Annotated in this window: 54 protein-coding genes, 2 tRNA genes, 1 rRNA gene and 2 riboswitches; of the genes, 53 read left to right on the top strand and 4 right to left on the bottom strand. The window is 45.0% G+C overall.

The window, feature by feature from the left end:
- The first annotated feature begins 2 nt into the window (after positions 1–2).
- The 27 genes from rrf to tsaD all read left to right on the top strand — a co-directional run bounded on the left by rrf (position 3) and on the right by tsaD (position 26,074).
- Positions 3–118: ribosomal RNA gene (rrf, locus tag ACSVDE_RS19095) — 5S ribosomal RNA — on the top strand.
- Between the two features lie 292 nt (positions 119–410).
- Positions 411–1,418, top strand: a complete 1,008-nt coding sequence (locus ACSVDE_RS19090; RefSeq protein ID WP_439302505.1) for a LacI family DNA-binding transcriptional regulator — start codon at positions 411–413, stop codon at positions 1,416–1,418.
- Positions 1,419–1,559: 141 nt separating this feature from the next.
- The gene (locus tag ACSVDE_RS19085; protein ID WP_439302504.1) at positions 1,560–2,873 is read left to right on the top strand and encodes an ABC transporter substrate-binding protein; all 1,314 of its coding nucleotides are present in this window, start codon (positions 1,560–1,562) and stop codon (positions 2,871–2,873) included.
- Between the two features lie 56 nt (positions 2,874–2,929).
- Positions 2,930–3,829 carry a carbohydrate ABC transporter permease gene (locus ACSVDE_RS19080; protein ID WP_439302503.1) on the top strand — a complete coding sequence of 300 codons (900 nt, stop codon included), beginning with the start codon at positions 2,930–2,932 and terminating at the stop codon, positions 3,827–3,829.
- 116 nt (positions 3,830–3,945) lie between these two features.
- Entirely contained in the window at positions 3,946–4,758 is an 813-nt protein-coding gene (locus ACSVDE_RS19075; protein ID WP_439302508.1) for a carbohydrate ABC transporter permease, read from the top strand.
- 14 nt (positions 4,759–4,772) lie between these two features.
- A complete protein-coding gene (locus tag ACSVDE_RS19070) occupies positions 4,773–6,119 on the top strand; it encodes a GH1 family beta-glucosidase (protein ID WP_439302502.1) in 1,347 nt (448 codons plus the stop codon).
- A 21-nt stretch (positions 6,120–6,140) separates the two neighbouring features.
- Positions 6,141–7,478 carry a glycoside hydrolase family 30 protein gene (locus ACSVDE_RS19065; protein WP_439302507.1) on the top strand — a complete coding sequence of 446 codons (1,338 nt, stop codon included), beginning with the start codon at positions 6,141–6,143 and terminating at the stop codon, positions 7,476–7,478.
- Between the two features lie 124 nt (positions 7,479–7,602).
- On the top strand, positions 7,603–8,742 hold the full coding sequence (locus tag ACSVDE_RS19060) for a trans-sulfuration enzyme family protein (protein WP_439302501.1): 1,140 nt from the start codon (positions 7,603–7,605) through the stop codon (positions 8,740–8,742).
- Positions 8,743–8,890: 148 nt separating this feature from the next.
- Positions 8,891–8,967 (top strand) — tRNA-Met (locus ACSVDE_RS19055).
- Between the two features lie 100 nt (positions 8,968–9,067).
- Positions 9,068–9,143: transfer RNA gene (locus ACSVDE_RS19050), tRNA-Asp, on the top strand.
- A 126-nt stretch (positions 9,144–9,269) separates the two neighbouring features.
- Complete coding sequence (locus ACSVDE_RS19045) at positions 9,270–10,046, top strand: hypothetical protein (RefSeq protein ID WP_439302500.1); 777 nt, start codon at positions 9,270–9,272, stop codon at positions 10,044–10,046.
- A gap of 296 nt (positions 10,047–10,342) precedes the next feature.
- Positions 10,343–11,245 (top strand): branched-chain-amino-acid transaminase, encoded by a 903-nt coding sequence (ilvE, locus tag ACSVDE_RS19040; protein ID WP_439302499.1) that lies wholly within the window; start codon positions 10,343–10,345, stop codon positions 11,243–11,245.
- Between the two features lie 18 nt (positions 11,246–11,263).
- Entirely contained in the window at positions 11,264–12,931 is a 1,668-nt protein-coding gene (gene ilvD / locus ACSVDE_RS19035) for a dihydroxy-acid dehydratase (RefSeq protein ID WP_439302498.1), read from the top strand.
- Positions 12,932–12,961: 30 nt separating this feature from the next.
- Positions 12,962–13,228 (top strand): hypothetical protein, encoded by a 267-nt coding sequence (locus ACSVDE_RS19030; protein WP_439302497.1) that lies wholly within the window; start codon positions 12,962–12,964, stop codon positions 13,226–13,228.
- Positions 13,229–13,293: 65 nt separating this feature from the next.
- The gene (gene ilvB, locus ACSVDE_RS19025) at positions 13,294–15,003 is read left to right on the top strand and encodes an acetolactate synthase large subunit (protein WP_439302496.1); all 1,710 of its coding nucleotides are present in this window, start codon (positions 13,294–13,296) and stop codon (positions 15,001–15,003) included.
- The gene (gene ilvN, locus ACSVDE_RS19020; RefSeq protein ID WP_439302495.1) at positions 15,000–15,524 is read left to right on the top strand and encodes an acetolactate synthase small subunit; all 525 of its coding nucleotides are present in this window, start codon (positions 15,000–15,002) and stop codon (positions 15,522–15,524) included. The genes ilvB and ilvN overlap by 4 nt, the downstream gene beginning before the upstream one ends.
- A gap of 23 nt (positions 15,525–15,547) precedes the next feature.
- Positions 15,548–16,573: a ketol-acid reductoisomerase gene (ilvC, locus tag ACSVDE_RS19015; RefSeq protein WP_439302494.1), complete on the top strand. Its 1,026-nt coding sequence runs from the start codon at positions 15,548–15,550 to the stop codon at positions 16,571–16,573.
- Positions 16,560–18,101 carry a 2-isopropylmalate synthase gene (locus ACSVDE_RS19010; RefSeq protein ID WP_439302493.1) on the top strand — a complete coding sequence of 514 codons (1,542 nt, stop codon included), beginning with the start codon at positions 16,560–16,562 and terminating at the stop codon, positions 18,099–18,101. Before ilvC ends, ACSVDE_RS19010 begins: the two co-directional genes overlap by 14 nt.
- A gap of 34 nt (positions 18,102–18,135) precedes the next feature.
- Positions 18,136–19,251, top strand: coding sequence for a 3-isopropylmalate dehydrogenase (gene leuB, locus ACSVDE_RS19005; RefSeq protein WP_439302492.1), 1,116 nt, complete (start codon positions 18,136–18,138; stop codon positions 19,249–19,251).
- Between the two features lie 87 nt (positions 19,252–19,338).
- Positions 19,339–20,751, top strand: a complete 1,413-nt coding sequence (gene leuC / locus ACSVDE_RS19000; RefSeq protein WP_439302491.1) for a 3-isopropylmalate dehydratase large subunit — start codon at positions 19,339–19,341, stop codon at positions 20,749–20,751.
- A gap of 15 nt (positions 20,752–20,766) precedes the next feature.
- Positions 20,767–21,354: a 3-isopropylmalate dehydratase small subunit gene (gene leuD, locus ACSVDE_RS18995; RefSeq protein ID WP_439302490.1), complete on the top strand. Its 588-nt coding sequence runs from the start codon at positions 20,767–20,769 to the stop codon at positions 21,352–21,354.
- 55 nt (positions 21,355–21,409) lie between these two features.
- A complete protein-coding gene (ilvA, locus tag ACSVDE_RS18990; protein ID WP_439302489.1) occupies positions 21,410–22,360 on the top strand; it encodes a threonine ammonia-lyase in 951 nt (316 codons plus the stop codon).
- Positions 22,361–22,468: 108 nt separating this feature from the next.
- The gene (gene thiL / locus ACSVDE_RS18985) at positions 22,469–23,434 is read left to right on the top strand and encodes a thiamine-phosphate kinase (RefSeq protein ID WP_439302488.1); all 966 of its coding nucleotides are present in this window, start codon (positions 22,469–22,471) and stop codon (positions 23,432–23,434) included.
- A 21-nt stretch (positions 23,435–23,455) separates the two neighbouring features.
- On the top strand, positions 23,456–23,926 hold the full coding sequence (gene tsaE, locus ACSVDE_RS18980) for a tRNA (adenosine(37)-N6)-threonylcarbamoyltransferase complex ATPase subunit type 1 TsaE (RefSeq protein ID WP_439302487.1): 471 nt from the start codon (positions 23,456–23,458) through the stop codon (positions 23,924–23,926).
- The gene (tsaB, locus tag ACSVDE_RS18975) at positions 23,907–24,599 is read left to right on the top strand and encodes a tRNA (adenosine(37)-N6)-threonylcarbamoyltransferase complex dimerization subunit type 1 TsaB (protein WP_439302486.1); all 693 of its coding nucleotides are present in this window, start codon (positions 23,907–23,909) and stop codon (positions 24,597–24,599) included. The genes tsaE and tsaB overlap by 20 nt, the downstream gene beginning before the upstream one ends.
- A gap of 9 nt (positions 24,600–24,608) precedes the next feature.
- Entirely contained in the window at positions 24,609–25,058 is a 450-nt protein-coding gene (rimI, locus tag ACSVDE_RS18970; RefSeq protein WP_439302485.1) for a ribosomal protein S18-alanine N-acetyltransferase, read from the top strand.
- A complete protein-coding gene (gene tsaD / locus ACSVDE_RS18965) occupies positions 25,058–26,074 on the top strand; it encodes a tRNA (adenosine(37)-N6)-threonylcarbamoyltransferase complex transferase subunit TsaD (RefSeq protein ID WP_439302484.1) in 1,017 nt (338 codons plus the stop codon). Before rimI ends, tsaD begins: the two co-directional genes overlap by 1 nt.
- 226 nt (positions 26,075–26,300) lie before the next feature.
- Here tsaD and ACSVDE_RS18960 read toward each other — a convergent pair whose 3' ends face one another.
- Both ACSVDE_RS18960 and ACSVDE_RS18955 read right to left on the bottom strand, forming a co-directional pair.
- A complete protein-coding gene (locus ACSVDE_RS18960; protein WP_439302483.1) occupies positions 26,301–27,302 on the bottom strand; it encodes a hypothetical protein in 1,002 nt (333 codons plus the stop codon).
- 522 nt (positions 27,303–27,824) lie between these two features.
- Positions 27,825–29,753 carry an ABC-F family ATP-binding cassette domain-containing protein gene (locus ACSVDE_RS18955; RefSeq protein ID WP_439302482.1) on the bottom strand — a complete coding sequence of 643 codons (1,929 nt, stop codon included), beginning with the start codon at positions 29,751–29,753 and terminating at the stop codon, positions 27,825–27,827.
- A 220-nt stretch (positions 29,754–29,973) separates the two neighbouring features.
- On the opposite strand from ACSVDE_RS18955, the gene moaC reads away from it, so the two are divergent.
- The 4 genes from moaC to tatC are packed head-to-tail and all read left to right on the top strand — an operon-like array spanning position 29,974 to position 32,119.
- Positions 29,974–30,459 carry a cyclic pyranopterin monophosphate synthase MoaC gene (gene moaC / locus ACSVDE_RS18950; protein ID WP_439302481.1) on the top strand — a complete coding sequence of 162 codons (486 nt, stop codon included), beginning with the start codon at positions 29,974–29,976 and terminating at the stop codon, positions 30,457–30,459.
- 24 nt (positions 30,460–30,483) lie between these two features.
- The gene (locus tag ACSVDE_RS18945) at positions 30,484–31,125 is read left to right on the top strand and encodes a redox-sensing transcriptional repressor Rex (protein WP_439302480.1); all 642 of its coding nucleotides are present in this window, start codon (positions 30,484–30,486) and stop codon (positions 31,123–31,125) included.
- A 31-nt stretch (positions 31,126–31,156) separates the two neighbouring features.
- Entirely contained in the window at positions 31,157–31,348 is a 192-nt protein-coding gene (locus ACSVDE_RS18940) for a twin-arginine translocase TatA/TatE family subunit (RefSeq protein WP_439302479.1), read from the top strand.
- A gap of 18 nt (positions 31,349–31,366) precedes the next feature.
- Entirely contained in the window at positions 31,367–32,119 is a 753-nt protein-coding gene (gene tatC, locus ACSVDE_RS18935; RefSeq protein WP_439302478.1) for a twin-arginine translocase subunit TatC, read from the top strand.
- Positions 32,120–32,525: 406 nt separating this feature from the next.
- On the opposite strand, the gene ACSVDE_RS18930 is transcribed toward tatC, so the two are convergent.
- A complete protein-coding gene (locus ACSVDE_RS18930) occupies positions 32,526–32,732 on the bottom strand; it encodes a DUF4305 domain-containing protein (protein ID WP_226552732.1) in 207 nt (68 codons plus the stop codon).
- A gap of 2 nt (positions 32,733–32,734) precedes the next feature.
- Positions 32,735–33,442 carry a lysostaphin resistance A-like protein gene (locus ACSVDE_RS18925; protein ID WP_439302477.1) on the bottom strand — a complete coding sequence of 236 codons (708 nt, stop codon included), beginning with the start codon at positions 33,440–33,442 and terminating at the stop codon, positions 32,735–32,737.
- A gap of 225 nt (positions 33,443–33,667) precedes the next feature.
- Between ACSVDE_RS18925 and groES the strand changes: the two genes are divergently transcribed.
- From groES to ACSVDE_RS18815, 22 genes are all read left to right on the top strand, one after another.
- Positions 33,668–33,952, top strand: coding sequence for a co-chaperone GroES (gene groES / locus ACSVDE_RS18920; RefSeq protein ID WP_439302476.1), 285 nt, complete (start codon positions 33,668–33,670; stop codon positions 33,950–33,952).
- Between the two features lie 86 nt (positions 33,953–34,038).
- The gene (groL, locus tag ACSVDE_RS18915) at positions 34,039–35,682 is read left to right on the top strand and encodes a chaperonin GroEL (RefSeq protein WP_439302475.1); all 1,644 of its coding nucleotides are present in this window, start codon (positions 34,039–34,041) and stop codon (positions 35,680–35,682) included.
- Between the two features lie 143 nt (positions 35,683–35,825).
- Entirely contained in the window at positions 35,826–36,578 is a 753-nt protein-coding gene (locus ACSVDE_RS18910; RefSeq protein WP_439302474.1) for a hypothetical protein, read from the top strand.
- Between the two features lie 407 nt (positions 36,579–36,985).
- The gene (locus ACSVDE_RS18905; protein WP_439302473.1) at positions 36,986–37,960 is read left to right on the top strand and encodes an AAA family ATPase; all 975 of its coding nucleotides are present in this window, start codon (positions 36,986–36,988) and stop codon (positions 37,958–37,960) included.
- Positions 37,957–39,222: a DUF58 domain-containing protein gene (locus ACSVDE_RS18900; protein WP_439302472.1), complete on the top strand. Its 1,266-nt coding sequence runs from the start codon at positions 37,957–37,959 to the stop codon at positions 39,220–39,222. The genes ACSVDE_RS18905 and ACSVDE_RS18900 overlap by 4 nt, the downstream gene beginning before the upstream one ends.
- Positions 39,209–41,422 carry a DUF4129 domain-containing transglutaminase family protein gene (locus ACSVDE_RS18895; protein WP_439302471.1) on the top strand — a complete coding sequence of 738 codons (2,214 nt, stop codon included), beginning with the start codon at positions 39,209–39,211 and terminating at the stop codon, positions 41,420–41,422. Before ACSVDE_RS18900 ends, ACSVDE_RS18895 begins: the two co-directional genes overlap by 14 nt.
- 65 nt (positions 41,423–41,487) lie before the next feature.
- Positions 41,488–41,589: riboswitch (purine riboswitch) on the top strand.
- Positions 41,590–41,693: 104 nt separating this feature from the next.
- Positions 41,694–43,232: a glutamine-hydrolyzing GMP synthase gene (gene guaA / locus ACSVDE_RS18890; RefSeq protein WP_439302470.1), complete on the top strand. Its 1,539-nt coding sequence runs from the start codon at positions 41,694–41,696 to the stop codon at positions 43,230–43,232.
- 77 nt (positions 43,233–43,309) lie between these two features.
- Positions 43,310–43,411: riboswitch (purine riboswitch) on the top strand.
- Between the two features lie 140 nt (positions 43,412–43,551).
- Positions 43,552–44,847, top strand: a complete 1,296-nt coding sequence (locus tag ACSVDE_RS18885; protein ID WP_439302469.1) for an NCS2 family permease — start codon at positions 43,552–43,554, stop codon at positions 44,845–44,847.
- A gap of 447 nt (positions 44,848–45,294) precedes the next feature.
- On the top strand, positions 45,295–46,044 hold the full coding sequence (locus ACSVDE_RS18880) for a hypothetical protein (RefSeq protein ID WP_439302468.1): 750 nt from the start codon (positions 45,295–45,297) through the stop codon (positions 46,042–46,044).
- A gap of 7 nt (positions 46,045–46,051) precedes the next feature.
- Positions 46,052–46,795, top strand: coding sequence for a Flp pilus assembly protein CpaB (cpaB, locus tag ACSVDE_RS18875; protein ID WP_439302467.1), 744 nt, complete (start codon positions 46,052–46,054; stop codon positions 46,793–46,795).
- A gap of 22 nt (positions 46,796–46,817) precedes the next feature.
- On the top strand, positions 46,818–47,939 hold the full coding sequence (locus ACSVDE_RS18870; RefSeq protein ID WP_439302466.1) for an AAA family ATPase: 1,122 nt from the start codon (positions 46,818–46,820) through the stop codon (positions 47,937–47,939).
- 16 nt (positions 47,940–47,955) lie between these two features.
- Complete coding sequence (locus tag ACSVDE_RS18865; protein ID WP_439302465.1) at positions 47,956–49,296, top strand: CpaF family protein; 1,341 nt, start codon at positions 47,956–47,958, stop codon at positions 49,294–49,296.
- Positions 49,293–50,225 carry a type II secretion system F family protein gene (locus ACSVDE_RS18860; protein WP_439302464.1) on the top strand — a complete coding sequence of 311 codons (933 nt, stop codon included), beginning with the start codon at positions 49,293–49,295 and terminating at the stop codon, positions 50,223–50,225. The genes ACSVDE_RS18865 and ACSVDE_RS18860 overlap by 4 nt, the downstream gene beginning before the upstream one ends.
- A 4-nt stretch (positions 50,226–50,229) precedes the next feature.
- Entirely contained in the window at positions 50,230–51,168 is a 939-nt protein-coding gene (locus tag ACSVDE_RS18855; protein WP_439302463.1) for a type II secretion system F family protein, read from the top strand.
- Between the two features lie 46 nt (positions 51,169–51,214).
- On the top strand, positions 51,215–51,421 hold the full coding sequence (locus tag ACSVDE_RS18850) for a hypothetical protein (RefSeq protein WP_439302462.1): 207 nt from the start codon (positions 51,215–51,217) through the stop codon (positions 51,419–51,421).
- A 5-nt stretch (positions 51,422–51,426) separates the two neighbouring features.
- Positions 51,427–51,807 carry a TadE/TadG family type IV pilus assembly protein gene (locus ACSVDE_RS18845; RefSeq protein ID WP_439302461.1) on the top strand — a complete coding sequence of 127 codons (381 nt, stop codon included), beginning with the start codon at positions 51,427–51,429 and terminating at the stop codon, positions 51,805–51,807.
- Between the two features lie 5 nt (positions 51,808–51,812).
- Positions 51,813–52,532 (top strand): pilus assembly protein TadG-related protein, encoded by a 720-nt coding sequence (locus tag ACSVDE_RS18840; protein ID WP_439302506.1) that lies wholly within the window; start codon positions 51,813–51,815, stop codon positions 52,530–52,532.
- 50 nt (positions 52,533–52,582) lie between these two features.
- Complete coding sequence (locus ACSVDE_RS18835) at positions 52,583–53,821, top strand: hypothetical protein (RefSeq protein ID WP_439302460.1); 1,239 nt, start codon at positions 52,583–52,585, stop codon at positions 53,819–53,821.
- Between the two features lie 20 nt (positions 53,822–53,841).
- Positions 53,842–54,153 (top strand): hypothetical protein, encoded by a 312-nt coding sequence (locus ACSVDE_RS18830; RefSeq protein ID WP_439302459.1) that lies wholly within the window; start codon positions 53,842–53,844, stop codon positions 54,151–54,153.
- Between the two features lie 225 nt (positions 54,154–54,378).
- Positions 54,379–54,618: a hypothetical protein gene (locus ACSVDE_RS18825; RefSeq protein WP_439302458.1), complete on the top strand. Its 240-nt coding sequence runs from the start codon at positions 54,379–54,381 to the stop codon at positions 54,616–54,618.
- Positions 54,619–54,636: 18 nt separating this feature from the next.
- Positions 54,637–54,933, top strand: coding sequence for a hypothetical protein (locus ACSVDE_RS18820; protein WP_439302457.1), 297 nt, complete (start codon positions 54,637–54,639; stop codon positions 54,931–54,933).
- Between the two features lie 38 nt (positions 54,934–54,971).
- A complete protein-coding gene (locus ACSVDE_RS18815) occupies positions 54,972–56,303 on the top strand; it encodes a VWA domain-containing protein (RefSeq protein WP_439302456.1) in 1,332 nt (443 codons plus the stop codon).
- Positions 56,304–56,799: the final 496 nt, after the last annotated feature.

Here is a 56,799-nt window from a genome sequence, read left to right as displayed (position 1 = left end):
AGTCTGGTGACGATGGCGAAGAGGTCACACCCGTTCCCATGCCGAACACGGAAGTTAAGCTCTTCAGCGTCAATGGTAATTGGGGGCTTCCCCCTGTGAGAGTAGAACGTCGCCGGGCACTAACAGAGCAGCCTTATGAGGCTGTTCTTTTTTGTGCATTTTTTCAAGACAATAAGGAAGAAAATGTGCCCTCATTTTCTCTTCAAAGAGATGATTTTTACTGCTCCACACAAAAAACAATCCAAAAAAGCGATAAATCACTTCTTTGTGGTTAAAAGCCAGATGTTTATTAAGGTATCCGGCTCATGGTAACGAAGAAATCATTTTGTCCAAAAAAGTGTTGCTAATTAGATTTTCGTCATTTATAATTAGCATCAACGAAAGCGCTTTCGATATAGAGGGGATAAGCAATGATAACAATCTATGACCTTGCCAAAAGAACCGGATTTTCAAGTACGACTGTCTCAAAAGCTCTGAACAATTATTCCGATGTCAGTCAGAAGACAAAGAATATCATTCTTCAGACTGCAGCCGAGATGGGCTACTTACCGAATGCACACGCTCAATCACTTTCAACTAAAAAATCCTGGACAATTGGTGTAATGTTTTCTGAAGCCAATGAAGTAGGGATGAAGCATCCATTTTTCAATGCCATTATTGAAAGTTTCCGTAAGCATGTGGAAAAAGAGGGTTACGATTTAATCATTGCCTCAAGAAACTTACGAAACAGGGACATCAGTTACCTTGAACACTTTCTCTACCGTGGAGTGGACGGAATCGTGGTTATCTGTTCAGACCCTAATGATCCACAAGTACAAGAAATGATCCAGAGTAACCTTCCGATTGTGGTAATAGACATGAGCAATCAGAACTGTAGTGTTGTACTGTCTGATAACCTCTCTGGTGCGGAACAAGCCATTACATATCTGTACTCACTCGGACATACCAAAATCGCCCACATTGCAGGGGACTCAACCATCCATGCTGGGAAAGTCCGGATTGAAGGATTCAAAAAAGCGATGAAGAAGCTTGGACTGACACTCCATGAGAAGTATCTTGTCAATGGAGGGCTATTCTCCATAAAAGAGGGTGCCGAAGCAATGAAGACCCTTTTAGACTTAGACGAACCACCGACTGCTGTGTTCATTGCTGGTGACCATATGGCGATCGGGGCGATGGAAGTTGCAAAGTCGAGAGGAATCCGAATTCCTGATGATTTATCTATTGTTGGATACGATGATATTGAAATGGCGAGCTATGTATCCCCTAAACTGACAACGGTAAGACAAGATACAGATGTATTAGGAGTACGTGCTGCTCAGTTATTGATTAAGCAAATGGTTCAAGATAAGAAAATCATCACAGAGGAAGTTATTCCAGTTAAATTAATTGAGAGAGAATCATGTAAAACTATATAGTAATAGTCAAGTTAAAATGAAACCGCTTTCTGCTATGAAAGCTTTAACTTTTAGTTAAAACGAAACCGGTTTCGGAAAATTTTTTAGAGTGTTTCGAAACCGGTTTCGTTCTTATAAATCCATTTTTGAAAGGGGAAAAACATGAAAAAAATCGTAGGTGTGATGATGTCGCTCGTTTTAGTCATTGGGGTGATTGCAGGTTGTTCAAACAAAGATACATCAGGAGAAACAAAAGATGGAAAAAAGGTCGATCTCAAAATCTGGTCATTTACAGATGAATTGAAAGAGCCAATCAAAAAATTTGAAGAGAAAAACGGTGTGAAGGTGGAACTGACGATTGTGCCAATCGCAGATTATCCAACGAAATTAAAGCCTGTGCTTGAAAGTGGTGTAGGCGCACCGGACGTATTTACTGGAGAAATCGCGTTTTTGAAACAGTGGGTTAACGCAGGATATTGGGAAAACCTTTCAGAAAAGCCATATAACGTTGATGAATTATCCGACAACTATGTACCTTATGTATTCGATTTAGGTAAAGACCAGGATGGTAACGTGAGAGCATTGTCCTGGCAAACAACTCCTGGTGGGCTTTACTACAAACGAAGCATCGCGAAGGAAGTCCTTGGTACAGATGATCCTGATGCAGTAGGTGAAATGCTCTCTTCAATGGATAAAGTATTTGAAGTAGCCGAGAAGATGAAAGAAAAGGGTTACCGTATGTTCCCGGATGAGGGATCGATCAGATGGTTCTCCCAAGGAGATAATCCTAAGCCATGGGTGAATGAAGACAATGAAATCCAACTTACAGAACAGAAAGTTGCCTTTTTAGATACGGCTAAGAAATTACGTGAAAACAATTATACAGCCCTCGCGCCAGAATGGTCTCCATCATGGTTTGAAGCAATGGATAAGCCGATCAAGGTAAAAGAAGGCGGGAAAGAAACGGAGACTCAAGTATTTTCATATGTTCTTCCTACTTGGGGTCTTCACAGCGTACTTAAGACAAATGTAGAAGATACTGCAGGTGACTGGGCGGTAACAAATGGTCCAAGCCCTTACTTCTGGGGTGGTACTTGGTTAGGTGTATACAATAAATCGAAGAATAAAGAGCTAGCATATGATTTTGTGAAAATGATGACGCAAGATGATGAGTTCTTAACAGATTGGGCGAAAGAGACAGGAGATGTTCTTTCCTACCTTCCAGTTACGAATGAAATCAAAGATGACTTCAGTGATGAGTTCCTGGGTGGTCAAAACAACTATCAATTCTTCCTTGAACAAGCGAAAAGCATCGAGCCTGGTATTGTAACAAAGTACGACCAACAGCTTGATACATTCTACGGGAATGCCGTTCAAGAATATGTAGATGGAAAGAAAACGAAAGAAGAAGCAATCAAAGAGTTTTATAAGAAAGTTCAAAATGCTTACCCGGATTTGAAAGTCCCTAATAAGTAATAAAAACGTAAGCGGTATATGTCTATACCGCTTACTCTTTTGAAAGGAGCGAGGAAATGAATAAGCTGAATCGTTATGGCTATATTTTCGTAGCCCCGTTTTGGATTATTTTTCTCGTATTTAGTATTTACCCTGTAATCCTCACTTTTTATTATAGTTTTACAAATTACAGTGGTAGTGGAAGTGCGGAAGTCGTAGGACTGGAAAATTACAAGCGCCTGATTACAGATACGTATTTTGTAGAAGCATTTTTCAATACATGGAAGATTTGGGGCATCAATTTTGCGTTGCAAATTACAATCGCTTTGATATTGGCAGCGATATTCTCTGATATGAGAGTGAAAATGAAAGGGTTGGCATTCTTTCGATCAATTTTTTACCTTCCCAATCTGATTACCGTCAGCTCAGTGGCCTTATTGTTCGGAATATTGCTGGATTGGCAGCATGGATCTCTCAATATGGTTCTGTTGAAAATCGGACTGATCTCTGAACCGATCAACTGGTTGAATGAACCGACGACTGCCCAACTCTCCGTTTCCTTGATCCTTACGTGGATGTGGTTCGGACACTCATTCATCGTTGTTATGGCAGGGGTATCCGGAATATCAAAGGATTACTACGAAGCTGCATTGATTGATGGAGCAAGCAGAGTACAAACATTTTTCCATATTACACTTCCATTGTTGAAGCCGATTCTCTTATACATCATGATCACATCGTTAATTGGTGGTCTTCAACTCTTTGACTTACCTATGCTATTGACGGACGGAATAGGATCTCCAGATGGATCGCTAAATACGATGGTTTTGTACTTGTACAATCAAGCATTCAAGTATAGCAACTATGGATATGCGTCTGCTGTTGCTTATGGTCTATTCCTGATTACGATCATTTTCTCAGCAATCGTATTCAAATCCATGTATCGCAACGAGCGTAAACAAGCGAGGCAGGTGTAATTATGATAGACAGAACGGAAATTGAAAAAGGTGTCCCAGAAAAGCGTCTTGTCCAAAAGAAGGCGGGTCCAAATAAGGTAGCCCCCGAAAAACCAAAACCCAACAAGCGCAAATCAATGATTAAGGGAGTCATATACGCCCTTCTGATCCTGTTGGCTATTGCTTGTTTCATCCCTTTCTTGATGATGATTGTGAATGCGACTCGTTCAAATGATGCCATTTTAACTGGTTTTACATTGATACCAGGCAGTGCACTGCTCGAAAACTACAATACGATGATGGAATATGTGAACATATGGAATGGATTCAAGAACAGCCTGATCATATCCGTCCTTGTCACTGTTTTGTCAGGCTACATTTCAGCTCTGACTGCTTATGGTTTCGCTTTTTATACGTTCAAGGGAAAGAATTTTCTCTTTGTATTCATGCTTGTGATGATGATGGTTCCAGGTCAGCTCGGTTTGATCGGATTTTATGAATTGAGTAAAGTGCTTGGAATCTTGGATACGTTCATACCACTTATCGTGCCTGCGGCAGCTAGTCCGTTTGTCGTTTTCTTTTTACGCCAATATATTAAAACGACCTTACACCCAAGCTTGATTGAAGCGGCAAGGATTGATGGGGCAAGTGAGTGGAAGATCTTCCATACGATTGCAATACCAATTATGATGCCTGCCGTCGCAACGATGTCGATCTTCACGTTTATCGGTTCGTGGAACAATTACATCATGCCCTTAGTCATCTTATTCTCACCTGAGAAGTATACGTTACCTGTTTTGATGGGCTTTTTGAAAGGGTCTCAAGTTGCACAAAACTTAGGATCCATGTATTTAGGAATTGCTATCTCGGTTGTTCCGATCATGATCGCCTTTTTGTTCTTTTCTAAATACATCGTTAATAGCATCTCTGCTGGAGCAGTCAAAGAATAGAGGAGTGGAAGTTTATGAAGTTTGATCAGCATTTTACATTTGGTACAGCAACGTCCTCCTATCAAATTGAAGGAGCTCACCAGGAAGGTGGAAGAACGCCTTCTATCTGGGACGTATTTTGTGATGAACCAGGAAAAGTGTATGAACAACATAACGGAAATGTGGCATGTGATCACTACAATCGCTACGAAGAAGACATCGAGATCATCAAGAATCTCGGTGTTGATTCTTACCGTTTTTCAATCGCCTGGCCACGTATTTTCCCAGCAAAAGGCGAGTATAACCCGGAAGGCATGGAATTTTACAAAACGTTGGCGAGACGGTTGAGGGAAGAAGGAATCAAACCAGCTGTCACCTTATACCACTGGGACCTTCCTATGTGGGCGCATGAAGAAGGGGGCTGGGTGAATAGAGATTCCGTTGATTGGTTCCTTGAGTATGCAGAAGCTTGTTTCCGTGAACTTGATGGATTGGTAGAATCGTGGATCACCCATAACGAGCCGTGGTGTGCAGGATTCTTAGGATACCACATGGGCGTGCACGCACCAGGACACACGAATCTTGATGAAGCAGTCCGTGCAGTTCACCATATGCTGCTATCTCATGGAAGAGCGGTAAATATGCTTAAGCAAGAATTCAGTTCAAAGACACCGATCGGGATTACCTTGAATTTATCCCCTGTCTATCCGAAAACGGATTCTGTGAATGATCAACTTGCAGCAAACAACTCTGATGGGTATTCAAATCGTTGGTTCTTAGACCCAGTGTTCAAGGGTAGCTATCCAGTCGATATGATGAATCTCTTTTCTAAGTATGTGCACTCTTATGACTTCATCCAAAAAGGTGACCTTGAAATCATTTCGACTCCTTGTGACTTTTTTGGTATCAATTATTACAGTCGGGGAATCGTCGAATTCAGTGCGGCAAATGACTTCCTGTCGAAAGGTGCTCATTCAGATTATGAAAAGACTGGAATGGGCTGGGATATCGCGCCTGATGAGTTCAAGGATCTGATCAGGAGATTAAGGGATGAGTATACGAATCTCCCTATTTATATCACTGAAAATGGAGCGGCATATGATGACCAACTCGTAGATGGAAAAGTGCATGACCAAAAACGAATCGAATATATCGAAAAGCATCTTCAAGCGGTATATGAGCTGAACGAAGAAGGAATGAACATCCAGGGTTATTTCCTATGGTCTCTTCTTGATAATTTCGAGTGGAGCTTTGGTTATGATAAAAGGTTTGGAATCATTTATGTCAATTACGAAACACAAGAACGAATTTGGAAAGATAGTGCGTTGTGGTATGCCGAAATCGTCAAGAATAGAGGGACCGTCCTGCCACTAGATGCATGATTAGAAAGGAGCAATTCGGTGATAACGAAAACGGTTACCCATATCCAGACGGCAAAAGACACAGGTGACAGACTGCAAGTGAAGAGTCCGTCGCCTGTTGAAACCGGTTCAAAAACGATAGACCTTCAAATCAATCCCGATCAGACCTTTCAAACAATCTTAGGGTTTGGCGGTGCTTTTACTGAAGCTACCGCTCATTCTCTCTCGTTGATGAGTAAAGAGAAGCGGGATGAGATTATTCATCGTTATTTTCATCCTGAAGAGGGCCTCGGATACCAATTCGGGAGAACACATATCAACAGCTGTGATTTTTCCTTAGGAAACTATACGTATGTGGAAGATGGAGATACAGAGCTTGAGAGTTTCTCGATTGATCGTGAGAAAGAGCTTGTCATACCCTTGATTAAGGATGCTGAAAAAGTGGCGGGGCAAAGCCTGAAGATTGTTTCTTCTCCATGGAGTCCACCACCTTGGATGAAGAGCAATCAGGAAATGAACCATGGTGGCAAACTGTTGGACGAGTACCAACCTGTCTGGGCAGAGTACTACTTAAAGTATATTGATGCGATGGAGGCGGAAGGGATTCCGGTTTGGGGAATCACGATCCAGAATGAACCTGAAGCGAAGCAGGTTTGGGATTCCTGTCTTTATACCGCAGAAGAAGAACGAGATTTCATCAAGAACCATCTAGGGCCATTATTACATACAAGAGGAAAAAGCGACCTGAAGGTCATCATATGGGATCATAATCGAGACGTGGTCTACGAGCGTGCGAAGACAGTATTGTCTGACCCGGAAGCGAGCAAATATGTTTGGGGGACAGGCTTGCATTGGTATGTGTCTGAGGAGTTTGATAATCTCTCAAAAGTGCACAATGAGTTTCCTGACAAGCATCTGATTTTCACAGAAGGATGTATTGAAGGTGGTGTACAGCTTGGTGCCTGGCATACGGGAGAAAGATACGCCCGTAACATCTTAGGAGACTTGAACAATTACTTGGAGGCGTGGATCGACTGGAATCTCGTACTGAATGAAGAAGGCGGACCGAACCATGTCGGAAATTACTGTGACGCCCCAGTGATTGTAGATACGAAAAAGGACGAGATCCACTATAATAGCTCCTTTTATTACATCGGCCATTTCAGTAAATATATCAAACCAGGTGCCGTAAGGATTTCATGTACAGCTGGAAGCGATGAAATTCAATCTGCAGCTTTCCTTAATCCGTCAGGAGAAATCGTAATCGTAATGATGAATGAAGGAGAAGAGCATTTATCTGTCCAATCTGATGTCGATGGACAGAAAACAACCATTGAAATGCCAGCGCATTCCATTTCAACTGTGCTTGTTGGTGAGTAATCATCTTACGTACCTGTGCTTAACTAGCCTATAGCCTAACTATGCGGTGATTTTTTTTGTATGTTGAGTCTCTGTTAATTTATCTGACGATTCAATCATGGTATATTAACTGATAATGGAGGCGATGAACGTGGAAAAATTCCGTTTCGATTCGAAGGCAGTACATTTTCATAAAAGGCTAAAGTCAGAGTCAACGAGTAAAGCGCAGCCAATCTATCAAACTTCAGCTTTCAAGTTCAAGAACTTGGAGGAGCTGGAAGGGTACTTTGAAGGCAAATCTCCCTATATGTATTCCAGAGTCAGTAATCCGAATACGGATGACCTTGGAACGGGTGTCGCTCAATTAGAAGGGGCTCCAAAAGGGATTGCGACTTCGTCTGGGATATCAGCTATTCTAGCAGGAATTCTAGCAGTTGCTGAGCAAGGCTCACATATTGTCGCTTGTGAAGACCTTTATGGTGGTACATATCAGCTGCTCGCAAAAGAGCTTCCATCCCTGGGGATTGAAGTTTCATTCGTTTCTTTCGCATCAGAAGAGACGATCCGGGCGGCGATTCAATCCAACACAGTATTGCTCTATTCGGAATCGGTCACGAATCCGTTTTTACGAGTAGAAGACATTGAAAGAGTCGTGGAGATTGGCAGAGAGTTCAATTTGAAAACGATGATCGATAATACATTTGCCACACCATACCTTGTACAACCGTATTTGAAAGGGATTAACATTGTGGCACATAGTGCGACGAAGTATATTGGTGGACATTCGGATATCACTGCTGGTGTCGTTGTCGGAGACCTGCCGTTAATCGAAAAAGCGAAGAGCAAAGTGATGAACTTCGGGAGCAACCTCAGCCCGTTTGAAGCATGGCTCACGTGTAGAGGATTGAAAACGCTGAGTGTGCGGATGGAGAGGCACACGAATAATGCGCAGAAATTGGCGAACTTTTTGTCAGAGCATTCGTCTATCGAGAAAGTATACTACCCAGAATTCGTATCGGAAAAAGGGAATGGAGCGATTGTGTCGATTCTCTTGAGTGAAGATGTCGATCCGAACGCGTTCTGTGAAAAATTAGATTGGATCGGCGTTGTCCCTACACTTGCTGGAGTCGAAACAACAGTGTCCTATCCGATGGGAACCTCCCACCGGGCATTGCCGGAAGAAGAACAAGAACGACTAGGAATCAAAAAGAATCTGATCCGAATTTCGGTTGGAATTGAAGACTACGAGGATATTTTAGAAGCTTTTGATAAGGCGTTACAATAAGAGGTGGTGCTGCCTGTCATTGGCAGCACTTTCCCATATTAGAAAAAAGATCAGAAAAAGGTTGCATCTCGTATTTACACATGGTATATTAGTAATTGTCCGATTGAAAGAGGACAAGCCGAACTTATCGGCGACATAATAGTATCGGCGCGGGGTGGAGCAGTCTGGTAGCTCGTCGGGCTCATAACCCGAAGGTCGTAGGTTCAAATCCTATCCCCGCAACCAATTTAAAACTTACTACGTTGATTAAACATCATAGCTAGTTTTAGATAGTGGTACCTTTAGGTGCAACCAAATTAAAATAAAAACATTTAATACATAATTAGGACCCGTGGTGTAGGGGTTAACATGCCTGCCTGTCACGCAGGAGATCGCCGGTTCGAATCCGGTCGGGTCCGCCATTACTTACATGAAACAAAGGTTTCGTGTTTTTTTTATGCCTAAAAACGGTTTTACAGATGACCATTTTCATATAAAATAAAGCCATTAAACGTATTTGATAATAAACATAGGATGGAAGTGTGTGGATGAAAAAGTGGGTTGTACTGTTCCTTGGAATCCTGTTTCTTGTTGCATGCAGCCAAGAGCCTGCCGTTCAACAAGAGGAAGAGAAACCAACAACAGAAGGTGCAGAAAACACCAATCAAGAGGAAAATACCACGGAAGAAAGTGACCCAGAAGATACGACTTCGACGACAGAAGAAACTGAGGATACCGCAGCCACTGATGAGGAAGAACCTCCTCAAGAAGGTGAAGAGGCAGCTTCCGTTTACATTGATTTCGAGCCGTATACCGAGTCTTTCAGTGTGAACGGAATTCTTGTTGGTGATACGAAAGAGCATGTTGTTGAAACATTAGGAGAGCCGTTTAAAAGGTATGAAGGGGACGTTAGATGGGATTATACGTTCCAGGACGCCTGGTATGGAGAGACGTTGTCCTTTGACTTCGACGATCTTGGTGTGAATTACATACAAGTCGATACGATTACTGAAAAAGGAAGAATACTTGAAGATGCCTTTATCCAGTCATTCGATCAGGATAACAACGGACAGATCTATAAAGCCACAGATCAATTCTTGAAAGACTTTGATGAATCAGCGCTATCGTTGTTTGTCTTTTTTGTACATGACGATTCCATCTTAGTCGGATTGAAAAATGCAGACGCCCAGCATCATGTATCTCGCACCTATATGGTGACGCATATCGACCATTGGGCTTGGGCGCGGGGATGGAACATGGAGATATTCCAGGATGAAACCCTCTTTACGAAAGTGAATGCAGACATCGCGATTGCTGACCAATAACATAAGCGTTCGGGTCTTTTTTATTGTCTTTAAATTGATTCATTGGACCTATTCCTCTACGATCAAAGCCACGATTTCCCCCCTTTATAAAAAAAATTTAAAACCACAAAAACATTGTTCTAAATATCATGTAAGCGTTTCCCAAAAAACTGATTAGTCGAAATTATCAAAAAATAAGGTTGACCTTCTTAAAGAACGGGAGTAATATTGTCGGCAACCAAGAAAAAACAGTGCTGTGACGCGCTCGAGCTTTACAGTACTAACCCATTAAATTTAACTAGAAGGGAGCGATCGACATGAGCGAACAATGGATTTACCTGAATGGCCGCTATGTGAACAAGCAGGATGCGGTTGTGTCTGTGTATGATCATGGATTTCTATACGGAGATGGGGTGTTCGAAGGTATTCGAATGTATGACGGTAATGTGTTCCGACTGAAAGAGCATGTTGATCGCTTATACGATTCAGCGAAATCCATCATGCTTGAGATCCCATACAGCAAGGCAGAATTGACGGAGATCGTTGCAGAGACACTCAGACGAAATGAATTACAGAACGCTTATGTGCGCGTCGTCGTATCAAGGGGTGTCGGGAATTTAGGTTTAGATCCCAGACACTGCAGGGAGCCTCAAGTGATCGTCATTGCAGAACAGCTTGCACTTTTTCCAGAAAAGCTGTATGAAACAGGAATCGAGATTGCGACGGTTGCAAGCAGAAGGAATCGCGCTGATGTTTTATCCCCAAAAGTGAAATCATTGAATTATTTAAATAACATCCTCGTCAAGATCGAGGCGAACCTCGCTGGGGTCAGTGAGGCTCTGATGCTGAATGATCAAGGTTATGTCGCGGAAGGATCGGCGGACAACGTGTTCATCATCAAAGGCAATGTCATTAAAACACCACCTGGCTATGTCGGTGCTCTAGAAGGGGTAACCCGAAATGCCATCATGGAAATTGCTCATCTGCTAGGATTTGAAATGCGTGAAGAAGTGTTCACGAGACACGATGTCTATACAGCAGATGAGGTGTTCTTGACCGGCACTGCTGCTGAAGTCATCGGAGTTGTGAAGGTCGACGGGAGACTGATTGGAGAAGGTAAACCAGGAGAAATGACAAACCAACTCCTTGAAGCTTTCCGAAAAACCGTAACGGAAGATGGTCATCAAGTCTATGCGCATGAAAAAATCCAAGCTGGTTAAGCAATAGGTGGTGATAAGATGCGAAGTGACAAAATCAAGAAAGGAATCGACCGCGCGCCCCACAGAAGCCTGTTGCGAGCGACTGGCGTCAAAACAAGAGATATCGAAAAGCCGTTCATCGGCGTATGCAACTCCTACATCGATATCATTCCGGGTCACATGCACCTGAATAAATTCGCTGAAGTGGTGAAAGAGGCGATCCGGGAAGCAGGAGGCATCCCGTTCGAATTCAACACGATCGGGGTTGATGATGGGATTGCGATGGGACATATCGGTATGCGATATTCCTTGCCGAGTAGGGAAATCATCGCTGATTCTGCAGAGACTGTCATCAATGCCCACTGGTTTGATGGCGTCTTCTTCATACCGAACTGTGACAAAATCACACCTGGGATGCTGATGGCAGCAGCAAGGACAAACGTTCCGTCAGTGTTTGTCTCAGGTGGTCCGATGGAAGGCGGCACATCAAAGGACGGAAAGCCACTATCCCTCGTCTCCGTGTTTGAAGGAGTGGGCGCACACCAATCGGGCACAATGTCGGCTGAAGCACTGCTTGATATTGAACAGAATGCTTGTCCGACGTGCGGATCTTGTTCTGGAATGTTCACAGCCAACTCCATGAACTCCATGATGGAAATGGTTGGACTTGCCTTACCGGGTAACGGGACGATCGTTGCCACATCGGATGAACGTCATCGTTTGATTCGGGAAGCGGCCCATCATCTCGTTGATATGGTTAAAAAGGACCTCAAACCGCGAGATATCATCACGAAAGAAGCAATCGATGATGCTTTTGCTTTGGACATGGCGATGGGCGGATCGACGAACACCGTCCTACACACGCTTGCAATCGCCAATGAGGCAGAAGTCGAATATGACTTGAACCGGATTAATGAAATTGCGGAAAGAACACCTTATCTGGCAAAAATCAGTCCTGCTTCTGATTTTACGATGGATGATGTCCATCAGGCAGGCGGGATCAGTGCCATCATCAAAGAGCTCTGTCAAATCGAAGGGCTGGTCAACAAGGATCGAATTACGGTTACAGGCAAATCGCTGTATGAGACCGTTGAGCCTTATGACATCAAGAACAATCAAGTCATCCGGCGAAAGGATAATCCTTATAGCAAAGTCGGAGGATTGTCCATCCTGAACGGAAACATCGCTCCAGAAGGTGGCGTTATCAAAGTGGGCGCAGTCGATCCATCGATCAAGACGTTCATGGGAAAAGCGATTTGCTTCAATTCGCAGGACGAAGCGCAGCAAGGCATAGATGACGGAACCGTCCAGGCAGGAGATGTTGTCGTCATCCGTTACGAAGGTCCGAAAGGCGGCCCGGGAATGCCGGAGATGCTTGCGCCAACCTCGGCTATTGCCGGACGAGGATTGGATAAAGAAGTCGCATTGATTACAGATGGTCGTTTTTCAGGCGCATCCCGAGGCATTTCTGTCGGACATATTTCTCCAGAAGCAGCAGAAGGAGGTCCGATTGCGTTCGTCGAGGATGGAGACTCGATCTTCATCGACCTTGAAAATCGGTCCATCAACCTGATGGTTTCAGAGGAAGAGTTGGAAGAGCGGAGGAAGAGTTTCGAACAGCCTCCTCCAAAAATCAAAAAAGGCTATCTAGCCCGATATGCAAAGCTCGTTACATCAGCAAGTACAGGTGGAATCATGAAAGTTTAATATAGCAAAGCGTCGACGAGGCAAAAGTGTATGGAAGACGTATTCACAGAGAGCCGGGTTTGCTGGAAACCGGTAATACATCCATTCACGACATCTCCTCTGAGTACTGCTCTGAAAGAACCTTCAGTAGGTGTGGTCGGGTATGGCTTTATACCCGTTATCAAAAAGAGTGGATGGATGACGGACAACTCATCCACTCAACGAGAACGCATCTGTGAAGGTGCGTTGAACGAAGGTGGTACCGTGAAAAGCATGTTCTCAGCCTTTTCACCCTTACGAAACGAACTAGTGTCGTAGTGGGTGGAAAGGCTTTTCTTATTGCAGTTGAGTTAAAAGTATTGACAAACAGGGAGGAGATTGAAATGAAGGCTAAAGTAAAGGCTGAACCTCAAGGGCAACGGCTGACAGGAGCTGAAACTCTGATTCACGCCTTGAAGCAGGAAAACGTCGAAGTTGTGTTCGGTTATCCAGGAGGAGCAGTATTACCGATTTACGATGCACTATACCGAAACCCGATCAAACACGTCCTTGCCCGCCATGAACAAGGTGCGATCCACGCTGCAGAAGGCTATGCCAGAATTTCAGGGAATGCCGGGGTCGTCATCGCAACTTCTGGTCCAGGAGCGACGAACCTGATTACCGGCATTGCAGACGCGATGATGGATTCCTTGCCACTCGTCATTTTCACAGGGCAAGTCGCCTCTGGCGTCATCGGCACAGACGCCTTCCAAGAGGCAGATGTAACCGGAATTACGATGCCGATCACGAAACATAATTATCAAGTTCGAGACTTGAAAGACCTCCCTAGAATTGTGAAAGAAGCGTTCCATATTGCAACGACGGGTCGGCCAGGTCCAGTTCTCGTCGATATCCCGAAAGATGTTTCAGCGCTCGCGGGAGATGTCCAGTTCGACGGTGAGGTTCACTTACCCGGTTTTCAGCCGACGAAGTCACCAAACTTGCTACAAGTCAAAAAGCTGAACGAAGCCATCTCATCAGCGAAGAAGCCTGTCATTTTAGCAGGAGCAGGAGTATTGCATGCGAAAGCATCCGATCAATTGCAGGTGTTCGCCGAAAAGAAAAACATCCCGGTCGTCCACACCCTGCTAGGGTTAGGTGGCTTCCCGGCTGACCATCCTCTATTCCTTGGAATGGGAGGTATGCATGGGTGTTACGCAGCCAACATGGGTTTGTATGAAAGTGACTTGCTTATCAGTATCGGGGCACGTTTTGATGACCGGCTCACCGGTAATCTGAAGACCTTCGCTCCAAACGCGACCGTTGCGCACATCGATATCGATCCAGCTGAAATCGGTAAAAACGTCGAGACCCATATCCCGGTTGTGGCAGACGCGAAAGAAGCGCTACAGAAGCTGATTGATGAACCTGGCGAAAGCGCCATGTGCGATGAGTGGCTGATGCATCTTCACCGGTATAAGCAAGAGTTTCCTTATTGGAGCAACGTAGTCGGAGATCGAATTTCTCCGCAAAAGCTGATATCAGAGATCCACACGTTGACGGATGGAGACGCGATTGTGACGACAGACGTCGGGCAGCATCAGATGTGGGCAGCCCAGTATTACACGTTCAATAATCCACACAGCTGGGTCACCTCAGGAGGACTTGGAACGATGGGATTCGGTTTTCCAGCTGCCATCGGTGCCCAACTGGCGAAACCGAATAAGCGGGTGGTGAGCGTCGTTGGAGACGGTGGATTTCAAATGACCTCTGAAGAGCTGATCCTTTTAAAAGAGATGGGTCTTCCGATCAAAATCGTCATCGTTAATAACGGTTCGCTCGGTATGGTCCGTCAGTGGCAGGAATCATTTTACGAAAAAAGGTATTCGCAATCGGTATTCATGACCCAGCCCGATTTCGTCAAACTAGCTGAATCATACGGTGTAAGAGGCTATAAGGTCTCGACGATGGAGGAGGCACGGTTCCTTTTATCTGAAGTGTTGAACGATGAGGAACCGACATTGATCGATTGTCGGGTGTGTGCAGAAGAGAATGTGTATCCGATGGTTGCACCTGGAACCGGACTTCATGAAATGATCGGAGTGAGACCATGAAACGGAGGATCGTAACGGCGACGGTTCTGAATCATAGTGGCGTATTGAACCGGGTGACAGGTCTCTTTACGAAGCGACATTTCAACATTGAGAGCATTACGGTCGGGCATACCGAAACGGAAGGAATCTCGAAAATGACGTTCGTCGTCAATGTAGAGGATGACCGGCAGATCGAACAGCTGTTGAAGCAGCTGAACAAACAGATTGATGTGTTGAAGGTCTCTGATATCACGAATCAGGCGATTGTCGCGAGAGAGCTCGCCTTGATCAAAGTACTAGCGACGGGACAGACACGATCTGAAATCAGCGGAATCGTTGAGCCGTTCCGTGCATTGATCATTGATATGTCGAGGGACACATTGACGGTTCAAGTGACCGGCGATACGGAAAAAGTGGAAGCGATCATCGAGCTGTTGAAGCCATATGGAATCAAAGAGCTCGCGAGGACGGGACTGACCGCTTTTACCCGCGGATTCCAGAAGTCCGTCACCGATCTGAAGCAATATACGCTATTAAAATAAAAAACCTGGAAGGATGATGAGAGATGGTCAAAGTCTACTATAACGATGATGTGAAGGATGACGTTCTGAAAGGCAGGAAAGTGGCAGTTGTGGGATATGGTTCGCAAGGTCATGCCCATGCACAGAATTTACGGGAGAGCGGCTTCGACGTTGTTGTCGGCCTTCGGAAAGGGAAGTCGTGGGACAAGGCAGAAGCGGACGGTTTTCAAGTCAAGTCAGTGAAAGAAGCAAGTGCCGAAGCTGATGTCGTCATGGTTCTCTTGCCTGATGAATGGCAGCCGAAAGTGTACGAAGCGGAAATCAAGCCAGGACTGACGCCAGGCAAAGCACTCGCCTTCGCGCATGGTTTCAACGTCCATTTCCATCAAGTTGTTCCTCCAGCCGACGTTGATGTGTTCCTTGTCGCCCCTAAAGGACCTGGTCATCTTGTGAGGCGGACGTTTGAGAGTGGTGCTGGGGTCCCGGCATTGTTCGGTGTCCATCAAAATGTCACCGGTCAGGCAGATGAACTGGCACTCGCTTATGGGAAAGGAATCGGCGCAGGCCGGGCAGGGATTCTTGAAACAACATTCCAGGAGGAGACGGAAACCGACTTGTTCGGTGAACAGGCGGTCCTTTGTGGAGGATTGACGTCCCTTGTGAAAGCAGGTTTCGAAACGCTCGTTGAAGCGGGATATCAGCCTGAAGTCGCGTATTTCGAATGTCTCCATGAGCTGAAGCTGATCGTCGACCTCATGTATGAAGGTGGCATCGAGGGAATGAGATATTCCGTTTCAGATACCGCGCAATGGGGTGACTTCGTATCAGGACCTCGTGTCGTGAACGAGGAAACGAAGGCAAGGATGAAAGAGGTGCTGGAAGACATCCAGTCCGGTACTTTTGCGAAAGGATGGATCCTTGAAAACCAGACGAACCGTCCTGTATACAACGCAACAAACGAGCGGGAGAAGAACCATCAGATCGAGGTCGTCGGACGCAAGTTGAGAGAGTTGATGCCGTTCATCAAGAAAGATGAGAAAAAGGAAGTGGTGTTCAGTGGCAAAGATTGATGTCTTTGATACGACGCTTAGAGACGGTGAACAATCGGCAGGGGTGAATCTGAATCTGTTAGAAAAGCTGGAGATTGCTCATCAGCTGGAGCGACTGAACGTAGACATCATCGAAGCAGGTTTTCCGACAGCCTCCAAAGGAGATCAGCAATCGGTCAAACGAATTGCGGAAGCTGTAAAAGGGAGTTCAGTCACAGGTCTCTCAAGAGCGAGTGAGAAAGACATCGATGCGGCGTGGGAAGCGCTGAAAGGATCGACGGAGCCGAGGGTGCACGTATTCCTGGCAACGTCGCCGATCCATATGACGTACAAACTGAAAATGACGACCGATCAAGTATTGGACACAGCGGTGCAATCGGTGAAGTACGCGAAAAAGAAATTCCCTCATGTGCAGTGGTCAGCTGAAGATGCTTGCCGGTCAGACCGACATTTTCTCGTGAAAATCATCAAGGAAGTGATTGATGCAGGTGCGACGGTCATCAACCTTCCCGATACGGTCGGTTATATGGCCCCTGAGGAGTACGGAGATCTTTTCCGATTCGTAAAAGAACATGTACCGAACATCGACCAGGTCAAGCTATCCGCCCATTGCCATAACGATTTAGGGATGGCTACGGCTAATACGCTTGCTGCGATTGAAAACGGAGCGGATCAAGTCGAAGGGACGATCAATGCAATCGGTGAACGGGCCGGCAATACAGGTCTTGAGGAGATCGCTGTCGCGCTTCACATCCGAGAGGATTTTTATGGAGCGAAAACCGGACTGAAGCTCGATGAGTTGAAACGTACGAGTAATCTTGTCAGCAAATTGACGGGCATGAGTGTACCTGCGAACAAAGCCGTAGTTGGAAACAATGCGTTCGCTCATGAATCCGGTATTCACCAGGATGGCGTGTTGAAGGAGAAATCCACTTACGAAATCATCAGTCCCGAACTGATCGGAGTGCAAACAAATCGTCTCGTTCTCGGAAAACATTCCGGACGCCACGCCTTCAAGATGAAGGTGAAGGACATGGGATTCAAACTGACCGATCAAAAGCTGAACGATGCTTTCGGGATGTTCAAAGAGTTGGCGGATAAAAAGAAAGAAGTTTCCGATGAAGATATCTTTGCAATCTTGATGGAGAAACAGACCGAAGCCGAGGGACTACCGGTTTACCAGTTGAAGAGTTTGCAAGTCCAGTATGGAATGGACAACATTCCGACCGCGACGATTGCAGTCGTTCAGCCGGATGGAACGTACACGCAGGAAGCGGCGACCGGTTTTGGGAGTGTTGAAGCCATCTACAATACGATCGAGAAGCTCGTTGAAGATTCCGTCGTCCTTTTAGATTACAAGATACATTCGGTCGGTGGAGGAAGAGATGCACTGGCAGAAGTGTATGTACAGGTGAAGTGCAACGAAGTCCAATCGAGTGGAAGAGGGACCGCACAAGACGTCTTGGAAGCGTCAGCACGAGCCTACCTCGACGCAGTCAATCGGGTCCGGAGCGTTCGCCAGCATGATCAGCAGAAAGCAACGGTTTAACTTACATCTTTCTTATAAAATTGGAGGGATTATGATGAAAAAGCAAGTGGCAGTACTACCTGGAGATGGAATCGGACAAGAAGTGATGAGCGCCGCCTTGGATGTTTTGAAAGCCGTCGAAGAGCAATTCGGACATCAATTCAAGGTCTTTCAAGGAGACATTGGTGGTGTTGCCATTGACCGTCATGGCACTCCATTACCTGCGGAAACCCTTGAGCTGTGCAAATCAAGTGACGCGGTACTGCTCGGAGCAGTAGGAGGTCCGGAATGGGAGGACAATCCGGTCCATCTGAGGCCAGAAAAAGGGTTGCTTGGCATCCGTAAAGAACTCGGATTGTTTGCCAACTACCGCCCAATCAAGACATTTGAAGCATTGAGGGATGCTTCGCCATTGAAGCGATCAGTCGTAGATGGTGTGGATTTTGTCATCGTACGGGAACTGACCGGAGGCTTATATTTTGGTGAACCTCGTGAAAGAAGAGGTCAGCATCAAGAAGTAGCGGTCGATACCCTTCAATATGAGAAAAAAGAGATTGAGAACGTGGTCCGTAAGGCCTTCGATCTCGCAGCTACCCGCAGGAAGAAAGTGACGTCTGTCGATAAAGCGAATGTGCTGGAATCGAGCCGGATGTGGAGAGAGGTTGTCGAACAGGTGGCTGCTGATTATCCCGAAGTTGAAGTGGAGCATTTGCTCGTAGACGTAGCGGCTATGAAACTCGTTTATCAGCCGAAGCAGTTCGACGTCATCGTCACAGAGAATATGTTCGGCGACATCTTGAGTGATGAAGCCTCCATGTTGACGGGCTCTCTTGGGATGTTGCCATCAGCAAGTCTTCGGGCAGACGGCTTCGGACTGTATGAGCCGGTACATGGGTCCGCCCCGGATATCTCGGGCGAAAACCGAGCGAATCCACTCGGCATGGTCTTGTCTGTCGCGATGATGCTACGCCATTCCTTCGGTTTGGAAGAAGAAGCAGACCAGGTGGAAAAAGCAGTGCAAGAAGTGCTCAATGCCGGCTATCGAACCGGTGACCTGGAGGGAATCGAGAAAATCGGTCCGGTTTGCACGACAAGTGAGATGAGCGAAAACGTTGTGGAGCACTTCCAACCGAATTACGCGATGTCCGGAATCTTAGCTGCTTATATGTGAATGAGTATGAGTGCACGAAAACACGGAAATCCCAAAATGATGCACTCATAAAGTCTCATCCAACAAACCGAAGTGGAGGTAACTGTCATGAAACCGAGGAATATCGTTGAAAAGCTTTGGGATCAACATGTTGTCTATCAGGAAAAAGGGAAGCCGTATCTGTTGTATATCGACCTCCACCTCGTACATGAAGTGACGTCCCCTCAAGCGTTCGAGGGTTTAAGGATGAAAGAACGGACGGTAAGGCGGCCGGATCTCACTTTTGCCACGATGGATCATAATGTTCCTACCATCAACCGCTCTGTCATCAACGATCAGGTATCCAAGACCCAAATGACCCGGCTCCAGCAAAATTGCGAGCAATACGGAATCGAACTGGCGGACATCGATCACCCGGATCAAGGAATTGTCCACGTCATCGGGCCAGAGCTAGGATTGACCCAGCCTGGAAAAACGATTGTGTGTGGAGATAGTCATACGTCCACTCATGGTGCTTTTGGTGCGCTGGCCTTCGGCATTGGAACGAGCGAGGTGGAACACGTTCTTGCGACACAAACGCTCTGGCAATCACGGCCGAAAACCTTACAGTTCCATGTGGAAGGAAAGCTCGGTTTCGGTGTGACCGCGAAGGATCTCATTTTAGCGATCATCGCCAAATTCGGTGTTAATGTCGGGGCAGGGCACGTGATCGAATTTACGGGTGAGGGAGTCCGAAGCCTGACGATGGAAGAGCGGATGACGGTGTGCAACATGTCCATAGAGGCGGGTGCGAGAGCTGGAATCATCAGTCCGGATGAAGTCACCATCGACTATTTAAAAGGGAAGCGTCAAGTACCCGCAGGAGAGAAGTTTTTAGCTACTGCTGAAAAATGGAGGGAACTCGCTTCAGATCCAGGTGCAGAGTACGACAAGACACTGACAATCAACGGAGAAGAAATCGAGCCTCAAGTGACGTGGGGGACGAACCCTTCGATGGGCGTCGGAATCGGTGCCACGGTCCCATCCCCTGAACAATACGAGAACAGCACTGAAAGAGATAGTGTCCAACGAGCCTTAGATTACATGGACATCACAGGTGGCGCAAAAATCTCTGAGGTCGCCGTCGACTATGTGTTCATCGGCTCGTGCACAAATTCGAGGCTTAGTGACTTACGAGCTGCGGCTGACGTTTTAAAAGGGAAAAAGGTGAAGGATACGGTTACCGCGCTCGTCGTTCCGGGCTCACAATCGGTCAAGCAACAGGCGGAACAAGAAGGCTTACACCACATTTTCCTAGAGGCTGGTTTCGAGTGGCGAGAGTCGGGATGTAGTATGTGCCTGGCGATGAATGAGGACGTCGTCCCTCCTGGAAAAAGGTGCGCATCCACGTCGAACCGGAACTTTGAGGGACGCCAGGGCAATGGCGCTCGAACGCACCTCGTCAGTCCAGCGATGGCTGCAGCTGCGGCAGTGGAAGGACGTTTTACAGATGTGCGCCAACTGATGGCAGTACCAAACTAGAGGAGGGGGTACCGGATGAACGGAATCCAACAAATTGCGGGTCGGGTTTTGCCACTTGAACGGAATCATGTGGATACCGATCAGATCATTCCGAAGCAATTTTTGAAAAAGATCGACCGTCAGGGGTTCGGTAAGTACCTCTTTTATCATTGGCGCTTTGATGACGACGGTCTGCCGAGAAAAGACTTTCCGCTGAACGAACCGCAGTATGACCAAGCTGTTATTTTAATCGGTGGAGAGAATTTCGGATGCGGTTCTTCAAGGGAACATGCCCCTTGGGCGTTGCAGGACTTCGGCTTTCAGGTCATCATCGCACCGAGTTTTGCCGATATCTTTTACAACAATTGCTTAAAAAATGGCATGTTACCGATCCAGCTATCCAAAGAAAAAGTGGAGCAGCTGCAAAAGAAGGCCCAACAGAAACCGTACGAATTGAAGGTCAATTTAGAACAACAAGCGGTTCAAGACGAAGACGGACTCGTAGCCACCTTCGACATTGATCCTTATTGGAAGCAGATGCTGTTGAACGGCTGGGATGAGATTTCGATCACCTTAACGTATGAAGAGCAGATCGCTCAATATGAAAAAATGAGACAGGAGTGAGTGTGTTGGGAATTTTTTAAAAGGTCATAAGGTCGTTGAAGCCGCGGAGAATTTGATGCACAATGTCCACCGGACGCCCATGAAACAATCGAGCACGTTGAATCAGATGACAGGCCACGATGTGTTTTTGAAGATGGAAAATCAACAGCGGACCGGTTCTTTCAAGCTAAGAGGCGCTCTCAATAAAATCTGCTCGTTAACAAAAGAGGAGGCGGCTAAAGGAATCGTCTGTGCATCAGCCGGCAACCACGCTCAGGGAGTTGCGCTCGGGGCTTCTCAACGATTGATCACGGCCAAGGTTTTCATGCCGAAGAAAACCCCTCAAGCCAAAGTTCAAGCCACGGAATCTTACGGAGCACGAGTCGTTCTGACGGGAGAAACGTATCAGGAAGCGTATACAGCTGCGAGAGAAGAAATGCTCGCAACAGGAGCAACCTTCGTCCATGCGTTTGATGATGAAGAGGTGATGGCGGGGCAAGGGACGGTAGCACTTGAAATGCTGCAGCAATGTCCTGATCTCGATACGATCGTCGTTCCGGTCGGTGGAGGGGGATTAATCTCCGGCACTCTGATGGCGGTCAAAACGTTCAGCCCTCATGTAAAAGTGATCGGCGTACAAGCGAGCGGGGCTCCCGCGACCTATGATCGGTTTAAAGGAACAGATACCGTTCCGCTGAGTGGTGTCAAAAGCATAGCGGACGGGATTCTCGTGAAAAAGCCGGGGAAACTGACGTATCCGATCATTGACCGGCTCGTCGATGACATCGTTACGGTGAACGAGCAAGAAATCGCCTCAGCAATCCTTTTCCTATTAGAACGGGAAAAAACGTTAGTAGAAGGAGCTGGAGCGGCATCAGTAGCATCTGTCCTAGCTGAAAAGGTGGCAGGAGCTCGCAAAAAAATCGGATGTATCGTGAGCGGCGGGAACGTAGATGTTTCCAGACTCACAGAATACCAAAAATTAAGCGAACAGACGGAAGGGAAGCAATCCATCGCTTCCGGTTGAGCAGAGTGGGATTTTTCATGAAAATAGGATAAAATATGAAGAAGAAAACCTTAGGAGCGAAGCCTAAGGTTTTTATATGCAAAGCCGTGATTAAAGGGGGCGTTAACGGTGAAAGATGAATTTGAATGGATAAAAACGATTACGCCAAAAAAACACCATCAGCCGACCTTGATTGAAGGGATCGGGGATGATGCTGCTCTCGTGCGACCGGAAGCGGGATATGATGATATCCTCTGTGTCGATACGATGGTGGAATCCGTTCATTTCAGCCGGAAAACGATGTCTCCTTATCATATTGGACACAAAGCACTTGCCGTCAATGTGAGTGATATCGCCGCGATGGGAGGCGCACCGAAATTCTACCTCGTATCGATTGCGATTCCAAAAGGTTGGACGGAAGAAGAGCTCCGTGACATCTATCAAGGGATGGCGGACCTTGCAGAAGACTTTCAAATTGACCTGATTGGCGGAGATACGGTGTCAACGGAAGGGCCGCTCGTCGTTTCGGTCACCGTTCACGGTCGCGTCCAACAAGACCGGAAACTTTTACGGAAAAATGCCAGGTCAGGCGATGTCGTTTTCCTGACAGGACCGGTCGGTTTATCAGCGGCTGGGTTGCATTTGCTATTAAAAGAAGAGGTTTCAATCAAACGTTTGATTGAAGCGCACCAATTACCTCAACCGCAAGTAAACGCCGGGTTGCTTCTTGCGGGTAGTGGGTATAGAATTGCGTTAAATGATATTAGCGACGGGCTCGCAAGTGAAGCGAATGAAATCGCAGAAGCGAGCAATGTCCAGCTCATTTTAGATGAAGAATGCTTGCCTTTCATTGAAGAATTCGCTTCTTTTCAAAAAGAACAAGTTCTTGAATGGATGCTATATGGCGGAGAAGACTTCCAATTGGTCGGAACCGTCTCTGAGGCAGATTGGCATTCGTTGCGAAAGCGGTTTGGAGAGCATAATCAGCCGTTATACAAAATCGGTACGGTGAATGAAGGTCCTGCCCGAGTGATGTTGAAGAAAGGTGAGGAACTCCTACCGATTGGAAAAAAAGGATACAACCATTTCAGGTGAAATGTGAATAGGTGATACCATATGAAGTCTTACGAAATCAAACTGAACAGTCCTGAAGAAACGATGGAAACGGCTGCACGGCTAGGAGAGCACCTTCAAGCGGGTGATGTCATCACGTTGGAAGGTGACCTGGGAGCAGGGAAGACCACGTTCACGAAAGGACTTGCGAAAGGTTTACATATCAAAAGGGTCGTGAAAAGTCCGACCTTCACGATCATTCGGGAGTACCAGGGTCGACTGCCTCTCTACCATATGGACGTTTATCGGTTAGAGGATAGTGATGAGGATCTTGGTTTCGATGAGTATTTTGAAGGAGAAGGCGTTTCGGTCGTCGAGTGGGCACACATCATTGAAGAATTTTTGCCTGAAGACCGTCTGGACATTGTGATCCGACGATCGGGCGACGAGGAACGTGAGCTGACCCTGGAACCGAAAGGCGAACGATTTTACAGGCTATGTGAGGAGTTTATGAATGAAAGCTTTAGCGATTGATACATCCAACCTTGTTATGGGGATATCAGTGATCATCGACGACAAGATCGTTGGTGAACTGACCACGAATATGAAAAAGAACCATTCCGTAAGGCTCATGCCGGCGATTGAAAGCCTTTTGCAAGAGGTGGATGTGAAACCGGACGAACTGGATAAGGTCATCGTGGCAAAAGGACCTGGATCCTACACAGGTGTAAGGATCGGTGTTTCAGTTGCTAAAACGATGGCATGGTCGTTGGGCATTCCGATAACGGGTGTCTCAAGCCTCGAAGTTGTCGCACAGAACGGGAAGTATTTCGACGGCCTCGTTTGTCCGTTGTTTGATGGCAGGCGTGGTCAGATCTATACCGGTCTTTACGGCAATATAGATGGACAGTTCCAACTCGTCCAGGAGGAGCGCATCATCCAGTTGACGGATTGGGTTGAGATGCTGAAGGAAGATTCAAAAAAGGTATTGTTTTTAGGAAATGACCTTGATCTTCATAAGGAGAAGATTGAGGAACTGATGGGAGACCGAGCTGTTTTCGGTCACATCGCAGATCATAGTCCACGTGCTGCAGAACTTGCTGCACTCGGGATCCGCGGTGAAGATGAAGATCCACATGCTTTTACGCCGAGTTATCATCAACTCGCGGAAGCGGAAGCGAAGTGGATTGCGAACCAAAAAAAGTAGGTGCCATACATGGTGGAAAATTTGACGTTCCGAGTCATGACGTTGGATGACATTGATGATGTAATGAATATCGAGGAAGCCTCTTTCCCGAACCCGTGGAGTAGGACGGCCTTTTATAATGAAATCGTGAATAACCAGTTTGCGACGTATCTCATTCTAGAGGCAGAAGGCGAACCGGTCGGTTATTGTGGCATCTGGGTGATCATAGATGAAGCGCACGTGACCAATATCGCAATCATTCCAAGGTTCAGAGGGAAGAAGTATGGCGATGCTTTAATGAAAAAGGCGATGGAACAGGCACGGATCATGGGGGCGAAGACGATGACGCTCGAAGTCCGTGTGAGTAACGAAGTCGCTCAGAAACTGTACCGAAAATACGGTTTTGAAAATGGCGGAATCCGTAGGAACTATTATACAGACAACGGAGAAGACGCATTAGTAATGTGGGTGAATTTATAATGGCTAAAGATGAAATCATACTTGGAATAGAAACGAGCTGTGATGAGACGGCAGCTGCCATCGTGAAAAACGGGACGGAACTGCTCTCGAATGTCGTCGCCTCGCAGATTGAAAGTCATAAGCGGTTCGGTGGTGTCGTACCCGAAATCGCATCTCGTCACCATGTCGAGCAGATCACGATTGTGATTGAAGAAGCGATGAAGGAAGCAGGCGTCGGGTTTGAAGACCTGACGGCGATTGCTGTGACAGAAGGCCCTGGATTGGTGGGCGCGTTGTTGATTGGAGTGAATTCGGCAAAAGCGTTGGCACTGGCGCATGGTATTCCGCTTGTCGCCGTGCACCATATCGCAGGCCATATTTATGCGAACCGGCTGATCGAGCCGATGGAGTTCCCGTTGCTTGCGCTCGTCGTTTCTGGAGGACATACAGAGCTCATCTATATGGCGGAGCATGGCTCGTTTGAAATCATTGGTGAAACGAGAGACGACGCTGCTGGTGAAGCTTATGATAAAGTCGCGCGAACGTTGAAGCTTCCTTATCCGGGAGGTCCTCATATCGATCAGATGGCCCAGGAGGGCGAACCTACGATTGACTTACCGCGTGCTTGGTTGGAGCCTGATTCGTACGATTTCAGCTTCAGTGGATTGAAGTCGGCGGTCATCAATACGCTTCATAATGCTACGCAACGTGGAGAAGAGATTGCGCCGAATGATCTGGCCGCGAGCTTCCAGGAGAGTGTCATCGACGTGTTGGTCGAGAAGACGTATCGAGCAGCCGAAGCTTATGATGTGAAGCAAGTGGTCGTCGCAGGTGGAGTGGCTGCGAACAAAGGCTTACGAGAGCGCTTGACCGAGCGATTTGAATCGACGGATATCAAGTTGTCGATTCCACCGCTTTGGTTATGTACCGATAACGCGGCGATGATTGCGGCAGCTGGCTCAATCGAGTACAACAAAGGTAGACGGGCAGACATGAAATTGAACGGAAATCCAGGATTGGATTTAGAAGCGTTTTAAAAGGTTGAAGAAGAACTCTGAGTTGATTGCTCGGGGTTCTTTTTGATGTTGTCAGGAGAGATTTTGTCGGAAAAAGAAAGCGGACTATAGTCTTTCTGCGCCCGTTATATGTCAGTTAGTGAATGGTGAACGGTGGTAAGTTGAGGCGTTTAAATGAAGAAAATCAGGAATAAAGAAAACCTGCGTCGTGCTTGAGAGTGATCAAGCATGAGCGCAGGTTATCATTTTATTTCTCTACTTTTATAGGTAAAACCACTTCAATACTTTTGTCACCATTGTGTGAGTTTTCTTTAAGGTGAGGACCTTGGAAATGTTCGGCTTCTTTTCCATAGGCTTCAACAAAGTTGTCCCATTGAGAGTATTTTTTTACCTGGAGATTAATCTGGTAGTCTGGAATTTTCCCTTTTAACTCTTTTTGTTGTTCTGGATTGGGAATAATCAATCTGTAAGATCCATCTGGTTCTACTCTAACCTTATCGGTATATCCCCTAACCATGTATCCTGGGATTTCGGTGTAAGCTTCAATGTGGGTACCTTCTACAAGGTTTGATTTGCCGGTAATAATGATGTAGTCATCCGTTTTCTTTTCGACTTTCGGTTCCAATCTGACCTTGGGGTCACCCTGATCTGATGGTTTTTCAAAGTTAGGAGATTCGATTTTTAACGTTTGGTTTTTTGTTGGGTCTTCAATATAGGCCATATAGGAGATTTTCTTATAGAGGCCTTCGCTTTCTTTATGGAGTCTTACAAAATCTCCTTTTAATTTCTCACCAGTTTTGGTGTAGTGTTCTTCAATCTGATCATCCTGAAACTCAGGTGTAAAACGAATTTCTAACCGAAGAGGCGCATCATAGTCATCTGGAAACTTCGTCTTAAGTGTGAATGAACCGTCTTCAGCCACTTGGGCTTTTGGTGAAGAACCAATGATGGCACCTTGGAATGCATGGCCAAGGATGTAAATGTCAGAACCGGGAAGAAGGTTCGTCTCTCCATTTACTGTGATTGTCTTCTTCTCAATTTCAATTTCTCCTGAAAGGGTAACCTCATAATCCCCTTGTTTCTCTTTCTTAGTATCTTTATTGTCATCCGATTGCTGATCTGGAGACTCATCTGTCGTTTCTTCCTTATTGTTGTTTTCCTCGGTGCTTGATTGTTCGTCTCCACCACAAGCTGTGAGGAGTAGAATCAATCCCATTACAAACAAAGTATGTATCACTTTCCTGTTCATAGCTATGTATCCTCCTTTAATCAACTTTTACAAGAATAGTACAACTAGGGAAGACCTTCAACAGTGCCAGGTACCGAAAAAGATGTCAGAAGTGCCAAGGGTTCCCATTCGGTACCTGGTACGGAAAGAAGGGGGCTTGACCTGCATACGAATCTATTCATGTATATGAGTGCATAAACGGTGAATATCCATGAGCATATTTATACAAAAGAGCTGTATGTTCGTGTCGAATGTAGTCGGAACGCGATGTGGAAAAAGCTTATCCACAAGTTGTGAACATTGTGGAAAACGTTCGGAACACTTGGGAAATAAACACCTGGTCGTGTGAATAACTGTTTGTGGATAATTAGAACAAAATCTGTGGATAATGTGGAAAAAACGACATTAAAACCGAAAAAGTGCTATTTAACCTGTGTATAACCCTGTGGATTCTGTGTATATGTGTATCTACTTATAAACAAAAAAGAGAGAAGATTTCAACATGTTCGATTCAACATGCAAATCATTCTCTCATTTCCCTGATTATACAGATTGTAATCCTTCCCATTCTTCCATCAATGATTCGAGTCCTTCATTTGCTTCCTCAAGCTTTTGGTTCAACTCTTGGCTCTTCTCATAATCCTGGAAGACGTCTGGTTGGCTCAGTTCATGTTCGATTTCCTCGATCTGTTGCTCATAAGCCTCAATCTGTCCTTCAAGTTCTTCAATACGGCGAAGTCGTTTCCGCTCTTCTTTTTTTGCTTGTTTATCGTTTTGGAACTGTTCTTTCTGGTCACTGACGTTCACATCTTGATTCACGTTCTGTTCTTCACGCTCGAGACGTTCAAATTCAGCTTGTTCGGCTTTCTTTTCCAAGTAATAATCATAGTCCCCAAGAAAGTTCTCCAATCCAGATGTGGATAACTCGATGACTCTTGAAGCGATCCGGTTGATGAAATAACGGTCGTGGGAAATAAAGAGGATCGTACCTGGAAAATCAATCAGAGCATTCTCCAAAACCTCTTTACTATCTAAATCTAAATGGTTCGTCGGCTCGTCCAAAATGAGCACATTCGCTTTCTGGAGCATCAGTTTCGCAAGCGCGAGACGTGCCTTCTGACCACCACTCAATTCATTGACACCTTTCAGGACATCGTCACCACTGAACAGGAAGTTCCCCAATACAGTACGGATATCTTTTTCCTGATGAGTCGGAAACTCGTCCCAAAGCTCATGTAAGACCGTTTTCGTGCTATTCAGATCCGCTTGTTCCTGGTCGTAATAGCCGATTTTGACGTTGGAGCCGAATTGGATCGCTCCACCTAGCTTCCGATCAGGGTGCATGATCGTTTTGATCAATGTCGACTTTCCGACGCCGTTAGGTCCAACGAGCGCTATGCTTTCTTCACGCTGAATGTGAAGATCGATGTCGTCGATTAACGTTTCTCCTTCATAACCGATCGCAAGCCGGTTCAATTTCAGGACATCGTTCCCGGTTTGACGCTCGATTCTAAAGCCGAACTGGGCTGATTTCTCACTGCCATCAGGTCGGTCGAGGACCTCCATCTTCTGAAGCTGCTTCCGTTTACTCTGTGCCCGTTTCGTCGTTGAAGCACGGGCGATGTTCCGCTGGACAAAATCCTGAAGCTTCGCGATTTCCGATTGCTGCTTCTCGAACTCTTTCAAATCTTGCTCGTATTGCTCTGCTTTGGCCTCAAGGTACTTACTGTAGTTTCCGAGGTACTTCTTACTCTTCGTCATCGAAATCTCATAAACTTGTGTGGCCACCTTGTCTAAGAAGTACCGGTCGTGGGAGACAATTAATAATGCACCCGGGTAGGATTGCAAGTAACTTTCCAGCCAATCGAGGGTCTCGATGTCCAGGTGGTTCGTAGGCTCGTCCAAGATTAATAGGTCCGGCTTCGTCAGTAGAAGTTTCACAAGAGCTAGTCGTGTCTTTTGTCCACCACTGAGGGAAGAGATCGGCTTCCCATAATCCTCTTCGTAAAAACGGAACCCATGAAGGATCGATCGGATGTCATTCTCGTACTGATATCCGCCTTTCAGCTGGAACTTCTGCTGAAGTGCATCATATTCAGATAGCACCTTCGCATATACGGTCTCATCATTCAAAACGTGCTCTTGTCCCATTTTCGTTTCGAGCGCACGGATTTGTTCTTCCATTTGGTGGAGATGGTCGAAAACCTTAATCATCTCTTCCCAAATCGTATTGTCAGATTCTAAGCCTGCATCTTGCGCAAGATATCCGATTTCGATTTCATTCGGCTTCATGACAGCGCCAGAATCGTAGGATAGCTGTCCGCTGACGATTTTCAGCAACGTCGATTTTCCAGCTCCGTTCCGTCCGACTAGGGCAATTCTATCCCGCGATTGTACTTCAAGTTTAATATTCGATAAAATAAGGTCAGCACCATAATATTTGGTTATGTCTTGGGCTTGCATGACGATCATGTTGTTACACCTCTTTCATACATGGTGGTTACAGCGTGCTGGCATTGAATGAACCTGCCGAAACCCTCATAACACCATGGAAACACAGTTACTATTAGTGTAGCTTATGATGGAAAGCTCAGGCAACTCTACAATTTTCAACGATTTGTGATATTTTTACTGCAATCATGCCTTACTTTTTGATAAAAATGGTGTATAGTCTCTTTTAGGTGGTGATTGAATGGGCGATTTCACGCATTTTAACGAACAAGGTCGCGCCAGGATGGTGGACATCTCTGAAAAAGAGGAAACGGTAAGGACGGCTCGCGTGAGAAGCAGCGTCAAAGTTTCCGAAGAGATTTATGAAGCGATTCAAGGAAACCATGTGAAAAAGGGTGATGTCTTATCGGTTGCCCAGGTCGCTGGGATCATGGCTGCGAAAAAGACGCCCGATATCGTACCCATGTGTCATCCATTGCCACTGAAATCGGTAGATATCTCTTTTGACTGGATAACAGAGGGAGATTATGAATTGTTGATTGATGTGACCGTGAAGACGAAGGGGAATACCGGAGTTGAAATGGAAGCATTGACAGCTGCATCTGCCGTCGGCTTAACCGTATACGATATGTGTAAAGCGATTGATAAAGGAATGGTGATCGGCCCGACCTATCTATTGGAAAAAACGGGTGGGAAAAGCGGAGATTACCTGTACGAAAACGAGTAGTGTTCTACTGATTGGAGGAACCTAATGAGCGTTGATGATCAAAAAATACCTCAAGCGACCGCAAAAAGGTTGCCGTTGTATTATCGATTTCTAAAAAACTTATCCTCATCAGGGAAGCTGCGTGTTTCTTCTTCCGAGCTAAGTGAAGCGGTCAAGGTTGATTCTGCGACGATCCGCAGAGACTTTTCCTATTTCGGAGCACTAGGGAAGAAGGGATATGGCTACAATGTCAATTATCTGCTCACCTTTTTCCGAAAGACACTCGATCAGGATGAAGTGACGAAAGTGATGCTGATCGGTGTAGGGAATTTAGGGACAGCCCTTCTGAATTATAACTTTTTGAAGAACGACAACACTCGAATCGAGTTAGCATTCGATGTAGACGAGAGTAAAGTCGGTACCACGATCAGTGGAGTACCGATCCATCATTTGGGAGATTTGAAGAAACACGTTACGAAGGACATGTCGGTCGCGATTTTGACCGTTCCTGCTCAAACCGCCCAAACGGTAGCGGATGAGCTGGTCGAAATCGGTGTGAACGGGATTCTGAATTTCACCCCCGCCCGCTTGAACGTACCAGACAATGTCCGAATTCATCATATTGATTTAGCTGTAGAACTCCAATCATTGATCTACTTTTTGAAAAATTACCCGTTGGATAAATGATCTGAGAAAGATACTTGAGGAGGTGACCAATATGCTTGGTCCAGGAAGTTGGATTATCATCGGAGTCGTCGCACTATTGATCTTCGGTCCGAAAAAGCTGCCTGAGCTTGGAAAAGCAGCAGGAAAGACATTGCGTGAATTCAAGACCGCAACGAAAGGGCTTGTGGATGACGACGATACAGATAAGAAAAAAGATGACAAGAAGAACAGAGATGAAGACTAGTTAGGAAGGTAGTTTTGTATGACGAATCAACAAATGACACTTCAGAAACATATTGAAGAACTACGAAAAAGGATATTCATCGTCATACTTGTATTCATAGCGGCGTTCATCGCCGGATTCTTCCTAGCAATGCCATTGATTCAGTATTTGAAGCAGACACCAGAGGCTGCAGGCTTAGAGTTGAACGTATTCAATCTGACCGACCCTCTGCGTGTATTTCTGGATTTTGCTTTTCTGATAGGCATATTGATTACTTCACCCGTCGCGCTCTACCAGCTTTGGGCGTTCATCAGTCCAGGCCTTTATGAGAAAGAGCGTAAGGTGACGTTGATGTACATCCCGCTTACCTTCATCTTGTTTGTAGGCGGACTTTCGTTTTCTTACTTCATTCTATTTCCATTCGTCATCGACTTTATGAACGGACTGTCCGATCTGCTTGGAGTAGAAGAAGAGTATGGAATCAATGAATATTTCCATTTCCTTTTCCGTCTGACATTGCCATTCGGAATCCTGTTCCAGTTCCCTGTCGTCATCATGTTCTTGACGAGACTCGGACTCGTGACACCCGACTTTTTACGTAAAATTCGAAAGTATTCCTATTTCGTATTGCTCGTGCTTGCAGGGTTGATCACACCACCGGAACTGATTTCGCACATGATGGTGACCGTACCGTTGATCATCCTTTATGAAGTCAGCATCTTTATAGCAGGTTTCGCTTACAAGAAATCACAGCAAACAGCGGAAGAAGCAGAACAGTCAGAAGAAGAATAAATATAATGTGAAAGCGGCCGAACTGGCCGCTTTTTTCAGTTTAGAGGGGCTTTCTGTCCTCAAAAGTGGCAGAAACCCGAAATGAAGGATAGAAAGAGGTGCTTACTGTCCTCCAAAACAGCAGAAACCCGAAATGAGGGATAGAAAGAGGTGCTTTCTGTCCTCAAAAGCAGCAGAAACGCAAAATGAGGGATAGAAAGAGTCGTTTGCTGTCCTCCAAAACAGCAGAAACCCGAAATGAAGGATAGAAAGAGGTGCTTTCTGTCCTCAAAAGCAGCAGAAACGCAAAATGAGGGATAGAAAGAGTCGTTTGCTGTCCTCAAAAACAGCAGAAACCCGAAATGAAGGACAGTAAGAGGCACTTACTGTCCCTTAAAGCCATAACAAAAGGATTGACCCCCGAGGATCAATCCTTTTTCTTCATCTGCTTTATTTTTTTACGTAACTCGAACATTCGGTATGCGTTGAAGAAGTCATAGGCAGCGAGTGCCATGTTCAGGATCGGCCAGAACGACCAGACGCCGTCTTCTCGTGCATAAAAGATGGCCAAGTACGTAAAGATCACGCCTAGTATCAAATAGGCAAATATCCAGAAGGTTGGTGAAAATCTCATAATCAGCCTCCAATAATGAATTGCATGTTCTCTAGTTGTTTTTCAAGTTTCATGATCTCGTCTCGAAAGACGACCTGGACGAGCATGACCGTCGTATTGACAGCCACATGAGCAATAATTGGTACAATCAATCGTTTTGTTTTCACATACAGGAAGCTGAGTGTGAAGCCCATCGCCGCATACACCAGAATGTGGCTGAAGTCACGGTGGACGACAGCGAACACAAGTGAACTGATTAGTGCAGCAATGAAGAAGTTCGTTCGCTTATAGAGTGTACCAAAGATTACCTTCCGAAACACGATTTCTTCCAATATAGGACCGAAGACAGAAACCACAAGAATCAGAAGTGGCACTGACAACGTCAGCTCGACGATCATTTCTGTATTTTTTGAACCTGGTTCGACGCCTAAAAATTGCATCTCAATCGTAGCAGCTACAATCTGTGCTGTGAAAACGATCGGAATACCTAGGATCGACCAGCCGATCGTTGCAGGAACACTAGCGCGTTCCTCACGATCCTCCCGGTTCCGCCATTCCGGCAGTAAAATCAGAAAGATGATCACGATTCCGATTGAAAAACTGATTACGTTCCAAAGCCCAGGGATCTTTTCACGAGGGACATCGAGACCGATCAGAATAGGTCCGCCAATGACCCCGGAAAGTAAGATCAATATATAAGTGATGAGTACCCATCCATAACGTTTATTCAAACTGTTCTCCTCTTTCGTGACAGATTCAATGCCCCATTTTAACATACTATTGCCAATAATACCTTTCTTATGACTTCGCGCTTTTCTTTACAGAAACCTAACAAAAATTTTCAGGTTATCTCTTGCAAAAAAAATGAAAGTTGATTAATATTATAAATGGAATTAGCACTCACCTATTTAGAGTGCTAATAATTAAAATCAAAATCCTTGAGGAGGGTGTTTCACTTGTTAAAGCCGTTAGGTGATCGTATTGTCATTGAGCTTGTTGAAAGCGAAGAAAAAACCGCTAGCGGAATCGTACTTCCAGACTCTGCGAAGGAAAAGCCGCAAGAAGGAAAAATCGTTGCAGTAGGTGCAGGTCGAGTAACGGATAACGGAGAAAAAGTTGCACTTGAAGTATCTGAAGGCGACACAGTTATCTATTCAAAATACGCTGGTACTGAAGTGAAATATCAAGGTAAAGAATACTTAATCTTACGCGAATCTGATGTACTAGCAATCGTAGGCTAATCCATCCGAGATTCTCTTTTTAACAGTTAAAAATTGAAAGGGAAGTCTTTCCCTACATACAACCAATCAAGGAGGTTCTTTAAACAATGGCTAAAGATATCAAGTTTAGTGAAAACGCACGTCGCTCCATGCTTCGTGGTGTGGACGCTCTTGCAGATGCTGTAAAAGTAACTCTTGGACCAAAAGGACGTAACGTGGTTCTTGAGAAGAAATTCGGTTCACCTCTAATCACGAATGATGGTGTAACAATCGCAAAAGAAATCGAACTTGAAGATGCATTCGAAAACATGGGTGCAAAGCTTGTATCCGAAGTTGCAAGCAAGACGAATGACGTTGCTGGTGACGGTACGACTACAGCGACAGTCCTTGCACAAGCGATGATCCGTGAAGGTTTGAAGAACGTAACATCTGGTGCAAACCCGATGGTCATCCGTAAAGGTATCGAAAAAGCGACTGCTGCTGCAGTTGAAGAACTTAAGAAAATTTCTAAGCCAATCGAAGGACGCGACTCAATTGCACAAGTTGCTGCAATCTCTTCTGGTGACAATGAAGTCGGTCAATTGATTGCTGAAGCGATGGAGCGCGTTGGAAACGACGGCGTTATCACAATCGAAGAATCTAAAGGATTCGCTACAGAGCTAGAAGTCGTTGAAGGAATGCAATTCGACCGCGGATATGCTTCTCCTTACATGGTTTCTGACTCTGACAAAATGGAAGCAGTCCTTGAGAATCCTTATATCCTTGTAACTGACAAGAAGATCTCCAACATCCAAGAAGTTCTTCCTGTCCTTGAGCAAGTGGTACAACAAGGTAAGCCGATCCTAATTATCGCTGAAGATGTTGAAGGTGAAGCTCTTGCAACACTCGTTGTGAACAAACTTCGCGGAACATTCAATGCAGTTGCTGTCAAAGCTCCTGGATTCGGTGACCGTCGTAAAGCGATGCTTGAAGACATCGCAACATTGACTGGTGCAGAAGTGATCACAGAAGACCTCGGTCTTGATCTTAAATCTGCAAACATCGGTCAACTAGGTACAGCTTCTAAAGTTGTCGTTACGAAAGAAAACACGACAATCGTTGAAGGTGCTGGAGACACTGAGAAAATCGCTTCTCGTGTAAACACACTTCGTGCTCAATTAGAAGAAACAACTTCTGAATTCGATAAAGAAAAATTACAAGAGCGTCTTGCGAAGCTTGCTGGTGGAGTAGCTGTCATCAAAGTCGGTGCAGCAACTGAAACTGAATTGAAAGAACGTAAGCTACGTATCGAAGACGCATTGAACTCAACTCGTGCAGCAGTTGAAGAAGGAATCGTTTCTGGTGGTGGAACTGCACTTGTAAACGTCCTGAAAGCTGTTAAAGCGATTGAAACTGCTGGAGACGAAGAAACAGGTGTGAAAATCGTTCTTCGTGCACTAGAAGAGCCAATCCGTCAAATCGCACACAACGCTGGTCTTGAAGGATCTGTTGTTGTTGAGCGCTTGAAAGGTGAAGACCTTGGAATTGGATTCAACGCACTTACTGGAGAATGGGTGAACATGATCGACGCTGGTATCGTTGACCCTACAAAAGTAACGCGTTCTGCACTACAAAACGCTGCATCCGTATCAGCAATGCTTCTTACAACAGAAGCAGTCATCGCAGATAAGCCGGAAGAAAACAACGGCGGCGGTGGCATGCCTGACATGGGCGGCATGGGCGGAATGGGTGGAATGGGCGGCATGATGTAATTCATGCGCCACACCCTTAAAAGACTACTTCCTGTTGAGGAAGTAGTCTTTTTTTATGCGATATTACAATTATGTATCGCTTGCCGATATATGTTGCAATTCATGTCGAAAACCATCATATTTAATAGTAAAGGAGGCCCGATATGCGACGCGATATACAACCGAATGAACGAGCATTCTCTACCAAAGAAGTAGCAGAAGAAGTGGGAATTGCCACTCCTACTGTACGTAAATATGGGCAGATCCTGGAGCGGAACGGTTATGAATTTTTGAAAGATGGCGATCGACGTATCTTTGTACAAAGTGATGTTGGTGCGCTTATAGCGTTACGCGATACGGAAAAGCCCCTTGACGATACAGCAAAAGACCTTGTGGAGCAACAAAGAGAAAGATTGAAAGTCCCCGATGAAACTGATATATCGCTACCCGATACATATGAAAATGTTGAAAGCTTACCATACGATCCGAATCAATTGAAAGACGTCTTAAGGGTAGTTGTGAATGAACTCGCTGCTACACGTGAGATGAATGTACAACTGAAAAGCGATATGGCCCAACTGAAAACAACTGTATCCCGCCTTCAGCAGGATCATCATGCGATCAGTTCGAGTATTGGAAATGCTGCACAGAAAACGAATGTGAAAATCGAGAATTTGACCAAGCAACAAAAGGCGCAGTACGAAACGTTGATACAACAAGAGAAAGAACATTATGAAGAATTGCTGCAGCAAGAACAACATAGAAGTGAGCAATTACAAAATGAAATGAAGAGCATGAGAGAAGAACAAATCAAAGAATGGCGCGAACAGAATGATTTTAATAAAAGATTGGAAGAAGCGATACAACATAGACCTAAAGGAAAATGGAGTGGTTTACTCTCCATATTCAAGAAATAAATCTATTTTATGAGCTGATCAAAACAAATGGTCGGTTCTTTTTTGTTTCGGCGTATCGCCAGGCGATACAATCAGAGAAGTAGAAAATCCTGATGCATCAATCTACAAATCATAACAATTTCCTGAGAAATATCTACAAAATGTGAGTGAATAATCGACAACCAACAACCTCTTTAATTGTGAACCTGAGATGTTTTTACAAATATATATGTATCCAATACTTAAATTCTCTACCAACGAAGCATTCAAAGTATCAATCCACTTGCCATTTTGTTACAATGTGAGTGAATATTTCAAATTAACAAGGAATTTGTCAATATACTTCGAATTAGTTAAGGATAGATAAGATTTTTTGGGGTATCAGTCAGGGACTTAGCGGTAGGAACATATTAAGGGGGAAAACTGTAATGGCAGCGAATAACATAAGGTATGAGTCTTATCATCCACAACTCAAACAAGTGGTGGATAATGTAGAAAACGTCATGGTTGGAAAGCGCCAGGCTACTGAATTGAGCATCGTCGCACTTTTGACCGGTGGACACATCTTGCTAGAAGATGTGCCGGGTGTAGGGAAAACGATGATGGTACGGTCCATCGCGCAATCTGTTGGTGCGAAATTCAACCGTATCCAGTTTACACCAGACCTTTTGCCTTCGGACTTAACCGGGGTTTCGATATATAACCAAAAAAGCATGGAATTCGAATTCAGAGCAGGGCCGTTAATGGGGAACATCGTATTGGCGGATGAAATCAACCGTACTTCTCCAAAGACACAGTCTGCTCTATTGGAAGCGATGGAAGAACAAAGCATTACAGTCGATGGGTTCACACACAAATTACCGGAACCTTTCTTTGTCATGGCCACACAAAACCCGATCGAGTATGAGGGGACGTATCCGTTACCGGAAGCTCAATTGGATCGTTTCTTGTTGAAGATCAAGATGGGATACCCAACTGCAAGTGAGGAGATGCAAGTCCTTTCCCGTAATGAAAAAGCCCAACCGATTGATGAATTGACGGCTGTCCTGAATTTGGACGACCTGTTGAAGCTTCAAAAACAAGTCAAATCCGTCTTTGTCGAGGAGTCCGTAAAGCAATACATTATCGACCTCGTCATCCGCACAAGAAAGCATAGCGGAATCCACCTTGGCGTAAGCCCGCGTGGATCATTAGCGCTTATGAAGACTGCTCAAGCGTATGCTCTCTTGTTGAACAGAGATTACGTCGTACCGGATGACATCAAATATTTGGCGAAGTCTGTCCTTTGCCACCGGATCATCTTAAAGCCGGAAGCTCGTTTTGATGGGTATACACCTGAAAAGGTCGTCGAGGAAATCCTGGAACGCACGCCGGTTCCGGTCCTTAGGAAAGAAAAAGTATGATCCAGAAACAGCTTGCGCGTTATCGTACAGCATTAGGGATTTTGGGCATCATCCTGCTGATCGCAAGCTCATTTTCCTATGCCATGTTTCAAGGTGGTTTCGTCAGCTGGTTCTTGTTCTATTCCGTGCTTCCGCTCGTGTTGTACACCGTTTTCGTGTTATTATTCCCGCTTACTCAGATCACAGTGGAGCGCGAAATCAATAAATCCAATTTCATAGCAGGTGAAACGGTAGAAGTGACGATTAATATACGTAGTCGCTATCCGATTCCGTTATTCTACCTCGTAATCAATGATGAGTTACCGGGACTACTCGTCAATCATGCGAATGAGAGAGAGTATGTCTATCAAACGCAATCAAAAGCGCTACTGTTTCCTTTGTTCAAACGGAAAGCGTCTTATTCGTATCTCATCAAACCAGTGCCTCGTGGCATCCATTTGTTTGAGGCGATCTCTTTGGACACTGGAGATCTGTTCGGTTTCATAACGAAAACCGTTTCCATACCTCAGAAAAAATCGATTCAAGTGTATCCTAAAACGCAACCTCTTGCAGGTTGGAACATATTCGAGACGAATCCGTCGGGTATGAAACGGACCGGAAAACAAGCACAGCAAGACTTTACTTCTGCTGTCAGCATCCGGGACTATACGCCAGGAGATAAGTTGTCCTGGCTCCATTGGAAGGCGACCGCTCGTTCTAATAAGCTCGTCACGAAAGTATTCGAGACGCAGCGGAACGATGATTTCGTCGTGTTTTTAGATGGGAGCAATCCAACGTATCAACGAAATGGACAGCATCTATTCGAAAGAGCTGTATCGCTTGCTGCCTCAGTGCTGAAGCATGCCATCAGCAGCGGAACATCGGTGGAATTCCATACGGTTTCAAGAGAGCATACGCAATTGTCTTTCCAATCAGGTCAGAACTTCGAGTCGAAATGGATGGGACATCTCGCTCGGATCCAACCGGATACGAAGTCTTCTCTGACGGGTGTATTGAAGCATGAAGCTCACGAAATGTCGAAAGGGCTATCCGTGATGATCATTTCACCCGATATGTCTGATGGCTTCATTCAGATGCTTGAACGGATGTCTGGCAATCAGGTCCAGACGATCTTTTTCTATATTTCAAAGCAAAAAGTGATCTCGAAAGAAGAACAACACGTGTTGACGAGGCTGAGAGCCCGCAACATCGTCGTGTATACAGTCAATATTGACGACTTCAGTGAAGTTGTGAAGGCGGGTGTTCAAAATGCCACGAGTTGATGATCGTCAAAAGTTTACGATGGGCTCGTTCCTTCTTTATATGCTCGGATTCCTGCTATTCTGGGAATGGTTACGTCCCCTATCGACTTTTACCAATACGAATTATCTCTCGATTTTCGTGCTGTTCTCAGCATTTCTATTTACAATCTCCTATTTCGAGCTTTCCATTTGGGTCTCGTTCCCGATTAAATTGTTGGCATTAGCCTATGCCTTGCATACGATTTATTTTCCTGTCTCGTTTTTTGATGTGCAATGGGTGAGCTACTTGGTCAATGACTTGATGAACGCCTCTCAACATGCGTTCGCCCGAGATTGGGATAGTATGAGTAACTTGAGCAGGACGTTCTTATTCCTTGTGCTCTTATGGCTCATCAGCTATCTGATGCATTACTGGCTGATCCAGGCGAGGAGAATCTTCCTGTTTTTCATCATCACAGTCCTTTACGTCACTGTGGTCGATACCTTCACAGCTTACGATGCATCTGGTGCGATCGTCCGTACGGTGATCATCGGATTTGTGCTATTAGGGATCTTAAGATTCATTCGGATCATTGAACAAAAAGGGTTCCGGGTTTATCAAAACCAGTTCCCGCTCATGTGGGTCATACCACTTGCACTATTAATCTCGTTCTCTTCTGTACTCGGCTATCTTGCGCCGAAAGCAGCTCCTCAATGGCCGGATCCGGTTCCGTTCATTACGGCAGTCGGAAGTCAGGCTGGCGAAGGTGAAGGAACGGGCAGAGGCGGCGGTATCCAGAAGATCGGTTACGGTACGAATGACAGCCGTTTGGGAGGACCTTTTGTATTCGATGATACACCGGTTTTCCGCACGCAAATCAGTGAAGTGCACTATTGGAGAGTAGAATCGAAAGAAGTATATACCGGTCTCGGATGGGATACGAAGCCAGCTGATCCGGCAAGTGAACAAGTGAACCCTCAGAACATCACGACGGATTCCCCACACACATTGACGTACGGGGAAGATGTCCAAACGGAAGACTTAACGGCAAAGGTAGAAGTAGTGAAGAATGGACTTTATCCGTTCATCATCTATCCGGGTCAATTGACTGCTGTGGATAGTGAAGAAAATCGCGATTACCAAATGAACTCGGTTACGGGTAAATTGATGACCTTTGAAGAAGCCGGAGAGTCTGGCCTTGAGACTTATACGGTGAACTATAAGTATCCTGAGTTCTCAGAAGCGATGCTTAGAAATTCTAGCACGCAGTACCCTGGGTTCATTCAAGAACGGTACTTACAGCTCCCAGAAGATTTGCCTGAGAGAGTGAGAACGTTATCTCAAGACATTACGGCTGGAATCAATGATCCGTATGGTAAGGCGAAAGCGATCGAGCAATACTTCGCGGACAACGGTTACGGTTACAATACTCAAGATGTCGCGGTCCCAGACCGGAACGAGGATTATGTCGACCAATTCTTGTTTGAATCGAAACTTGGTTATTGTGATAACTTCTCTACATCAATGGCTGTTATGCTCCGGACGATCGGAATTCCGACACGTTGGGTAAAAGGCTTTACAGCTGGAGAATACGAGGAGACCATCGGTGATGGAGTCAGGGAATACGAGGTTACAAATTCGAATGCACACTCTTGGGTAGAAGTGTACTTTGAAGGGGTAGGTTGGGTACCTTTCGAGCCTACGAGAGGATTCCGAGACCTCGGGAACTTCGTAGATGACTATCAAGAAGACGATACGAATCTGGATGTCCCAGTCGAGCAGGATGAGCAGAATCAACAGAATCAGAACCTTGAGAATGGTTCTGAATCTAGCGGATTCGAGCTTCCATTCAACCTGGATAAAGTACTCAACTGGCTGAAGTGGATTGCAATCAGTCTCATCAGCCTTCTCGTCTTAGGAGCAGGATTCGGTTATTTGACACGAAAGAAGTGGTTGAACAAATTTTTCCTATGGCGATTCAGAAAACGGAAAGATGAGCAAGTGTTCCAGGACGCTTACCATAGATTGCTATGGTTGTTGGAGCAATACGATGTGAAGAAACGCCCACAACAAACGTTACGTGAATACGCGATCGAAGTGGATCGCTACCTCGATACAGGCGATATGAAGATCTTGACGAGGAAGTATGAGAAAGCGCGATATGGTCAAAATGATCAACCTGTCGATTGGACGGATACGAAAGAATTGTGGGAAAATTTAATTAAAAGGATACGACCTTGACCGTCATTATAGTGGCTGTTAGAATTAATCCATATTTTAAGGTGTGACACCTTGTCACGCGGAGTATATGGATTAATGACTTCCTTCATATATGTTCGGGGATATGGCCCGAATGTCTCTACCAGATCACCGTAAATGGTCTGACTATGAAGGCAGGCACTGTTTTGCGCACATAACAGGACCCTGCCTTCAATGGTTTGGGTTCTTTTTCTTTATATCTACTGGAAAAAAGAAGCAATTACACAATTCGTTTGAGAGGTGGCTGACTTTCATGCAAGTAACTGAAGAAATGATTATCGTTCTAGATTTTGGCGGGCAATACAATCAATTGATTACACGACGAATCCGTGACTTAGGGGTGTACAGTGAACTGCATTCCCATAAGATTACGGCTGAGAAAATCAAGGAACTCAACCCGACAGGGATCATCTTCTCTGGAGGACCGAACAGTGCTTATGCGCCGGATTCTCCTAAATGTGATGAGCGGATCTTTGATCTTGGTATTCCGATTTTAGGAATCTGTTACGGGATGCAATTGATGACGCACCACTTCGGTGGGAAGGTAGAGAAGGCAAACCACCGTGAGTACGGAAAAGCGACTGTAGCTATCCGTAACATGAATGACCTTTATAAAGACTTACCGGAAGAACAAACGGTATGGATGAGTCATGGGGACCTGGTTGTCGCTCCTCCAGAAGGGTTCCAGACCGATGTGACAAGCCCGTCTTGTCCTGTCGCTGGAATGAGTGACCCTTCTCGTAATTTATACGGCGTGCAATTCCACCCAGAAGTACGACACAGTGAGCACGGCGACGAACTACTGAAGAACTTCGTCAAGAACATCTGTAAGTGTGAAGCAGTATGGACTATGGAAAACTTTATTGAAGACGAAATTCAGAAAGTACGCGATACTGTCGGTGATCAAAGAGTACTTTGTGCCTTAAGCGGTGGCGTTGATTCTTCCGTCGTTGCAGCACTGATCCACAAGGCCGTTGGAGATCAACTCATCTGTATGTTCGTCGATCATGGTCTTCTGCGTAAAGGTGAAGCAGACAGCGTCATGGATACGTTCCGTGATTCCTTCAATATGAATGTGGTCAAAATTGATGCGAAAGATCGTTTCCTCAGCAAGCTTGAAGGTGTTTCGGACCCAGAACAGAAACGTAAAATCATCGGGAATGAGTTCATCTACGTATTTGATGAAGAAGCTGCGAAGCTCGAAGGTATCCAATATCTTGCGCAAGGAACGCTTTACACAGATATCATTGAAAGTGGAACGGACACAGCACAAACGATCAAGTCACACCACAATGTCGGTGGACTTCCAGAGGACATGCAGTTCCAATTGATTGAACCGTTGAACACACTCTTTAAGGATGAGGTTCGTAAAGTCGGTACAGAACTTGGTTTGCCGGACGAAATCGTTTGGCGTCAGCCATTCCCTGGACCAGGTCTAGGAATCCGTGTTCTTGGAGAGGTGACGGAAGAGAAGCTGAAAATCGTCCGTGATTCGGATGCGATTTTACGTGAAGAGATTAAGAACGCAGGTCTTGACCGTGACATCTGGCAATACTTCACCGCTCTCCCGAACATGAGAAGTGTCGGTGTCATGGGTGATGCGCGTACGTACGATTATACGGTCGGAATCCGAGCGGTTACATCTATCGACGGTATGACTTCCGATTGGGCTCGCATTCCATGGGATGTGCTTGAGCGCATTTCGACGCGGATTGTAAATGAGGTCGATCATGTCAATCGTATCGTGTACGATGTGACTTCTAAGCCACCATCCACAATCGAGTGGGAATAAACGAACGATAAGGCAAGATAATGAACCAATGTTCGGGTTTTCTGTTGACAATATTCGTCAAAAACTGTACACTTTAGAAAATCACATCATAGAACCATCGTATAATATCGAGAATAGGGCTCGAAAGTTTCTACCAGGCTACCGTAAATGGCTTGACTACGAGGGGATAGATCAAAGAACATAGGTCCATCTATATTGAATAGATTTCCTTGCTGTTTCGTTCTTTTCCCTTGTCATTCAAAGCTCCAGGTAACCTGCCTGGAGCTTTTTCTATTTACTTGTTGTTAGAAGATTCATAGACAAATAGGAGTGTTGGGGAATGGAACGATTTTTTGGTTTTAAAGATCACGGTACAACATATCGCAAAGAATTCATTGCAGGTTTAACAACGTTTTTATCTATGGCTTATATCTTATTCGTCAACCCGGCCATTCTAGGGGACGCCGGGATGGACAAGGGGGCTGTCTTTGTTGCTACGGCACTAGCGGCAGCCATCGGAACACTGATCATGGGTCTGCTCGCAAACTACCCGATCGCACTGGCACCAGGTATGGGACTGAATGCCTTTTTCACCTATTCGGTCGTCATGGTCATGGGGATTCCGTGGCAGACGGCACTGGCAGGGGTGCTCGTTTCAGGACTCGTATTTATCGTCATCACGCTATTGAAGATCCGCGAAACGATCATCAACGCGATCCCGCAAGAACTGAAATATGCGGCAGCAAGCGGAATCGGTCTTTTCATCGCATTCATCGGTTTGCAGAACGCTGGAATAGTAGAGAATAACGATTCAACGCTCGTACAACTTGGGAACCTGACAAACGGGTCGACGCTACTGGCGATTTTCGGACTCATCATCATTGTCCTTTTCATGGTTAGAGGAGTGAAAGGCGGTATCTTTTACGGGATGGTCATTACGGCGATTGTCGGAATGATCTTCAAACTGATCCCACTTCCGTCTGGCATCGTTGGAGCTGTACCAAGCTTAGAACCGACATTTGGTGTGGCTATTTCGTATCTGGATCAGATTACGACGATTGATATGCTTGTAGTCGTCCTGACGTTCTTGTTCGTCGATTTCTTTGATACAGCAGGAACATTGATGGCAGTTGCCACTCAAGCAGGACTGATGAAAGAGAACAAATTACCTAGAGCAGGACGTGCGTTACTGGCTGACTCATCAGCGACTGTAATCGGATCGGTCCTAGGTACATCTACAACAACGGCTTACATTGAGTCTTCATCAGGAGTAGCAGCAGGGGGAAGAACGGGCTTCAGTTCCGTCGTAACAGCTGGTTTCTTCTTACTGGCATTACTTTTTTCACCTTTATTAGGCGTCATCACTCCATCTGTCACGGCACCGGTGTTAATCATAGTGGGTGTGCTGATGGTAGGCGTACTTGGTAAAATCGAATGGCATCGCTTCGAAATTGCCGCACCGGCATTTCTCACGATCATTGCCATGCCTTTGACCTATAGTATCGCTACTGGAATAGCGCTTGGTTTCATCCTGTATCCGATCACGATGATCGTGAAGGGGGATGGGAAAAAGGTCCACCCGATCATGTATGGGATGTTCTTCATCTTCATCTTATATTTTGCGTTTCTCGCGTAACTTCAAATCCATAAGAATGACCAAACCGACCTGCTTAGGTCGGTTTTTTATATGTGTAAGCAAGATTGAGAGATAGGTCCTAGTAAATGAAATAGAATGATTATATTTGTAACTATATTGAAATATAGTTCTTTTTTTAATATTGATAAAAAAACAGGTTTATCAAGGTCTGTGAGAGAGGTATTAAATATATGAAGCGTTTAAGGTTAAATTTTCCATATATAGAAACAAAGGCTTTTTTACCCCTCTTTTCACAGGTGAAAAACCTTGAATTCAAGGGGATAGTCCATAAGGCTATATATTTTTACAAAAAATAACACTGTCAGAATAAAAGTTATTTTGACCTAGTTTTGGTTGTTTGGTAGTTTTTCCTTATGATATGAACAGAATTTGTCATATTTGTGTCAAACATTGCGGTTGAGCCGTTCGAATGATGTGGAGGTAAAGATGATGATTGTAATTGATGAGACTTTAGGAAGGTACGATTACGAAAATGTATATCCAAAGCCTGTACATACAAAGAATGGGCCTCTACCTATACAGGATGTCTTGAAAGAATCTTCTGGTCGCTTTCTGAAGCGTTCTCTCAATCTAGAACCCTACAGTCAAGAACATCACATCCACTTCTTCAGAGACAAATTAAGAGACGTATCAGAAATCGTCTATCTATATGACCCCTCGTATACCGATGCGAATGTACTTAAGAAACTACAAAACTGGTTGTTTCCTGAGCAGCGGTTAACGGTGTATCCCATTCATCAAAATCGAGCGCTGATCTTGATGCTTATTCATGAGTTAAGTCAGCCTGCCGATCCCAATACCTCAACAACCTATCAAAGAATCGAACGTTGTATCCATTCAGCCAAAGAATGGTTGCTCACACCTGTACCAAAAGCGTTTAACGAAAAGAACCATTTATCCCTCAATAAAAAACCGACTCAAAAGCCTTTCAAACTGGTGATTAAAGAAAAGGACGACGAGCAAATCTCGCAAATCGAATCAATCAACCAAGAGCTTCAACGCGTTCTTGAACAAAATGGAAGCCAAAACGTGTGGCTTGTTCAAAAAGGGATCGAGCACGATCTGAACCTGGACAACTACGACGTTGAACAATACAAGTTGGATAAAGACAATCTACCTATACATGTACCTTTCATACACCTAATTTCTCGACCAACCTTAAATGTGATGGAGTGACGAACCAATGATTGATGCAAAACGTAAAGCATTCATTTTTCTAACATTAGCTTTCCTGTTAGCGGTAGTAGCAGCCGGATTCATCATCAACCAAATCCAGATGGCCCAAGAATCATTAGGTGAAACCGTAGAGGTCGCTGCAGCTGATGGTGACATCCAATCTTACACAACCTTGGAAGCGGGCGATATCCAATGGGTTGAAATGCCGAAAACGGCCCAAGTCGATTCGTTCATTCAAAAATCCGATGATATCGAAGACTCCATATCGATCGTCAATTTGAAAGAAGGAGACCTTGTGACGAAAAGCGTCGTCCGGAAAAAGATTGATATACCTGCCAACCATAGGGTGGTCTGGTTAAACCCAGGAGAAAACGTACTCGTTGATCAAGGCGTAGCGGAAGGGGATCTTGTTGATGTCATTTCCGTGTTGGAAAACAAAGAAAAAGGGGTAACCACACAGCGCCTTTTAGAAAATGTCCAGGTCGTCCAGATGGAAGAAAGAGAAGAGGGACCACCAGCAATCAAAGTTTCCTTGTCTGTTGAAGATGCAGAAAAACTGATCTTCACCCAAAATGCGGCCAAACAAATCCGGGTTCTCCGTGTGAACCAAGTCACGAAGGGTGAAGAACCGAAGCAACAGGAGCAGAAACCGACAGAGGAAAAGAAAGAAGAACCAAAACAAGAACAACCGAAAAAAGAGGAACAAAAACCAGCTGAACCAAAACAAGATGCTAAGAAAGATGAGCAGTGATGGATAAAGGAGACGATGATCGATGAGCCAAATGAAAGCACTAATCATTACAAAAAATGAAGCATTACAACAATCTCTCTCAGACATCCTGGAAGCTCATGGAATAGATGCAGCAGTTAATGAAGAATGGAAACGATCCTTCTCGACACAATCGAATCATACCTTTTATTTTATCGACTATGAATCATTGAACGAGGCGGAGAATTTCACAGCTCCTGGCTCCAGCTTCTTGATCGGCATCACCTCCAATCGTTCTTTCGACGAAGGAAGAGCATGGATGAAGGCGGGCGCTTATGATGTGGTCGTCTATCCGGAAGAGCAATCCAGATTGAATGAGATTGTGGTATCTGCAAAGGAAAAAGTACGTAAACAGCAAGAGAGCTTTGGGGAAGCGTCACTCGGTGGGGGGAAAGTCGAAGCGTTTTACAGCGCGAAGGGTGGAAGCGGCAAGACGTTGATGGCAGCGATGATCGCGCAATCCCTGCAAATCCACCACAACAAACGAGTGATATTGATTGATCTGAGCGCGCAGTTCGGTGGATTGGAAACCATTTACGGAATCCAGCAAAACCGATCATACGTCGATCTACAGCCGGTCATGCAGGAGCTCTCTTTGAACCATATCGAGAATGTGGCGACACGCGATGAAGCGACAGGCAACTACATTTTATTAGGCCCCTCTAATCCTGCGAAAGCAGAAGCAATTTCAGAGGAATTGATTACGAAGGTCATCCGGACGTGCAGAGCTCATTTCGACCATGTGATCTTGGATTTGCCGACATCCATCAATACGATCAGCTTCACGGGATTGAACGAGGCGACACATATCCATTACATTCTAAATCCGGACAGTCTCTCGTTGCGAAGCTTCAAACATGCTTCAGAGTTGTTCCAGCGATTTCAGCTCGGAAACCGTGGAAACCTTTCGATTCTGTTGAACCGCGCACACCCGAAAAGCGAACTCGGTCCGAAGGATATTTCGAAGCTGATCGGTAAAGAAGTGGATGCGTCAGTACGCTCCGATTATTTTGCGCTCCAGCCTTACTTGAATATGGGCGAGAGCTTTTACAAAAAAGAGAAGGATCGCGGACAATTCAAGCCAGCGAAAGATGTCCGATCCTATGTAGAAAAAGTATTGTTGTGAAAAGGTGGTGATGGAGATGTCCTGGTTACAAAAAGCATCCGGATATACACCGGTGCAATCGAACGAACAGGATCGCTGGGATGTGGAAAACGAACAGCAGGAATCCTGGGTCAGACATTATAAAAACCGGTTGATCAAAGAATCGAACTTGGAGTCGATCACGACGTTGCCACCACAAGAACGGAAACAGACCATTGAACGCTTGGTCAAACAGATGATTGAAGAGGAACGTGTCATCATCCCGCAAAATGAGATGGATCAGGTGATCCGCCAGATCATTAACGAATCAGTCGGATACGGGCCTCTTGAAGCGCTCCTGCAAGATGACTCGATCACAGAAATAATGGTGAACGGCCCGAAGGAAGTGTACATCGAACGAAGCGGGAAGTTGGAACAAGCGGATATCCAGTTTAAAGATAACCAGCACATCCGTCATATCATTGATCGGATCATCGCACCATTAGGTCGTCGAATAGACGAAAGTTCACCGATGGTCGATGCGCGTTTGATGGACGGAAGCCGTGTGAATGCGGTCATCCCGCCGATTACACTAGATGGGCCCTCGATCTCTATCCGGAAGTTCAATAAAACGCCGTTTGCGATGGAGGACTTGATTGAATTTGGCTCCTTTACCGACCGGATGGGGGATTTTTTACGAGCGGCTGTCCAGGCGAAGCTGAACGTGCTTGTATCCGGTGGAACAGGGAGCGGGAAGACGACGCTGCTGAATGTATTGTCCGACTCGATTCCTCGTGGCGAGCGGATTGTCACGATCGAGGACATGGCGGAATTGCGGTTCACCTACGACAACCTCGTCCGGATGGAAGCCCGACCTGCCAATATGGAAGGGAAAGGAGAAGTGACGATCCGTCAACTTGTCAAAAACGCCCTCAGGATGAGGCCCGACCGAATCATTGTCGGTGAGGTTCGAAGTTCAGAAGCAATTGATATGCTTCAAGCGATGAACACAGGACACGAAGGTTCGTTGACAACGGTCCATGCGAACTCACCAAAAGACGCATTAGGTCGATTAGAAGCGATGGTCATCATGTCTGGGCTCTCGTTGACGGTCGATGTCATCCGAGGCTATTTCGTCGGAGCGTTGGACCTGATCGTCCAAACCTCAAGACAAACGGATGGTCAGCGGAAAATCGTCAGTATCGCTGAGATTTTTGAAGAGGACGGTAAAATCGTCATTGAAGATATTTTCCGGTTTGTGCGGACGGGTGTGAAGTCGGATGGAACGGTTAAAGGTCATTTCGAGTCCACCGGCTACATACCGAAAGCCTTCCAACGATTCAAAGCATTCGGACTCGACATCCCTGAATCGATGTTCGAGAAAGGGGTGCTCGCATGATCGGAACGTGGATTGCGTTGAGTGCCTCGTTATGTTCATTCATATTGGCGATTTTTTACTTCAAGAAGATGCTCAACATCCAAAAAACGTCGAAGAGGGCAGAAGTATGGTTTGAAGATTCTGCTCAATTTAAGCGGAAGAGTTTTGTGTTATTGATTGGCGATCGATTTGACAACTCCGAACTGGCCGAGGATCTGAAAAAGAAACTTGTTCAGGCGAACATTGGATTGCAGCCATCTGAATACATGGGAATCTATATCCTGACTATGGCGGCACTTTGGTTTTTCAGCTACTTCATTTTAGGATTGTTCGCTTTCATGGGACTGGCTTTATCTTATTTGATTACGTGGCTTGCTTCGAAGCTGTATTTGAGTTCAAGGCAGAACAAACGGAATGAGAGCTTTAACAAACAGCTGCCTGAGATTTGCCGAATGATGGCGAACGCTGTAAAGGCAGGACAGACCATTCCACAAGGCATCGCGATGGTCGGAAATGAGATCAAAGCCCCATCCGGTCCGGAGTTCAAGTTGATGGATCAGCAACTTCGGTTGGGGGACGATCTGGATGAAGTGATGGACCGGTTCCGCGAAAGGGTTTCGAGCAACGAAATCAATATATTCGTGAGTACCATCCTGATTCAAAGACGGGTCGGAGGAAACCTTGCCGAGATTTTGGAACTGATGGCAGGAACGCTTGAAGAGCGGGCGCGCGTTTACAAAGAGATTCAAACCGTTACGGCAGAATCCAAGTCGGTCGCGTACATTCTCGTCATCATGCCGCTCTTGATGGCGGTGATGATGAACTTATTCATCAAAGGCTTTTTGAATGTCATCTTCACGACATTCGGATTGATCCTGCTCGTGGTTTTTGCATGCATGATCGGTGTAGCGTTCTTACTCATCAAACGAATTACAAGGATAAGGGTGTAGGCAAATGAGCCCACAATTCAGTATATATGCAGTGTTGTTATTCAGTCTCATTCTACTTTTTTTATTGATTGGGTTTGTGTTTGTCTATCTATTCATAGCGAAAAAGCAACGATTGCTCTCGCACGTCCAGATTTCAGAGGGGCAACGGAAGCGTAAGCGAAAGCTGAGAGAGCGGATTGCCGGCCCTTTGATCAGAGCTTCTGAATACGCGGGTCCAACCGGCATCAAATACCCGTTTTTCTCTGACAAAGAGAAGGACGAGCTGTTGCTGGTGAAAGCAGGGAATCCACTCGGTTTAAGATTGGAAAGCTTTTATGGCATGCGTTTCGTGCTCGGATTGAGTGGGCTGACTTTTTCGATTTTTTATGTATTCCTTGGTATGCCGTTCAGCTTGATGGTCCTTTTACTGTTTCCGTTAGGAGGCTTTTTCGGTCCGAATCTCTGGCTGTTGTTGAGGGCGAGAGAACGCCAGGAACAAATCAGTACGATGATGCCGGATTTCCTAGATACTGTGAGCGTCACTTTGCAGGCTGGGGTAAGCTTAGACGGGGCATTGAAACAGGTGACGAAACAGCTGACGGGCCCATTGAGTGAAGAGATCGACCGGTTCAACCGGGAGATTGAACTAGGTGTACCGAGACGTACCGCGTATGAAAACCTGTTGAATCGAAACTCTTCCAAAGAGTTGAAGATGCTTGTCTCTTCCTTGCTGCAAGGTTCGTCCTTAGGCGTTCCGGTTTCTGAAACGTTTAAAGTTCAGGCGGATGACTTACGGGCGATGCGTGGATTCAAAGCGAAAGAGAAAGCAGCGAAAGCGAGTCCACAAATTACGTTAGTTACGACATTCTTTGTTGCGCCAGCCGTTTTTTTCCTGATTATCGGCATGCTCATCTTGAATGTCATTTATAATCCAGGTGCATTCGGTTTAGACTCCTTCTTCTAAGAAGGGTTTACTATAAATCTACTAACCATAAAGGAGAGATATTATTATGAAGAAAATGTATGTAAAGATGACGTCTGCTCTCAATAAATATGTAAAAAATGAACGAGGAGCTCAGGCGTTGGAGTGGGTAGCTTTAGGGCTGGTTGTATTAGCAATCATGGGCGCAATTGCAAGTTCCCTACAAGGTGGAGGGGCTACAGACATTGCGAATGCGATTAAAGAAAAAATTGCACAAATGATCAGCGATATGTAACGGATATGTTCAGGAGACTAAAAAAACTCACAAAAAATGAGCGTGGGTCACAGCTGATCGAATTCATAGCTGTATTCCCGATGGTGATTCTCGCCATGATGTTCATTTGGCAGATGGCCCTAGTGGCCTACACAGTTGTTGTTTCTGAATCAGCTGCTCGTGATGGTGCACGAGCGGCAGCGGTGGATGGAAATGCTGCTGAAGTAGCCAAAACTTCTGCTGGGAACTTGGAATTAGAAAGTGTAAATACCGAAGACAACGGCGAAGAAGTGACCGTTACAGTAGTCGTCAAAGTTCCAACGGTATCCATACCGCTTGTAGGGCAAATTGATTATACTTTGGACGCGGATGCAACGATACCGAAAGAGGAAGAAATTGAGGATTGATCAACGTGAAAAAGTATTTGGAAAATCAACGTGGCGGCAGTATGCTCCTAGTCATCGTAGGTATGCTGCTTGCCTCCATTTTTATCAGTTTCATGTTTTTCGATTTCTTTAACGTGTTCATTTCAAAACGGGTCAGCCAGACGAGTGCGGATGCCGCTGTGCTAGCAGCTGCGAAAGAGGCTAGGTTGGTCTATGAAGAAAAGTATACGGATGCAATCGAGTCTGAACTGGAAGACTTGCGCGACCTTTTTGATGATAAAAAAGAAGATGATGGAAGTGAAGAAGGTGGAGAGGGAGAAGAAACTGAGCCCCCACCTAATCCAGATACGATATTCGATGGACTCATTGATGAAGTGAACAAAATTTATAAAAAAGCGACAATGCCACCTAGTTTAAAAGATTGGCTGGAAGATCCAGATGCTGAAATCGATCCGGTTGAAGCATTAAAGTATTTTTATGATGATGATGAGCTTAGTTCGATGGCTTGCTCAGCTGTAAAAGGAGACATGGAACGGATTCGTCAGGCTGCAGAAGATTATGCAAAGAAAAATGGAGCTGACCGCAACGTAACTGTAGATTTCAAACAGAGTGAATTCAAGATTTTCGTAGAATCAGAAAAAGACGGAAGCTTTGTCACAGTCGATGATGAGTTATTCGAAGGAATTGATGCAGACGCTTCCGCGACGATCAAACAGCCGAAAGGGATCGACATCGAATGTAACTAGTGAAACTAGGGCGAGATGAACAGGTTAGGGAAAACTCGGGAGGAAAGGAAATGATGGATTCCAAAGCAACATGGCAAAAACGGATGATCATCTTATTCGTCACGTTGTTTGCTCTGCTCATACCCGTCGCAAGTGTGAGTGCGAACATCGGCAATTATGAGTATGAAGATAACGGGCTGACCAGTACAGATGGTGACGGTTCTGGTGAAAATGAGAACAATGATCCTGGTGGGCTTGTTGGTTGGTTTGTAAAAGCGAAAGATATTACTGGGGACTTTGTTGATAAAACCCGTGACTTTTTTGATCCGGCGATAGAAGCTGGAAAAGATACATGGGAGTGGACCAAGGGTAAGTTTTCTGACGGCTGGGAATGGACGAAGGATAAAGCTTCAGACGGTTGGGATTGGACCAAGAATAAATGGGGTGACTTTACTGAATGGACTGGAGATGTCTGGGAAGCAACACCTGATTGGGTCAAATCTTCTCTCGCTTTTGTTGGAGTGGGAGCCGCAGCGGTTGGTATTGCTGCTGCAGGTATCATCTCCGCACCCGTTGCAGCTGTTGCTATAGTAGGAGCAGGTCTCGCCGGCGGACTCTATTATGCTCTGAACGGAGGATCCGATGCCTATAGTTTCACTGGAGCACTAGGATGGACTGCAGGAGGCGCAATCCTTGGTGGTGTAGGCCAGGCAATTGGGGCTGTAGGAGCAGGGCTGAATGCCTTAAGAATTGCCGGAGGAAGACAGCTCGCATCTATGAGACTAGGATATATCTTGAACAGGTTTGCTACTGGTGGTAGCGGCTTGAGAGCAGGGTTGCAGGTGGCGAAAGGATTGGGAGCGGCATGGTTAAAGGTTGGATCACCTTTAGCGATTATTACATTTCTTTCACATATAACTAACTTTGCTTTAACAGGTGAATTAGATAGAGGTGAGATGTTCTTTGATGTAGGTGTAACATTTCTAACTGCACCACTTGGTTTTGGTCTAACAAAAAGCTTGTTAAGTTCTGTAAGAACATTTAAAGTGTTTGCTACTCATTTATTTGGTGGTGCGGTAATTGGTGGTTTTTCAAATGTTGCGATGCAAGCCTATAAAGGTGATGCGACTGCAATGGACTTTCTCATAGGTTCAGCTGTAGGTTTATCATTCGTGATACCTGATACTTATGTAAATAAAGTTGTAAATAATTCGAGTGTAGAATATTCATATGAATATCTTAAGAAACAGTTAAGTGATGTCTGGTCAAATCACATGGATCAAAAAGTAGATTCAAAAGGGAACAAATAATTACTAGTAAGGAGTAACTAATGAGTGACAAGACATGGAAATATGTACAAATATTTTGTTATACATTCATAATTGTCGGAGGTTTCTTTGCGGTTTATTTAACTGCTGAACCAGTTGGTAATGGGGAATATCAAATGGTAAGAAGACCCTGGTGGTTTAACCCGTTAATTGGTCTGTTACTTGTTTCTGGATTTACAGTAACTTTAGCAGAGGTCCGTCGCCGGAATGGGGGAGAAGTTACAGGTAAAGTAGTCGGTCAAACATTTCTATGGATTGCTATAACAGTAGGTTTCCTTATGTTTATTTGGTATTTAAGAGGAGATTTTAATTAGTAGATTAAGTGTCTTTTTTTGATGCATTCGGGAATATAAATGCTGGAGTTATAATCCAAACATTCTTGTACATCGGATTCTTTGGGGAGTTATATTTCTATTCAGGGATCTAACCGGCTAACTTAATTAGTAATTCTTAATCTGAGGTTGAACCTAATGAGTGATAAAACGTGGAGATTATTTCAAATATTAGGTTATCTAATCATCATTAGCGCAGTAGGGGTAATGTTTGCAGTTACTGAACCGGTTGGTGAAGGAAACCGTAAGATGATTGAAAGGCCATGGTGGTTTAATTGGTTCGTTGGATTAACCGTCATATCCGTGTTCACAGTAACTTTAGCAGAGGTCCGAAGAAGAAATGGTGGTGTGGTTAACGGTAAAGTCATCGCCCAAACCATCACATGGATTGCTATTATAGTAGGTGGATTAATGTTCGTCTGGTACCTACGTGGTGATTTCAACTAATTCAAGGAGTGAGTATTAGTGAGTAGTAAAGATTGGTCCATCGTACAGTGGGCTTCCTTTGGTGGAGCTCTATTGCTTCTGTTCATGACTTTCTTGATGACAGGAGATATACAGGGGAACCGATTGGTCCTCGTCAATCCAACTCCTTGGATGTATGTTCTTTTCGGATTATCTATGATCGGCTATTTCTTTTTCATATTGGCTCACATCTGCAAGCGTAATGACGCGAAAAGAATCACCTTACGTCTTGCAGGACAAGCTTTCTTTTGGACGGTTATCTTTTATTGGGCACTTTATATCATTAATCAAATCTAATTTTACATAATACAATACACGACTTGAGGAGGAAAAATATGAAAAGGGCGTATTCGATTATATCTCTTATTCTATTAGTAGTATTCATCACAGCATGCTCAAACGATTCAAGTGGTGAAGCATCTAAGGAAAAAGAAAAGCCAAAAGAGAAACAAGAGGAAACGTTCGATTATCCTGAAGCGGCTACTGACGCGGAAGGAATCATTGAACAGGGAGCAGGAAAATATACGGAAGTTATTTTTGAAGAAGATGAAGACCAAATTGATACTCAAAAGCTAGAAGAAGATTTTGTAAAAGAGCTAAAGGACCTACCGAGTGATGTTTCAACTGAACAAATCTATGACTTTATGATTGCAAATGGGGCGTTCCCTTATCAGAAAGTTAATCAACAATATGATGATTTCGACCCTACCTATTTAGTGAACGCAGCTGAAGGGGAACAGAAGAAGCCAAAAAACATCGTCTTTCTATTAGATGCCAGTGGTAGTATGGCTGGACAGGTGACAGGCGGTGTGAAGATGGATCTTGCAAAATCAGCGTTGAAACGAGCTGCTAGTAACCTTGATCCATCGACGAAAGTGGCATTAAGAGTTTATGGTCACAAAGGAAGTAATGCGGATAGTGATAAAAAAGTGTCGTGCGACAGCAGTGAAATGGTCTATCCTTTGAACACCTATAATGAAGAAAACTTCCAAACAGCTCTATCCAAGTTTAAGCCCACTGGCTGGACGCCGATTGCATCTTCGCTACAGTTAGCAAAGGATGATTTTAAAGGTGCAAATGGTAATGAAGTGGAGAACATCATTTATGTCATCAGTGATGGTGTAGAAACCTGTGATGGGGATCCGGTCCAGGCTGCAAAAGAAATTCATGAATCGGACTTAAACATTACCGTAAATGTCATAGGGTTTAACTTAAACCAAGAAGGCAAGAAACAATTAAAAGCAACCGCACAAGCAGGTGGGGGAAAATATAAGGACGTAAACTCTCAAGCTGACCTTCAACAATCCTTGCAGGAGTTTGTTGATGAAGTAAAAGCAGGAATATATAGAGATCTCGACAATGTGAAAGAGGGAATAAATATCAACACCTGGTATTTAGACCAATCCAACAAGCTAAGAAAGATTAATGACAACTTCTCCGTATTTGCAAAGAAAGAATATAACCTATTGACTGGGTTCTTAGACGGTATTGAAGATGAAGGAAAGCTGAAAGAGGGCATGTATTCAGATTTGAGAGATATGATTTATCAACGCTCTGAAACAATGAAGGAATACAGTCAAAAACGTCATGATGAATTGGAAAAAGAATTAGAAGAAGCTCACAAACAAGCACAAAAAGAATTAGATGAAAAACAGAAAAACAATTAAACTATAAGAAGAATAGCCTGCGACGGCTATTCTTCTTTCCTTCTAAAAGGAGTCAGCCACCCTGCAATGAGCGAAGAGAAAGGTACCCCCATTACAATGGCTAAACAAATATGTACGATATCGGCCATGGAACTGTAAGGGACTATGTATCGGAAGACCAATTTCATCAATTGCAAAAACCCGTAGAACGAAAGTAGGAAGATCATTGAATATAGGATTCTGTACACATTAGACCACCATCCTTTACAGCACTTTCTTACTATATAAAATACATTCACTAATACCGTTTAAAATCCTTTTTAATTTTTTTCGGATTTATGGTTGACCGTCTATAACATGGATGGTATATTAGAAAAGTCGCTTCGGGAGAGAGGCGAAAACAGCTCTTTGAAAACTGAACAAAAGCCAAGCGTGAAACGGGTTTTTATATAAAAACCCCGAATCAATTTCGATTTACATTTAATGAGCAATCAAACACTTTATTGGAGAGTTTGAT

Origin of the sequence: Pseudalkalibacillus sp. Hm43 (assembly GCF_051842935.1) — a bacterium.
In the GTDB taxonomy this organism is placed as follows: domain Bacteria; phylum Bacillota; class Bacilli; order Bacillales; family Fictibacillaceae; genus Pseudalkalibacillus.
The sequence above is the reverse complement of the archived record's forward strand: the minus strand, read 5'-3'. Positions and strand labels throughout refer to the sequence as shown.

Excerpts from the sequence above, each read along its gene's own strand:
- tsaB (WP_439302486.1), top strand. The coding sequence starts at position 23,907 with ATGAAAGCTTTAGCGATTGATACATCCAACCTTGTTATGGGGATATCA.
- ilvB (WP_439302496.1), top strand. The coding sequence starts at position 13,294 with ATGAAGGCTAAAGTAAAGGCTGAACCTCAAGGGCAACGGCTGACAGGA.
- ACSVDE_RS19045 (WP_439302500.1), top strand. The coding sequence starts at position 9,270 with ATGAAAAAGTGGGTTGTACTGTTCCTTGGAATCCTGTTTCTTGTTGCA.
- ACSVDE_RS18855 (WP_439302463.1), top strand. The coding sequence starts at position 50,230 with ATGAGCCCACAATTCAGTATATATGCAGTGTTGTTATTCAGTCTCATT.
- ACSVDE_RS18880 (WP_439302468.1), top strand. The coding sequence starts at position 45,295 with ATGATGATTGTAATTGATGAGACTTTAGGAAGGTACGATTACGAAAAT.
- tsaE (WP_439302487.1), top strand. The coding sequence starts at position 23,456 with ATGAAGTCTTACGAAATCAAACTGAACAGTCCTGAAGAAACGATGGAA.
- ACSVDE_RS19080 (WP_439302503.1), top strand. The coding sequence starts at position 2,930 with ATGAATAAGCTGAATCGTTATGGCTATATTTTCGTAGCCCCGTTTTGG.
- ilvC (WP_439302494.1), top strand. The coding sequence starts at position 15,548 with ATGGTCAAAGTCTACTATAACGATGATGTGAAGGATGACGTTCTGAAA.
- ACSVDE_RS19090 (WP_439302505.1), top strand. The coding sequence starts at position 411 with ATGATAACAATCTATGACCTTGCCAAAAGAACCGGATTTTCAAGTACG.
- leuD (WP_439302490.1), top strand. The coding sequence starts at position 20,767 with ATGAACGGAATCCAACAAATTGCGGGTCGGGTTTTGCCACTTGAACGG.
- moaC (WP_439302481.1), top strand. The coding sequence starts at position 29,974 with ATGGGCGATTTCACGCATTTTAACGAACAAGGTCGCGCCAGGATGGTG.
- ilvA (WP_439302489.1), top strand. The coding sequence starts at position 21,410 with ATGCACAATGTCCACCGGACGCCCATGAAACAATCGAGCACGTTGAAT.
- ACSVDE_RS18865 (WP_439302465.1), top strand. The coding sequence starts at position 47,956 with ATGTCCTGGTTACAAAAAGCATCCGGATATACACCGGTGCAATCGAAC.
- ACSVDE_RS19060 (WP_439302501.1), top strand. The coding sequence starts at position 7,603 with ATGAACGTGGAAAAATTCCGTTTCGATTCGAAGGCAGTACATTTTCAT.
- ACSVDE_RS18870 (WP_439302466.1), top strand. The coding sequence starts at position 46,818 with ATGAGCCAAATGAAAGCACTAATCATTACAAAAAATGAAGCATTACAA.
- ACSVDE_RS18885 (WP_439302469.1), top strand. The coding sequence starts at position 43,552 with ATGGAACGATTTTTTGGTTTTAAAGATCACGGTACAACATATCGCAAA.
- ACSVDE_RS18945 (WP_439302480.1), top strand. The coding sequence starts at position 30,484 with ATGAGCGTTGATGATCAAAAAATACCTCAAGCGACCGCAAAAAGGTTG.
- ACSVDE_RS18845 (WP_439302461.1), top strand. The coding sequence starts at position 51,427 with ATGTTCAGGAGACTAAAAAAACTCACAAAAAATGAGCGTGGGTCACAG.
- ACSVDE_RS18895 (WP_439302471.1), top strand. The coding sequence starts at position 39,209 with ATGCCACGAGTTGATGATCGTCAAAAGTTTACGATGGGCTCGTTCCTT.
- ACSVDE_RS18825 (WP_439302458.1), top strand. The coding sequence starts at position 54,379 with ATGTTTGCAGTTACTGAACCGGTTGGTGAAGGAAACCGTAAGATGATT.
- ACSVDE_RS18905 (WP_439302473.1), top strand. The coding sequence starts at position 36,986 with ATGGCAGCGAATAACATAAGGTATGAGTCTTATCATCCACAACTCAAA.
- ilvN (WP_439302495.1), top strand. The coding sequence starts at position 15,000 with ATGAAACGGAGGATCGTAACGGCGACGGTTCTGAATCATAGTGGCGTA.
- ACSVDE_RS18960 (WP_439302483.1), bottom strand. The coding sequence starts at position 27,302 with ATGAACAGGAAAGTGATACATACTTTGTTTGTAATGGGATTGATTCTA.
- ACSVDE_RS18850 (WP_439302462.1), top strand. The coding sequence starts at position 51,215 with ATGAAGAAAATGTATGTAAAGATGACGTCTGCTCTCAATAAATATGTA.
- ACSVDE_RS18955 (WP_439302482.1), bottom strand. The coding sequence starts at position 29,753 with ATGATCGTCATGCAAGCCCAAGACATAACCAAATATTATGGTGCTGAC.
- ACSVDE_RS18910 (WP_439302474.1), top strand. The coding sequence starts at position 35,826 with ATGCGACGCGATATACAACCGAATGAACGAGCATTCTCTACCAAAGAA.
- ACSVDE_RS19070 (WP_439302502.1), top strand. The coding sequence starts at position 4,773 with ATGAAGTTTGATCAGCATTTTACATTTGGTACAGCAACGTCCTCCTAT.
- groL (WP_439302475.1), top strand. The coding sequence starts at position 34,039 with ATGGCTAAAGATATCAAGTTTAGTGAAAACGCACGTCGCTCCATGCTT.
- ilvD (WP_439302498.1), top strand. The coding sequence starts at position 11,264 with ATGCGAAGTGACAAAATCAAGAAAGGAATCGACCGCGCGCCCCACAGA.
- tsaD (WP_439302484.1), top strand. The coding sequence starts at position 25,058 with ATGGCTAAAGATGAAATCATACTTGGAATAGAAACGAGCTGTGATGAG.
- tatC (WP_439302478.1), top strand. The coding sequence starts at position 31,367 with ATGACGAATCAACAAATGACACTTCAGAAACATATTGAAGAACTACGA.
- leuC (WP_439302491.1), top strand. The coding sequence starts at position 19,339 with ATGAAACCGAGGAATATCGTTGAAAAGCTTTGGGATCAACATGTTGTC.
- ACSVDE_RS18815 (WP_439302456.1), top strand. The coding sequence starts at position 54,972 with ATGAAAAGGGCGTATTCGATTATATCTCTTATTCTATTAGTAGTATTC.
- ACSVDE_RS18930 (WP_226552732.1), bottom strand. The coding sequence starts at position 32,732 with ATGAGATTTTCACCAACCTTCTGGATATTTGCCTATTTGATACTAGGC.
- ACSVDE_RS18860 (WP_439302464.1), top strand. The coding sequence starts at position 49,293 with ATGATCGGAACGTGGATTGCGTTGAGTGCCTCGTTATGTTCATTCATA.
- rimI (WP_439302485.1), top strand. The coding sequence starts at position 24,609 with ATGGTGGAAAATTTGACGTTCCGAGTCATGACGTTGGATGACATTGAT.
- ACSVDE_RS18830 (WP_439302459.1), top strand. The coding sequence starts at position 53,842 with ATGAGTGACAAGACATGGAAATATGTACAAATATTTTGTTATACATTC.
- guaA (WP_439302470.1), top strand. The coding sequence starts at position 41,694 with ATGCAAGTAACTGAAGAAATGATTATCGTTCTAGATTTTGGCGGGCAA.
- ACSVDE_RS19075 (WP_439302508.1), top strand. The coding sequence starts at position 3,946 with ATGATTAAGGGAGTCATATACGCCCTTCTGATCCTGTTGGCTATTGCT.
- cpaB (WP_439302467.1), top strand. The coding sequence starts at position 46,052 with ATGATTGATGCAAAACGTAAAGCATTCATTTTTCTAACATTAGCTTTC.
- ACSVDE_RS19085 (WP_439302504.1), top strand. The coding sequence starts at position 1,560 with ATGAAAAAAATCGTAGGTGTGATGATGTCGCTCGTTTTAGTCATTGGG.
- ACSVDE_RS18940 (WP_439302479.1), top strand. The coding sequence starts at position 31,157 with ATGCTTGGTCCAGGAAGTTGGATTATCATCGGAGTCGTCGCACTATTG.
- ACSVDE_RS19030 (WP_439302497.1), top strand. The coding sequence starts at position 12,962 with ATGGAAGACGTATTCACAGAGAGCCGGGTTTGCTGGAAACCGGTAATA.
- ACSVDE_RS18900 (WP_439302472.1), top strand. The coding sequence starts at position 37,957 with ATGATCCAGAAACAGCTTGCGCGTTATCGTACAGCATTAGGGATTTTG.
- ACSVDE_RS18835 (WP_439302460.1), top strand. The coding sequence starts at position 52,583 with ATGATGGATTCCAAAGCAACATGGCAAAAACGGATGATCATCTTATTC.
- leuB (WP_439302492.1), top strand. The coding sequence starts at position 18,136 with ATGAAAAAGCAAGTGGCAGTACTACCTGGAGATGGAATCGGACAAGAA.
- ilvE (WP_439302499.1), top strand. The coding sequence starts at position 10,343 with ATGAGCGAACAATGGATTTACCTGAATGGCCGCTATGTGAACAAGCAG.